Origin of the sequence: Streptomyces sp. NPDC017246 (assembly GCF_044331325.1) — a bacterium.
GTDB lineage: Bacteria > Actinomycetota > Actinomycetes > Streptomycetales > Streptomycetaceae > Streptomyces.
Genome location: NZ_JBIRMW010000001.1, coordinates 569,920 through 626,609, shown reverse-complemented (window position 1 = coordinate 626,609; position 56,690 = coordinate 569,920). Strand labels below are relative to the sequence as shown.

Genomic DNA, 56,690 nt, shown 5'->3' with positions numbered 1-56,690 from the left:
CGTCGTCCGGGCCGGCCGCTCCGAGCCCGTCGAGGCCGACGGCTGGATCTACCGCCAGGCGGGCGGCGCCGGACGCGCCCTGCAGTGCCTGCGGGTCCACGTGCCGTACGCCACCCGGGGCGACATCGTGCGCGTCCATCCCGGCGAGGAGTGGATCCACGTCCTGGAGGGCCGGGTGCGGCTCGCGCTGGGCGAGGCCGTCCACGTCCTCGATCCCGGGGACAGCGCGCACTTCGACTCGCTCACCCCGCACCGGATCGGGGCCGCGACCCCCGGCGGGGCCGAGCTGCTCTTCGTCCACACCCTGATGCAGAGTCCCGCGGCCGAGCTGTGCCTCGGCGACGGGACTCCGCACCGCCGCTGATCCCACGTCCTTCCTTCGGCAGAAAAGGATGAACATGTCCGAGAAGTCACGACCTGTCACCGGCGAAGAGCGAGGCGAGGGCAAGTTCCCCAAGGGTCTCGTCCTGCGCCTCTTCGCCTATCTGATCGCCGGGCACCTCTTCGCCGGCTTCCTCTACCTGCTCTTCATGCTCGGCGGGCAGAACCAGTAGATCCCGGTCACACCTCGGTGAGGAGCCGCTCCCGCAGGCGCGCGAGGGTCTCCGGGGCCAGCTTCAGGCCCTCGGCGAGGTAGGTGTCCACCGAGCCCCAGGTCGCCTCGATCGTCTCGAAGGCGCCCCGCAGGTACTCCACCCGCGCGTCGAACAGCGGGCTCAGCAGCTCCATCACCTCGGGCGACATCGCGTCCGGGGCGGTGGAGCTGCGGCGCACCTTGTAGCGGCGGTGCGGGTCGTTCGACTTCACGTAGTCGGCCTCGATCGCCTCCCGCTCGACGCCGAGGGCGAGCAGGGTGATCGCGATGGAGAGCCCGGCGCGGTCCTTGCCGGCCGCGCAGTGCATCAGGGCGGGGAGGCTGTCCTCCGCCAGGGAGTGCAGGACGCGGCTGTGCTCCGCGGTCCGCTCGACCACCATCTTTCGGTACGAGTCGGACATACGGGTGGCGGCCTTGCCGTCGCCCAGGATGTCCCGCAGCTGCTCGATGTCGCCGTCGCGGACCAGCTTCCAGAACTCCTTGCCGTCGGCGGGGTCGTTGAGCGGTATGTTCACGTTCCGCACGCCGGGGAGGTCCACGTCCGGACCCTCGATCTTGCGGTCGGCCAGGTTCCGGAAGTCGAAGACGGTGTGCAGGCCCAGCGAGTCGAGGAAGGCGACGTCCTCCTCGGTGGCGTGGGCGAGGTGGCCGCTGCGGAAGAGGCGGCCGGGGTGCACGGCACGCCCGTCCGTCGTCGGCAGGCCGCCCACGTCCCGGAAGTTGCGGACCTCGGCCAGCTCGGGCTCGTTCGTTTCGATGGGCGGGACCTGCGGCAGCTGCTGCGTCACGGATGCTCCTGATGGTCGACGTTCGGGTGCCCGACGCGAGATCGGTTCCAGGGGCAATCATCCAGGTGGCGGCCCTGCGGCGCACCCCCCTGGACGGGAATGGGTGATCTGTCCGAATTGAGGCGTTGTGCATAACGCGCCCTGTTTACAGGTGAGATGAGCCCGAGCGCGTGAGCAGCGTCATAGAAGTGACGGATCGTGGCCGGGGGCCCGGGGCAATTGCCGTACGGAAAAAGGAAATCGAAGGCCCGTCATCCACGGAGGGTGACCGGAATTCCGGGTGAAAGGCCGTACGGGGAAAGCCGGGAGAAATCATTGGCTTGTTCGCCCCGACCCGCTCGTCTAGCGTCACCGTCAATCCGGTCGGACCGCCGAATCCTGCCACCGTCCGGAATACCACTCATCCCATGCGTGGCAGGAGCGGGGGACCCAAGGAAGTACGCCGGTCCCGCGACGCAGGACGGCTTGGGGTGAAGCCGCGTGAGAACGCGGCCGGGCATCTCCAGTCCGAACCCGACAGCTCACCTCGCAGGCGCCGGAGAGGAATTCGCCATGCCCGCGACGGGTAAGCACCGCCGTCCCAAGATCAACCCCCTGACCCGCGGAATCGTCGCCGCCGGCACGGGAGGCGCCGTTGTCGCCCTCCCGTTCCTCGGCGCCACCGGCGCCTACGCCGCCGAGCAGGCCGCCCCGGCCGCCGCTCCCGGCCAGGCCGTCACCGCCGCCGCCCAGGTGAAGGCCCCCGCCACCGCCAAGGCGGCGCCCGCCACCGTGCGGGCCGCTCCGAAGACGTACTCCGTCGTGCGGGGCGACTACCTGTCGAAGATCGCCGCCGACCACCACCTCACGGGGGGCTGGCAGAAGCTGTACGCGGACAACCGCCAGGTCGTCGGCGAGAACCCCTCGCTCATCCTGCCCGGCATGAAGCTCACGCTCGGTGCCAAGAGCACCGCCGCCCCGAAGAGCGCCGCGCCCAAGGCCGCCGCCCCCAAGAGCGCCCCGAAGAGCTCCGCGAAGTCCTCGGCGAAGAACACCGACGAGGCCCCGCGCGCCTCCCGCGGCAGCGAGCGCGCGGCCGCCCCGGCCGCGAGCACGCAGTCCTCCGGCTCCTCCTCGGCCGGCGCGACCTCCTCCTCCGGCTGGTTCGCCCCCGTCAACGGCGGCATGTCCACCCCGTACCGCGCCGCGGGCTCGATGTGGTCCTCCGGCTACCACACCGGCGTGGACTTCATGGCCTCCACCGGCACCACGATCGTCGCGGTCGGCCCCGGCACCGTCTACTCCGCCGGCGACGGTGGCGCGTACGGCAACCAGGTCGTCATCCAGCACGCCGACGGCACCTTCTCGCAGTACGCCCACCTCTCCTCGATCGCCGTCTCCGCCGGCCAGACCGTAAGCGGCGGAGAGCGGATCGGCCTCTCCGGCGCGACCGGCAACGTCACCGGGCCGCACCTGCACTTCGAGATGCGCACCGGGCCGGAGTACGGCTCCGACATCGACCCGATCGCCACCCTGCGTCAGCACGGTGTGAACATCTGACGCCCCGTCGTCACTCGGAGGCCCGGCACACACGTGCCGGGCCTCCGGCGCGGTCCCGGTCTATTCCGGCTTGGCAAATTCTTTATCGGTGGCATATGTCACCCGGCGTCAACCCCTCCTTACGGTCGCGTAGGTCACATCCGAAAGGGAAGGATGTGCTCTCGTGGCAGACGATTCGAGATCAAGAGACAAGAACGCATTCGGGTCGTACGCGGCGATCGGTGACAGCTTCACCGAGGGCGTCGGGGACCCCGGCCCCGAGGGGACGTACGTCGGCTGGGCGGACCGCTTCGCGGTGCTGCTCGCCGACCAGCTGCCGGAGCACGACGCCTTCCGCTACGCCAATCTGGCCGTACGCGGGCGCCTCCTCGACCAGATCGTGGCGGAACAGGTCCCCCGGGCGAAGGAACTCGCCCCCGACCTGGTGACCTTCTGCGCCGGCGGAAACGACATCATCCGCCCCGGCACGGACCCCGACGACGTCGCCGAGCGCTTCGAGCGGGCCGTCGCCGACCTGACCTCCGCGGTCGGCACCGTCATGGTGACCACCGGCTTCGACACCCGCGACGTGCCCGTGCTCAAGCACCTGCGCGGCAAGATCGCCACCTACACCGCCCACGTCCGGGCCATCGCGGACCGCTACGACTGCCCGGTCCTCGACCTGTGGTCACTCCGGTCCGTGCAGGACCGGCGCGCCTGGGACGACGACCGGCTGCACCTCTCGGCCGAGGGGCACACCCGGGTGGCCCTGCGCGCCGCCCAGGTCCTCGGGCTGCCGGTGCCCGCCGACCCTGACCAGGCGTGGCCGCCCGTTCCCCCGCGCAACACGCTCGACGTGCGAAGGGACGACATCCACTGGGCGAAGGAGTACCTCGTGCCCTGGATCGGGCGCCGGCTGCGCGGCGAGAGCTCCGGCGACCACGTCGAGGCCAAGCGCCCCGACCTCATGCCCCTGTAGCTCCGGGGGAGGCCGGCGGGCGAAGGGCGGGAATCCGCTCAAGGACCCCGCCGGCGAACACGTCGTACAGCGGCAGCGTCTCCAGGTGGACGTAGCCGATGTGGCAGTCGCAGACGGCGAGGGGGCAGGCGCGGGGACGCAGGGCGGCGCGGTACGAGCCGTCGTACAGGTTCCCCAGCTCGGCCTTGACGAAGTGGCAGCGCCGCACCGTCCCCTCGCCGTCCACCGAGATCACCGACTCCCCGGTCCGGCACGGCAGCCCCGCGGAGCGGTGCGGATGCCGGCTGTAGGGGAAGAGCGGGTCGATCCGCGTCCACCCGGCCGCCTCGGCGTCGGTGTACGTGTGTCCCTCCGCCGCGTTCACCCAGAGGTAGACGTGCGACGGGAGGGCGGCCCGCAGCCGCCGGGCGTGCTCCGCGTGCTCGGGAAGCCCGACGACCCCGACGCTGAAGCGGATGCCCCGCTCCGCCAGCTCCCCGCACTTGGCGAGGAAGCGCTCGTACGGCGTCTGCCCCGGGTGGTACGTGCACCAGAGCGCCACGCCCTCCGGGTCCGCCTTCGCCAGCCAGTCGGTCCGGCAGCTCAGATTGGTCTGGATCGCCACCCGCTCCACGTGGGGGAGCCGAGACAGCTCGACCAGCGCCCGCCGGTACCAGGAGCGGACCAGGCCCTCGCCCCACGGGGTGAAGAGGATCCGCAGCCGGTCCCCGGTCTGCCCGGCGGCCCACCCGGTGAACCGTTCGAGCGCGGCCCGGTCGGCGCGCAGCCGCTCCCGGCTGTCCCGGCGCTTGGCGAAGGGGCAGTACGGGCAGTCGAAGTCGCAGGAGGCGAGCGGGCCCCGGTAGAGCAGCGTGAGGTCCATGCCCCGGTGCGTGCGCGAGGGCGGTGTCAGGTCCATGCGCGCCCGCTACTTCGGCTCGTACGCGGCCATCGCGGCCCGCACCGAGGGGGAGAAGAGCTCCGGGCCGAGGCCGTCCGAGTGGGCGAGGCCCTCCGGGGACAGCCGCAGGAGCCCGGCCGGCGCCTCTTCGTCCAGCCACCCGAGCACCTCGAACCGGCCCAGCTCCGCCGGGAAGTCCGCGAACGGCGAGGCGCCGAACCGCTCCTCGTACCCGGCGAGCGGCATGCCCTCCGCCTGGAGCAGCGACTGGAGCAGATGGCGGCGACGGGCCTCCCCGGCGTCCACCCACCGGCCGACCTCGGCACGCGAGAAGTCCTCCGTCCCCGTGTAGGCGTCGATGATCGTACGGATCTCCCGCATGTCGACCGCGTAGTCGAAGGAGTAGTGGAGGGCCGAGGTGTACGAGCGGGCCCCGCAGCCCAGGCCGATCATCCCGTCGGTCTGGCAGGCGTAGTCGTCGGGGCCGAGCGGTGCGGCGTCCGTCCGCCGGAACATCCGCATCGACACCTGCTCGTACCCGTGGGAGAGGAGATGGTCGCGGCCGTACCGGTACAGCCGCAGCCGCTGCTCGTCCCACTCCAGGTCGGCGGCGGGGGAGAGCCGGCGGCCGAGGCCCGTGAGCGGCCGGACGTACAGCGGGTAGAGGTACAGCTCCTCCGGGCGCCAGACGAGGGCGGCGTCGAGCGAGGACCGCCAGGTCCTCTCGGTCTGGCCGTCGATCCCGTAGATCAGGTCGATGTTGAGCACCGGGACGCCCGTGTCCCGGATCCGGCCGAGGGCCGACTCGACGTCGGCGCGGTGCTGCGGCCGGACGGCCGCCCGCGCCTCGGCCTCCACGAAACTCTGCACCCCGATGCTGAGCCGGGTCGCGCCCCGCTCGGCGAGCAGGGCCAGGCGGTCGGCGGTCGCGGTGGCGGGCGAGGTCTCCACGGACAGCGGCACCGCCCGCAGATCCACCCCCGTCCGCTTCTCGGCGATGTCGCAGAGCCGCTCCAGCTCGGCGGCAGTCAGGAAGGTGGGCGTGCCGCCGCCGAACGCGGCGGTCGCGAACCGCACCGGAGCCGTGTCCCCGAGGGCCTCGCGGACGGCCGTGGCCTGCCGGTCGAGGGCGTCCAGATAACGGGTGGTCAGCTCGTCTGGGGCGCCGATCCGGGTGAAGAGGTTGCAGAAGCCGCAGCGGACCTCGCAGAACGGTATGTGCGCGTAGAGGGAGAGCGCGTCCTTCGGCTCGTCCCGCCAGAGCGCGGCCAGGGAGGGCGCCGGGGCGGGGAGCGGCCGGTACGCCGTCTTGTGCGGGTAGGCGTAGACGTAGCTCCGGTACGGGCGGGGGGTGCCGTCGCTCATGCCACGGCCTCCCGCTCCGGGCCCGCGAGCACGAACTGCGCGTACGGGACGGTCCACACGACCTCGTGGCCCAGCCGGTGCCCGGTGTGGCCGTCCTCGCCGTACGCGGTGCCGTGGTCGGAGCAGACGATCGCGAAACAGGGGCGGCGGCTGCTCATCGCGGCGAAGAGCCGACCGATGTGACGGTCGACGTACTCGAGGGCGGCCGCGTGGGTGGCGCGGGAGTCGCCGGCCTCGCGGGTCGCGCCCGGCAGGTGGAACCAGTTGGGCTGGTGCAGAGCGGACACGTTGACGAAGAGGAAGAGCCGCCGCTCGCGGGGGAGACCGGCGACGACCTCCTCGGCGCGCGTGACCTGGGACTCGAAGGAGGTCGGGGAGGCGACACCGAACGAGGGATCCCAATGGCTCTCCTGGAACAGGCCCGGGAGCACGGTGCCGAGCGGCGGCTGCCTGTTGAAGAAGCCGACACCGCCGACGCAGACCGTCCGGTAGCCCTCGCCCGCGAGAGCGGACACGAAGTCCGGGGTGTCATGGACGTACGTGCCGCCGGCGGTCGTCTCGCTGCCCGCGAAACGCGCCGCGAAGAGGCGCGGGTGCGGGCCCGGGGCCGCCGGGGTCGGCAGGAAGCCGGCGAACATGGCCTGGTGGGAGGCGTACGTGAAGCTGCCGGGCGCGTGTCGCCGCTCCCAGCCGCCGTCGGGCAGGTGACGGGCGAGGTTCGGGAGGCGGCCCTCGGCCGCGAGCTCCGCCGCCACGTCGTACCGCAGGGTGTCGAGGGTCACCATGAGCAGATCGTGGCTGCCGACGATCGTGTTCATGTCGGGCTGATTCACGTGGTGCTCGTTCCTGTGGTGCGGGAGATGTCGGTGTGGCGGGGCGGGAACTGTGCGGCGACCTGCGCCGCGTAGGTGTCGAGGCCCTCGGCACCACTGCCGGGCAGGCCCGTGAGGCCGGGCAGCAGATCGCCGAAGGCGTTGACCTCGCCCACCGCGAAGCGACGCCAGCCCGTGGCGGGCAGCAGGTCGACGCCCACGCACCGGGTGCCCGGAAAGGCGGCGGCGGCCCGCTCGCACACATCGAGCGCGTCCGTCCACCGCCCGCCGGCCGCGCCGATCGCGGCCCGGGCCGCGTCCAGATCGCCCCGGGCGCCGCCCAGATGCAGATTGGTCATGGGGGAACGGCTGGTGCGCAGCACGGCGTGGGTGGCCCGCCCGTCGATCACCACCACCCGCAGATCGGCAGCCCGGCCGTCCTGGGCGGCCTTGGGCAGCCAGCGCTCGACGTGCAGGCCGTCGGGGGCGAGGGCGTCCACGATCGCGGCGACCTCGCGCTCGCTCGTGTAGCGCCGTACCCGCAGGGAGTTGAAGAGCCGTCCGTCGGGCCCGCGCTCCACCGACGTGGTGGCCTGGACCCGGCCCGTGCCGGTGCTCTCCAGAGCGAGCACCCCCGAGGCGGAGGAGCCGTGCGCGAGCTTCACGAAGACCCGGCGCAGCCCGGCCCGCGCGGTCAGCGACCTCAGGCCGTCCCAGCCGCGCACGGCGGGCGCGGCGGGACCGGAGGTCGGCGACTCGGGCACCGGCACCCCGGCCGCGCGCAGCACGCCGTGGCCGAGCCGCTTGTCGAACAGCACCGCCAGCTCGGCGGGGTCGTCGACGAGGACGGCGCCCGCCTCGGCGACGGATCGGGCGAGAGCCGTCACGGCGGCGGTGAACCGCTCGTACCAGAGGCCGGTGCCCTCGACACGGGTCGGATCGTCGAGCGCACGCAGCAGCCGGTCCGCCTCCGGGTCCTCACCGGGCGAGTCCAGGCGCACCGTCTCGCCCTCCGTGAACCGCGCCCGGCCGCGCAGCACCTCGGGCCAGGACACCGCCCGCGCCTCGGGCAGCCCGGCGGTCCGCAGCGCGTCCTGGAAGAACGCGACACGGCGGCCCGCCGGATCACCGACGACCACGAGGCGCGGGCCGGTGGTCATTCGGCGACCGCGACGTACCGGTAGACCTCGCCGTCGCCCTCGTCCTCCGGCTCCTGCGCGTCGCCGAGGCCGACGGCCACCCCGTGCGGGGCGAGCGCGGCGAGCACCCGCTCCCGCATGGCCTGCGACAGATAGTGGTGGGTGAGGTCGAGGTGGGTGAGATGAGTCAGCGGCTGCCCGTCGAGCAGGGCCGCCGCGCCCTCGTCCGTGAGCACGCCCATGGAGAGGTCGAGCCGCTCGATCCGGGCGACGACGGGGGCGCCCGCCACGGCCTCGGCGACGGCGTCCTGGATGACGCTGTTGCACAGGCCCAGACCGCGCAGCGCGGGGAACGCCGATCCGGAGAGCAGCGGCGCCAGGTCCTCGGCCGTGCTGTCACCGCCGTACTCGTCGGTGCCGAGCCAGAGCTCCAGCTTCTCCAGCGCGGGCAGGTCGCTGCCCGCGATCCCGCGCACCACCGCGGCGGGCAGGCCGCCCGTCTCCACGACCAGCGACTCGAGACCGGTGTGCCGGACCGGCGGGAAGGCCAGCCCCGTGCCGCCGCGCACCCCGAACTCCCGCAGGCCGGGATAGGCGGCGAGCAGCGGGGTCACATCGGACTGGACGATCCAGGAGATCTCGCAGTCCTCGCCGGTCATGTCGCCGAGGAAGACCGCCTCAAGGGCGGTGAGCCGGTTGTTGGCGCCCATGAGCGCCGTGACGATGCCGGCCGACGAGTTCTCGTACGCCTCGTCCCAGCCGCCGACGACCAGCGCGCGCACCCGCCCCGCGTCGACCGACTTCAGGAAGCGCTCGAACCGAGCCTCCCACTGCTCGTCGTCGCCGTCGCAGTACGTCGGTGAGGAGAGCCGCCAGGCGACGGCCGCCGCGTCGGGCAGCTCGACCCGGGTGTCCGCGTCCGGGAAGGGGAACACGGGCAGGCCGTGGAATTCCTTCAGGTAGTGGCCAACGGTCATGACTGCGCTCCCGGACGACGGACGGCGTGGATCGGCTGATGGCAAGAGTTCTACCAAGCGGCACCGACAACGCCCCGCGCCGGGTCGGTCCGTGACGGGTGGCGAGCGGGCGCCGACCGAGGGCGGACCGCGTGCGGACGGTGCCCGGACCGCGTGCCGACGGGCCGGGCGCCGGTGCGGGGGCCGATTGTCAGACCCGGCCTCTAGCGTCGTCGTCGTGATCGGCCGTACCGGGCCGAACGGGGAGGGGAGAGCCATGTACCGGCAGGGAGACGTGCTGATCGCGCCCGTCGACGAGACGGCCGTTCCGGAGCGGGCGAGGACGGCGGCGGGGGAGCCGAGGGACGCCCGGGGCCGCCTGGTCCTCGCCCTCGGCGAGGTCACCCGGCACGCCCACGCGATTCCCGGGCCCGGCCGACTCGTGCGGGAGCCGGGGCCCTTCGGCCCGTTCCTGCTCGAACTGCCCCAGGGCGGCCGGGTGGTCCACGAGGAGCACGCCCCGATCCCGCTGCCCAGGGGCTGGTACCGGGTGGTGCGCCAGCGGGAGTACGTGCCCGGGGCGTACCGGATCGTCGCGGACTGACCGAGAGACACCTGGGGGCTTCCACATGAACCACGCCGACATCAACCACACCACCGCACAGGACAAGTGGCGGTCCGTCGCCGCGGCCACCGGGCCCGCCGACCGGTCGGCCGCCGAGGCCGGACTCCGGCTCGCCTACCGCACGGCCGGTCTCGCCGAACCCGCGCGCGTCCTCTGGGCGGACTCGCCGCTCGCGGCCGTCACGCTCGTACGGGGCCTGGCGGACCAGGGCCGTTCGGTACGGGACGAGGTGCGCACCCGGCCGTGGGCCGAGGAGCGCCGCCGTCTCCACGACGCGCTCGGCCCGGCGGGCTGGGCGGCCCACTGGCAGGCGACGGGGGCCCACCTGTGGGACCTCACGCGCGACCTCGCCGACCGGATAAGGGCGGGAGTGGCGGAGGCAGCCGGGTCCGCGGCCTCGTCCGCCGGGACCGCCCCGCCCAGGGTGCCGGGCATGCCGGCCATGCCGGCCGAGTCCGGCGCTTCCGGGCGCGAGGCGACCGCCGTGCGGCTCGTGCTGCTCGACGCGGTGCTCGGCCAGCACGACGCCGCCTGGCTCGCCGCCTTCGACGGTCACGGCGAGCGGCTCGCCGGCCTCGTGGCCGTCGCCGAACACGCGGGCTGGTGGTGGCCGTACGAGAACGTCGCGGTGGTCTGCGAGCGGCCCGTCGAGCTCCACCGGGACGAGGCGGGGCGCCTCGACCGGGGCGACGGCCCGGCGCTCGCCTTCGCCGACGGCTTCGCCCTGCACGCCTGGCGGGGCATGCCGGTGCCCGCCGCGTTCCTCGCCGGGCTCGCCGGTCTCACCCCGGAGCGGATACGGAAGGAGGAGAACGCCGAACTGCGCCGCGTGATGCTGGAGTACTACGGCTACGACCGCTACCTCGCCGCCTCCGGAGCCCGGCACGAGCACCGCGACGAGACGGGCGTCCTCTGGCGGATCGAGCTGGCCGACGACGAGGACGTCGCGATGGTCGAGGTCGTCAACTCCACGCCCGAGCCCGACGGCAGCCACCGTACGTACTGGCTCCGGGTGCCGCCGAGGACCCGGACCGCGCGGGAGGGCGTCGCCTGGACCTTCGGGCTGCATCCCGACGCGTACGAACCCCTCGTCCAGACCTGAGCGGGTGCCCACGGGAGCGGGGGCACGGCGGGTGGTGACGGGCGACTGGTACGGAGAGGTGAAGGGAGCCGGCGGTCAGGAGTGGCGTACGGGTGGTGACCGCGCCGGGTGCTGGGATGTGCCCGCCGGAGCTCCGGCACCCATCCTCGAAGGGACCGCCTGTGACGACCCGCCGGCCCAGCGCCGCCCGTACCGCCCGTCTGCTCGCCGCCACCGCCGTCCTCGGCGGCCTTCTCGTCGGTACGGCGACTCCCGCCCTGGCCGCGGCGCCCGGGCGGACGGCCCTTCGCGCGGCCGCCCGGGCGGAGGCGCCCGCGACGGTCACCGTCTCCGGCCACGGCCGCGCGGCCGCCGCGCCCGATCTGGCGATCCTGTCCGTCGGCGTCGAGGCCGCCCGTAAGACCGCGAAGGAGGCGATGGCCGCGCAGAACACCGCGGCCGAGGCGCTCCTGGCGGTGCTCCACGAGCAGGGGATCGCCGAGCGGGACATCCGTACCGACAGCCTCTCGCTGTCCCCGGTCTACACACTGAACGCCGGAGGGGAGAACAAGGTGACCGGCTACCAGGCCGGGCAGTCCTTCTCCGTCAAGGTCCGGGAGATCGACAGGGCGGGGCGGGTCATCGGCGCCGTCAACGACGCCACGGGTGACGCGGGCCGGATCAACGGCGTCGTCTTCGACGTCGCCGACCCGTCGGCGCTGCGGGTGAAGGCCCGCGAGGTCGCCTACCGGGACGCGTACGACAAGGCGGCGCAGCACGCGCGGCTCAGCGGCCATGTGCTCGGCCGGCTGGTCTCGCTCAGCGAGGGCGAGTCCGTGCGCCCCGGACCGGGCGCGGCCGCCGGTATCTCCGCCGACGAGCCGAGCGTCCCGCTGGCCCCGGGCGAGATCGAGGAGCAGGTCACGGTCTCGGCGGTCTTCGAGCTGGTCTAGAGGGCGTCCGGACGGTCGGGCCCGTCCGTCTCCGCCTCGGCCCACGTCCGTGCCCGGGCCTCCGTCTCCCGGTGGGAGGCGGGTTCCGCGCCGTCAGCCGGTTCCCCGGCCTCGTCCTCGCCCGGCAGGTTCAGCTCCCGGACGAGGGCGGCGTCCGCCCAGCGCAGCATCGCGGTGCGGGAGAGGGAGCCGGCGTAGGCCGTCGTCTGGACCGCGAGGCCGTCGAGGAAGGCGGTGAGCCGCCAGGCCGCCGCGGCCGGGTCCGCGCAGCGGAACTCGCCCGCCTCGGTCCCCTCCGCGATCACCCGGGTCAGCGCCGCCTTCCACTCCCGGTCGAGGGAGGCGGCGACCCGGCGCAGTTCGGGGTCGCGCAGGGAGGCCGCCCAGCCCTCGATCCACAGCCGCCAGCCCTTGGCCTGCCCGGTCGGCGCGTACCAGCGGACCGCGGCCCGCAGGCGTCGTACGGCGCTGGAGCGGCGGCCCAGGAGCCGTCGCAGATGGGCGAGGTCGGCCTCGGCGGCGTGCGCGAAGGCCGCGGCGACCAGCTGTTCCTTGGACGAGAAGTGGTAGAGCACCAGGGCGTTGCTCACGCCGAGCGCCGAGGCGACATCGGCGATCCGGACGGCCGCGACCCCACGTGCCTCGATCTGTTCGACGGCGGCCCGGAGCAGTTCCTCCCGCCGCTCGGCCACGTTCAACCGCACTCTCGCCACAGCAGGCAGCCTACACAGCCACATGACGCGGGCATGATCGTAAATGGCTGCGGTGTGTGGCCGGCTCAGTACCAGCCGTAGCGTTCGGCGATCCGCGGAAGCCGCTCCTCCACCAGCGCGTGCGCCGCGGCGCGCGGGCTCGTGCCGTCCGCCGCCGCCCGGTCGAGCATCCCCCCGACGAGCGTGCGCATCGCCCCGCGTACCCGGTCGAAGGCCTGGTCGGCATCGGCCTCGATGTCACCGAAGAGGGTCCACCACCACCAGGCGTTGGTGCACGAGTTCACGACCACGTCCGGCAGCACCGTCACCCCGCGCGCGCGGAGCGCCTCCTCGGCCTCCGGGAGGACCGGCATGTTCGCCGCCTCGGCGATCCAGCGGGCCGTGATCCGGCCCTGGTTCCCGGCGTCGACGGCGTACGAGACGGCCGCCGGCACCAGCACCTCGGCCCCGGCCGCGAGCCAGGCGTCCCCGGGCTCCTCCCGGTCGCCGGCGCGCAGCGCGGCGCGGTCGACGGCGCCGTGGGCGTCGCGGGCCGCGAGCAGTGCCTCGACGTCGAGGCCGTCGGGGTTCACGATCGTGCCTTGGACGTCGGCGACGGCCACCACGCTCAGTCCCGCGCGTGCCAGGAACCGGGCGGTCGCGCCGCCCATCGTGCCGAGTCCCTGGACCGACACGCGGGTCCCGGCGTACGCCCGGCCGGCCCGGTCGAGGGCGACGAGCACGGACTCGGCGACCCCGAGACCGCCGACCAGCGCGTCGAGGCCGATGCCGTCGACCTTGATCGCGAAGGCGTCGGCGAGCCGCTTCCGGGCCGCCGCCTCGTCCTCCAGGAGCGGGTACACGGCCTGCACGGACGAGACGAGGCCCGCCTCGGCCACGGCGCGGTCCACCAGGTCCTGGGTGAGCCCCAGGTCCTCCCCGGTGGTCCAGAACCGCTCGACGTACGGCCGCATCGCGCGCAGATAGCGCACGAGGACGCCGTACGCCTCGGGGGAGCGGGGGTCGCAGTCGATGCCGCCCTTGGCGCCGCCCAGCGGGACGTAACGGCCCCTCGGGTCGTAGTGCAGCGCCTCCTTCATGGTCATGCCGCGGGCGAGCCCGGCGACCTCCTCCGCCGTGCACCCCTCGCGCATCCGCAGGCCGCCGCTGGCCACGCCGCGCACCAGGCGGTCGACCACCAGATGGCCCCGGCGGCCGGTCACGTGGTCGGTCCAGCCGACGGAAAGCAGGGGGGCGGAACTCATCGGGCATCTCCTCGCGAGGGACGGGTCGGCCGGGCAGTTGTACTGAACGGCGGTTCAGTATGGCTGACCGCCCCGACCGTTCTCGGCGCGGGCCGCCCATAATGGAACGACCCCCAGAGATCAGGAGGTCCTGTGACCGGTACCGGCTCCGACCGTTCGCCACGGGCCCGGCTGCGCGCACTGCGCCCCGAGTCCTTCGGCGCGGATCCCACGGGCGAGCGCCTCGCCCGCATCCACCGCTCGCCGAATTTCGCGGACGGGATCTTCCAGAACCCCGAGCAGGCCCGACGCGGCCCCTCCGGATCGAGCGTCGAGTTCGCCAAGATCTACTTCGACAAGGAAGCACGCTCGCGCCGCGCCCCCACCGGCACGATCCCCGTGCACCCGACGACCGTCGCCGACCTGGCCAGGCCCCCGGCCACCGGGCTGCGGCTGACCTGGATGGGCCATTCCGGCGTCCTCGCGGAGATCGACGGCCACCGGGTGCTCTTCGACCCGGTCTGGGGCGACCGCTGCTCGCCGTTCCCCTTCGCCGGACCCAAGCGGCTCCACCCGGTGCCCGCACCGCTCGCCGCGCTCGGCCCGGTCGACGTCGTCGTGATCTCCCACGACCACTACGACCACCTCGACCTGCCGACGATCAAGGCGCTCGCGGGCACCGACACCGTCTTCGCGGTGCCGCTCGGGGTCGGCGCGCACCTGGAGCGCTGGGGGGTGCCCGCCTCCCGCCTGCGCGAGCTGGACTGGAACGAGTCCACCGAGATCGGCGAACTGCGGCTCACGGCCACCCCGGCCCGCCACTTCTGCGGCCGCGGACTGCGCAACCGGCAGATGACGCTCTGGGCCTCCTGGGTGGTGGCGGGTCCCGCCCACCGGATCTTCCACAGCGGGGACACCGGCTACTTCTCCGGCTTCAAGGAGATCGGCGAGGCCCACGGCCCCTTCGACGCCACCATGATCCAGATCGGTGCCTACTCGGAGTTCTGGACCGACATCCACATGACCCCCGCAGAGGGCATGCGGGCCCACCTGGACCTCCAGGGCGGCGCTCCCGCCGGAGTGATGCTGCCGATCCACTGGGGCACCTTCAACCTCGCCCCGCACCCGTGGGCCGAGCCGGGGGAGGGCACCGTCGAGGCGGCCGCCGGAGCCGCCCAGCGGATCGCCCTGCCGATCCCCGGCGAGCCCTTCGAGCCGGGCGCCGAGCGGCTGCCCGAGAGCCCCTGGTGGCGCCCGGTCGCCCGGGTCCCCGCCGGCGGCTGGGGCGGCACGGGTCTCACCGACGGTCACCAGCCGCTCACCGCCGGGTCCCCGGCGGCTGCGGACGCGAACGGGGAAGCGGGCTCCGGGAGGGCCTCCGGCGAACCCGGCACGGATGCCGGCCGGGGTGCCCCGGAGGCGGCACGGACCCCCTGAGGGCGCGAGCGGACCGGACGGTCCGCACCCCCGCCGGGGCATTCCGGTGGGGAGGGATTTCCGCAGAGGGCGGAGGCGTGAGAACGCCTCCGCCCTCTTCCGTTCCCCCTCCCGGCGACTCTTCCGCGCCATGGCATCGGATTTCGGCCGAAGCTTCTCGGCCTGTCGGGTGAGAGGTGATACCAGAGCGGGCCGGTCTACGGGTAAGTTTGCCAACTGCGCACCGCACATGAACGGTTGACGACTACAGTGTGTGGTTGGTGATCATCGATAGGCTCATCGCACGCACGTCGCACACCCCCTGAACCACCCCCTTAGTCCACCCCCTTGCAGTCCCCCCCCGTAGTCCACCCCCGAGTACGCCGATTCCTGGGCACGTACGTACCAAGGACACTCATGTCTCAACTTCGCGCACCCGCCTCGCGGTCCGATCGACGCGAGGGCGGGCGGCACGGCCGGTCCGGCGCCCGCTCCGCCCCCGGCGCCGGCGGCAACCCCCCCTCGCAGCCCCCCGCGCCGCACACGACGGAAGCCCGCATACGCCCCCAACTCCTGCGCACCTCCGTGCTTCCCGCCGTCGCGGTGGCACTGGGCGGGGCCGCGGCCGTGCTCTTCACCATCCGCTCCACCGGCGCCACCCCCGGCCCCGGCCTCTGGGCCGCGCTCACCGGGGCCGCCGCCCTCACCGTCGCCTCCGTGACGGCGGCCGCGCTCGGCGCGGACCGGGCCGCCAAGGCGGTCCTCGACCGCTGCGACTCCCTGCGCCGCTCCAGCGTCCGCAGCCAGGGCGAACTGCAGACGATCATCGAACAGTTGCGCAAGGGAGAGGGAATCCCTCCCCGTCCCGCACTGCCGACCGGCATCACGTCGGGCGACGAATTCGACCTGCTCTCGCACGAGCTGACGCGCTCTCACGAGGCCGCCGTCGCGGCCGTCGTGCAGGCGTCCCGGCTCTCCAGCAGCGTCGGCAACGAACAGAAGGTCGAGGTCTTCGTCAACCTCGCCCGGCGCCTGCAGTCCCTGGTCCACCGCGAGATCCAGCTCCTCGACGAACTGGAGAACGAGGTCGAGGACCCGGAGCTGCTCAAGGGCCTCTTCCACGTCGACCACCTGGCCACCCGCATCCGCCGCCACGCCGAGAACCTCGCCGTGCTCGGCGGCGCGATCTCCCGCCGCCAGTGGTCGAACCCGGTCACCATGACCGAGGTGCTGCGCTCCTCCATCGCCGAGGTCGAGCAGTACCCGCGGGTGAAGCTCGTACCCCCGATCGACGGTACGCTCCGGGGCCATGCCGTGGCCGACGTCATCCACCTCCTCGCCGAACTCGTCGAGAACGCGACGTTGTTCTCCGCGCCGCACACCACGGTGCTGCTCCGCGCGCAGTACGTCACGGCCGGTCTCGCGATCGAGGTCGAGGACCGCGGTCTCGGCATGCCCGTCACCGAGCAGAACAAGATGAACGCACTGCTCGCCGACCCCGACCAGGTCAACGTCGCGCATCTGCTGCAGGACGGCCGCATCGGACTCTTCGTCGTCTCGGCGCTCGCCCGCCGGCACGGCATCGCCGTACGCCTCCAGTCCAACATCTACGGTGGCGTCCAGGCCGTCCTCGTGCTCCCGCAGGGCCTCCTCGGCGCCGACCCCGAGGGACTGGCCCAGCACGAGCGCCAGGCCGCCGCGACCGCGGGCTCCGCCGCGGTCCCGCCGAACCAGGTGCAGATGCAGCCCCAGGCGACGCCACATCCCCAGTCGCCCGTGCAGTCGCCCTCGCAGCCCGCCCCCGCGGTCGCCACCCCCCTGGCCGCCCCGGCGCAGGCCCCCATGACGGCTCCGACGACGGCCCCGGCCCACCACCAGGCGCCCGCGCCCGTGGCCATGGGCACGACGGCCGCCACCGGACCCGTACCGCAGTCCCCGTACTCCCCGGAGCGGACCGCCGTCCGTCACGAGGAGCCCCCCGTCCACGACCCGCTCACGTACCCCCGTACGAGCGAGCGGTCCCACGGGTACGCGGACTCCGGTCGCACCCCCGCGATACCGGCGCAGTCGGCCGGCGGAGAACACCAGGGACCCCCGACCGTCCTCCTGACGCCACTCCCCCCGGCGCCCGCGGACAACGGCCGGCCCGTGCTCCCCAAGCGGCGCGCCCAGGAGCACATCGTCCCGCAGCTGCGCGACGAGCCCGTGGCCCGCAAGCCCGAGGAGCACGCCCTGCACGACCCCGGCTTGATGGCCGCGTTCCAGCGCGGCATCGGTCTCGCCGAATCCCAGCCCGCCCCCCATGAATCGCTGCGTCCAGGCGACGCGCACAAGGAGTAGACACCATGGCGAGCAATGTGCCGACCGGCCATTCCTCGGACCTCGACTGGCTGCTGAGCGGACTGGTCCAGCGGGTCCCCTACACCCGCAACGCGGTTCTGCTCTCCTCCGACGGCCTCGTGAAGTCCGTCCACGGCCTCGACCCCGACGCCGCCGACCACATGGCCGCCCTCGCCTCCGGGCTGTACTCGCTCGGGCGCAGCGCGGGCGCCCGGTTCGGCGACGGCGGAGAGGTGCGTCAGGTGGTCGTGGAGCTCGACTCCACCCTGCTGTTCGTGTCCACCGCGGGCTCCGGCACCTGCCTGGCGGTCCTCGCCGGGCGCGAGGCGGACGCCGCGGTCCTCGGGTACGAGATGGCGATGCTCGTCAAGAGTGTCCGTCCGTACCTGGTCACCCCCGCCCGGCAGACGGCCGGCGTGGTGGGTGGCATCGGGCAGTGAACATGACGACCCCTCAGGAAGGGCCCTGGCTCGACGACGCGGCCGGCCGGCTGATCCGCCCGTACACCGTCAGCGGCGGCCGGACCAAGCCCACCACCGCCCTGGACCTGCTGTCCATGGTGATGGCGACCGGATCGTCCCTCCAGGCCCATATGGGCCCCGAGCACAGCCTGGCCCTCGGGCTGTGCGACGGGCCCACCTCGGTGGCCGAGATCGCGGCGCACTTACGGCTCCCGGCCGTGGTCACCAAGGTCCTGCTCTCCGACCTCGTGGACTGCGGGGCGCTCACCGCCCGCGCTCCCCGGTTCCACGCCAACCCAACCGACCGTTCCTTGCTGGAGGCAGTGCTCGATGGCCTACGACAACGCCTCTGAGCGCCACGACAGTCTCGCGACCGACCCGTTCCCCACCGCGCTCAAGATCCTGGTGGCGGGCGGCTTCGGCGTGGGCAAGACGACCCTCGTGGGCGCGGTCAGCGAGATCGAACCGCTGAGCACCGAGGAGCTGCTGACCTCGGTCAGCGCGGCCACCGACAGCCTGGAGGGCGTGGAGTCCAAGACCACGACCACCGTCGCCATGGACTTCGGCCGCATCACGCTCGACGACCGCCATGTGCTCTATCTCTTCGGCACCCCCGGCCAGGAACGCTTCTGGTTCATGTGGGACGAACTCTCCGAGGGTGCGCTCGGGGCGGTCGTCCTCGCCGACACCCGCAGGCTCCAGGAATGCTTCTCCGCCGTGGACTTCTTCGAGCGGCGGGGCATCCAGTTCGTCGTGGCGGTCAACGAGTTCGACGGCTCCTTCCGCTACGAACCGGACGAGGTGAGGTCCGCGCTCGACCTCAAGCCGGATGTGCCGGTCGTCCTCTGCGACGCCCGGATCTCCAGCTCCGGAATCCGCACCCTGCTGACCCTCGTCCAGCATCTGCTCACCACCATCCCGGCCACCGTGCCGAGCTACGGAGCCACGCCATGACGTACGACCCCACCGGCCACCTCCTGCTGACCCCCATCGACAAGGACGCGCCCGCCCGTGTGCAGCGGCTGCACGAACTCGGTCTCGGGGAGCGTCCGGAGCCGGCGTTCGACGAGTTCGCCCACCGCCTCGCGGAGGTGACCGGAGCCCCGTTCTCGATGGTCAACTTCATCGACGAGAACCGGCAGTTCTTCGCGGGGCTGCACACCCCCGAGGGCACCCACTCGGGCAGCGACCTGGGTGCGGCCGCCGCGGGCGCCGGCGGTGTCGGCCGCTTCATGGCCCGCGACCACGGCTACTGCCCGCACGTGGTCGTGCGGCGCAAGGCCCTTGTCCTGGAGGACGTCTGCGACTACCCGCGCTTCGCCGGGAACCCGGTCGTGGACGAGATCGGCATCCGCTCCTACATGGGCGCGCCGCTGATAGACCGCACGGGGGTCGCGCTCGGCACCATCTGCGTGGTCGACACCGACGTCCGCCCGTGGGGGCGCGCCGGTCTCGAGACGATCAAGGTGATGGCGGCCGAGCTGATGGAGCAGATCAACCGTCGCGAGGACGGCAGGTTCTGACCCTCGCCGCACCCGTCGCACGCGCCGTGCGACATGGCGGGAGCCCCGGTACGGCCGTCGCCGTACCGGGGCTCCCGGCAGTTCTGGGGCTTTCGGTGCTTCGGGGTCACCGGTGTTCCGGGGTCACCGGTGTTCCGGGCCGGGTTCGTCAGGCGTGGACCGGCTCCGGCTCCGGTGTGCGGACCAGCTCGGACAGCCGCTCCGACCAACTGCCCTTGTCCTGGCCGAGAGCGACCTCGGCAAGGCGCAGCAGCTGGATGTCGGAGGTGCCGGCCGGCGCGAAGATGTGGTGTGCGTCGCGGAGGTACCGCTCGATGGACCGGTCCGTGAAGAGGCCGGCGGCGGCGTGGATCTCCATGGCGTTACGACCGGAGTCGATCGCCGACTCGACGTTGACGAGCTTGGCGTTCATCAGCTCGGTGTCGCAGGAGAGCCCCTGGTCGAGCAGATGCACGGCGTGGTACGCGGCCAGCCGGGCGGTCATCAGCCGGGACTGCATCTGCCCCAGCTTCAGCTTCACCGTGGGGAGGTCGTGGAGCGGCTTGCCGTAGCGGATGCGCTCGGAGGCGAACCGGGTGGTCTCCTCCAGGATCGCCTGGTGGATGCCGAGGGAGACGGCGGTGAGGTTGGCCCGGCCGTAGAGCACGCTGGAGGAGTAGGCGACGGAGAGACCGTCGCCCTCGTCGCCGAGCCGGTTGGATGCGGGCACCCGGCAGTTCTCGAAGATCAGCTCGCCGAAGCTGAAGCCGTGGAGGCCCATGGCCGGCTGCTGCGGACCGGTCCTGAACCCGGGGCGATGGGATTCGACCAGGAAGGCGGTGAGACCCTTCGAACCGGGACCGGTCCTGACCACCACGCCGTGCAGGTCACCGACGTGACTGTTGCCGACGTAGACCTTGCTGCCGTTGAGGATGTAGTCGTCGCCGTCGCGCACCGCGCTGGCGCTCATGCCGAGGACGTGCCCACCCGACTCGGGCTCGGTGACCGCGATGGTCGGCAGGCACTCACCGGCGGCGATCCTGGGAAGCCAGGTCTTCCGCTGCTCGTCGCTGCCGAAGTGGACGATCTTGGCGGTGCCCAGCTGTGAGGCCTGGACCATGGCACCCATGGCGCCGCTGACCCGGGACAGCTCCTCGATGATGATGGTCTTGGCCAGGTGGCCTGCGCCCATTCCGCCGTATTCCTGGGCGATGGTCGCGCCCAGCCAGCCCTGCTCGGCGATCAGCCGGGACAGCTCGTGGTGAACTGTGCGTGACGCCTCCATCTCGGCTATCCGTGGCCGAACCTCACGCTCTGCGAAGTCGCGCACCGTCTCCCTGAGCTGATGATGCAGTCGACTGCTGAAGTAGCCGTCCATCCGGAGTACCTCTCCTGCGAAACGCCTGATCGGTTGTCCGGTCAGGTGGTGCATCGGCAGTGGCCCCGTCCCGGACAGGCCGACCACTTCATGGTGTTGATCTTTCTGGGACGGATCAATATCGCCACGATTTTTGTCCGAAACCCGAGCGGTTGACGATGAAACCGGACTGTGTTTCGCGTGGTCTTGGCCTGCTCGGCCCGATCCGGGTGGCATTCCGCTTAGGCATCTTTCTGCCACAGGCCCACCACAAGGAAGCAGCCATCCCACAGTCATGAGAGCACTCCCCTCACCACATGAGCACTTCTCCTCCTGTGGTTTCGGGATTCCGGATGCCCTCTCGAACCACGTCCTTCCCGGACGGCAGACCCCTCCGACCGTCTGGTCCAGCCCTCAGAGGTGACAGACGGTCGCACCCCTCGGTGCACAGAAGTGCTACGGAGAGTCACCGGCTCACTCCTCGTATACGCCCCCGCTCCGGACGCCGGGAAAGGGTTCGTGACCACCACGGAAAGTGCGGTATTGTTCTCATGCGCGTCCAGCCAGGGGAAACCCCAGGTCAGACGGGCACCGGGACGTGGCGCAGCTTGGTAGCGCACTTGACTGGGGGTCAAGGGGTCGCAGGTTCAAATCCTGTCGTCCCGACTTTTCGAAGTCGTAGATCGAGGGGCCGTTTCAGAGCAATCTGAAACGGCCCCTCGATCGTTTCGGGGGACGGGCCGGGGAGCGGCCGGGGGCCAACTCGCCTTGGTCGCGGCAATGGGCTACCACGGCCGCGACTGGCGCTGCGACCACGGTCGGCAGGGCATGCGACGCCCGGAGCGTGGCGAGGTGTGTCGATCAAGAACCGCGTCTCACCTGGTGCCGCCCAGGCCGCTCCTCCCGCCCGAGGTGTCGCCACGGCCGCCGTGGCCCGGACGGTTGCCGTGGTCGGTCTCGGCCTGAAGGGCGGCGCGGGTCAGTGGGCCGTATGCGCCTCGCTCCTCCGGGATGTCATGGACCTCCGGAAACGACTGAGTGCCGCCTCCAGGAAGGGGCCGCACACGCTGTTCGCCCCTCCGACGGCGGCAGTTGTCCTAGAAGGGGCCGACCCCAGGTGCGGGTCGGCCCCTTCTCGGTGCCGGAGGAGCGGGGGAGGGCTAGAAGCCCTTCACCACCCAGTCCTGGACGTCGGAGGTGGGGCTGCCCTGGGTCCACAGGGTCAGCCAGACGCCGTTGCCCAGGGAGTTGCCCTTGGGCGTGATGGCCTTGCCGTAGGCGTTGACGGCGCTGCCGTCGGCCGACGGGGCGAACCGCTGGACGTCACTGGAGGGATTGCACGTCCACAGGGTCAGCAGCGCGCCGTTGGTGTTCGCGCCGTTGGCCTCGGGGGTGATGCACTTGCCGCTCGCCTTGTGGACGATCAGGCCGTTCTCGTACTTCCACCGCTGGGTGTCCGATCCCGTGCAGCTCCACACCGTGATCGGGGTGCCGTTGGCGGTGCCGTTGCCCTGGGGTGTCGCACAGGCGGAGCCCGCCACGTGGAAGTTGGTGAGCCAGCTCCAGCCGTCGACGGGCTTGCCGGCGTCGGGCTCGACGTTGAACACGACCCTGCGCGGTCCGCTGGAGTCCACCAGTGCCTCGTTGGCGCCCCAGAGCCGCTTGGCGTGGGGGTCCCAGGACAGGCCCTGGGTCAGCTGCGGGGCCTGGGTCAGGACGTGCGGCGCCTCGCCGGGCTTGGCCACGTGGATGCAGGAGTAGAGCTCGGTGCCGCCCGGCCAGTACGTCGGGCAGGTACCGCTCATGTAGTAGTTGGTGCCGTCCGTGGCCGTGCCCTGGATGCCCCACACGGGAGAGCTGTAGCCCGTGGTCTCCGAGGCGACCGTGGTGGGAAGGCCGGTGCCGAGGGCCGACAGCGGCCAGCGGACGATGCGGGCGCCCGCGCCGTTCCGGTTCTCCACCGAGACCAGGGCCGGCGTCGCGCCCGAGCGGTCGACGCTCAGGCTGCTGAGGCACAGCTCTTCCTTGACGGCCGGGCCGCAGGCACGGGGGCTGTTGTTGACCCAGGCCGTGGAGGGGCTGTCGACCGCGGCGGTGCTGATGGTGCTGTAGCGGGCGACGAGCGGCATCGCCCAGAGGTGGAAGCGGGCGGAGGTCTTGCCCGCGTCCAGGCGGGTGAGGGCGCTCGTGGTGTCGTTCATGCGCCACATGCGCGTCAGGTCGAAGACCTGGAGTTCGGCGCCGTTGGCGACGAACAGCCGGTTGCCGTACCAGGCGACGCCGTCCGAGTGCGAGGTGTACTCGAGCGGCTTGAAGTTGCCGGCGACCGGCTCCACGAGCGCGATGTGCCCGTACTTGACCTGACCGCCGGTCGACTCCGCGATCGTGACCCGCGCGTAGTCCTCGACCGTCTTCGGCGTACGCGTCTCGACGTAGGTGCCGTGGTACCAGGCGGTGGCGGTGAGGGAGCGGCCCGCATACAACCCGTCGGCGGTGGCGGCATGCGAACCCGCGAAGCCCTGCGGCATCCAGCCACCGCCGCCGTCCGCGTAGTTGGAGCGGTCGTCCTCGTCGTCCCAGCAGAACCCGTCGGGCTTGAGAGCGCCGTTCAGCCCGGTGGCGTGACACAGCCCCGGACGCCCCGTACGGGTACCCAGGACGTCGGTGACGGACGCCTTGGCGACTCCGGCGGCCTCGGCGGAGTCGATGAGACCGGTCTTGTCCCCGTCCACGCGCGTGAGCTTGAAGGTCGAGGTGAACGGATCCAGGCCGGAGGCGGCCTGGGCGGGCTGGGCGGGAAGGAGGACGGAGGCGGTCACGGCCGCACCGAGCGCGAGCTGGGCGAGGCGTCTACTTCGTCCGAACATGAGTTTCATTTGGGCAGGCTAACCGCCGCCGACTTCTCATGATCATCTTCTTCACCAGGTCTTCACGCAGGTCACAGGGTTGACCCAGATGCCGTCCGCCGTTGCGCCCGACCGGTTCCGGCGTGTGGTGTCTTCGTCGGCGGCCGCCGACGGTTCGCACTCCAGGGGGGTCGAGTGGCCGTTTCGGAGCGATCCGGAACGGCCACTCGGCTCTCTTCGGGGAGATCACGGTCGGCGCGCCCGGGGCGGCACGCCGAGGCTCTCTACTCTCCGGCGAGGGTGATCGCCCCTACGGGGCAGGCACGGGCCGCCTCACGTACCAGAGGGCCGCCCGGCTCGTCCGCGTGTCCCGGGACGACGGTGCCGAAGCCGTCGTCGTCCTGCGTGAACACCTCCGGGGAGAGCAGCGCGCACTGCCCGGCTCCGATACAGACGTCCGTGTCGAGGGAGATGTGCACCGGCGTGGTTCCTTTCGTCGACTGAGCCCACGTCCTTGTCGGTCCGGCAGGCCCCTCACCATGTGACGGGCAGCTCCAGCAGGCCCTGGATGGTGTCGCCCGGCTTGAAGGGGATCTTCTCCGCGGGCACCGCGAGGCGCAGCCCCGGAAGTCGGCGCAGCAGCGTTCCGAGGGCGATCTCCAGTTCCGCACGGGCCAGGTTCTGCCCGAGGCACTGGTGGATGCCGAAGCCGAAGCCCACGTGGTGGCGGGCCGGGCGGGCCCAGTCGAGGGTGTCCGGATCGGCGTACGCGGCACCGTCGCGATTGATCAGCGAGGTCGAGAACACGACCCCGTCACCCGCCCGGATCACCTCGTCGCCCACCTCGATGTCCTCGCGCGCGACCCGCAGCATCCCGTCCGCGATCGACAGGAACCGCAGCAACTCCTCCACCGCCGCGGGGAGCAACTCCGGGGCGGCCCTGAGCTCCGCGAGCCGCTCCGGGTGGCTCAGCAGCGCGTACGTACCCAGCGAGATCATGTTCGCCGTCGTCTCGTGCCCGGCGACGAGCAGGATCGTCGCCAGCTCCACCAGTTCCTTCCGGTCGGGCCGCCCCTCCAGCTTCTGACGGGCGACCAGGTCGTCGAGGACGCCCTCGCCCGTCTTGGCGTGCTTGCCGTCGAGCAGGTCGCCGAGGTACCCCTCCAGCCGGGCCAGGGCCTCCTCCGTGTCGGCGGCCGTCGGGCCGCGCAACAGCCGGCGGGACTGTTCCTCGAAGAACTCGTGGTCCTCGTACGGCACGCCCAGGAGGTCGCAGATGACGATCGACGGCACCGGCAGCGCGAACGCGCTCACGAGTTCCGCCGACGGCCCGGCCTCCTCCATGGCGTCGATCAGCCGGTCCACCGTCGCCTGGATGCGGGGTCGCATGGCGTCCGTGCGCTTCAGCGAGAAGCTCGGGATCAGCATCCGGCGCTGGGTGTTGTGCTCGGGATCGTCCCAGCCGAGCAGTGCGGCCCGTCGACGGCGGCGTACGCCCGCGACGCGCTCGGTCGGCAGCGGGAAGTCGTCCCGGGTGGAGTCGGTGGACAGCCGCTGGTCCGCGAGGAGGGACCGGGCGGCTCGGTGGCCGGTGACGAACCACACCTCTCGCCCGTCCCACAGGGTGACCCGTGACAGCGGGCGTTCGTCACGGAGGGAGTCGTAGGCGGTCGGCGGGTGGTAGGGGCAGGTGCGGTTCTGGGGGAAGGCCACGGCTTCGGTGGTCATGAGGACCTCTCGGGCTGCGGTTCGTCGGCTGCGGTTCTTCGGCTCTGACGGCCGTACAGGTGTCGGCTCGGGTGTCCGAACGGGTGTCGGATCCGATGTCGGTTCGGGTGTCGGTTCCGGTTGTGGGTCGCCTCTTACTACATGCCTCAGGCATCTATTACGTCTACACGTAGTTCGGCCAAACCGCCGGAACGGGGGACGGCCGACGGCCCTTCCGCCGGGCGGCGTTGTCAGTGGCGGGCGATAGCTTCGGGAGTGTTCGAGAGAGTGTGCGAGAGGGGTGGACGCGTGGGTGTCGAGCGTGCGTTGAAGGTCGTTCTGGTCGATGTCAACGACGAGGTGGTCAAGGCCTGGCGTTCCGCGTTCGCGGACACGCCCGAGGTCGAGATCCGGCAGGGTTCCCTTCTCGACGTGGACGTCGACGCGTGGGTCTCCCCGACCAACGCGCGGGGCCGGATGGACGGCGGGGTCGACGCCGTCGTCAAGCGGCACCTCGGCGCCGGGGTCCAGGTCCGTGTGCAGCGGGAGATCCGCGCCCGGTTCGGCGGAAGTCTGCCGGTGGGCAGCGCGGTGTGCGTCCCGTCGGGGGCGGCCGTACCGCGCTACCTGATCTCGACGCCGACCATGCGGCAGTCCTCGCAGAACGTCAGCGAGACCATGAACGTGGCGCTGGCGTGCGCGGCGGCGTTCCAGGCGGTGCATCTGCGGAACCGGGAGAAGCCCGGCAGCATCCGGTCGGTGGCGCTCGTGGGGATGGGTGCGCAGACGGGTCGGGTGCCGGCGGGGGTGTGCGCCAATCTGATGTGGACGGGCTACACCCTGTTCCACGATCACGGGTTCGCGGACTACGACCAGTTGCGGGCCGCGGTGCTGGGGCAGCTCCACGACATCGAGGGCGCGGGGACCGCGAAGCGGGTACGGATCACCGTGCCGGGGGTGCCTTCCACCGCTGCTCAGGCGAAAGAGGCAGCGGTCGAGGCCGGGGCGGGGGTCGAGAACGGGGCTGAGACCGGGGCCGACGCCGGGGTCGAGGCCGGGGTTCCGGCCGCGGTGGAGGCCGGGGCCGGGGCCGGTCCGTCGGGGGCGGATCCGCTGGGTCTGGCCGAGCTGTTCGGCGGTGGCGGTGAGCCGTGGCTCCCGCTGCTGGGTCCGGTGATCGAGGCGCAGCCGTCCGCCGGCGACTTCATCGGCCCGAAGCGCAGCCCGGAGGTCGTTCCGGTGCGGGAGCTGACGTTCCAGGCGCTGAAGCCCCATCCGCCGAAGAAGTGGAAGGTGGTCGCCTTTGGGCAGAACCCGTATCCGCGGGCGGAGAGCGCGACCGGCATCGCCATGTTCGACAACACCTTCAACGACTGGAAGGACAGCCAGTTCGGCCGGGTGGTCAGCATGCGCTGCATCATCAAGGCGGCCGCGATGTGGAAGTACGGCATCGTCAAGAAGACGCCGATCGCCGACGTCCGCGCTCTGTTGAAGAAGGAGGACACGGTTCAGCCGCCGGAGTGGTTCCAGGCGATGCTCACCCAGGGTGTGCTGCTGCTGAACGCGTCCCTCACGGCGAGTGCCGACGGAGCGCTGCCGACCGACCGGCACACGTCGTTCTGGCGGCCCGTGGCCGAGCAGATCGTCGAGGAGATCCTCCGGGCGAAGCAGGACGCCGACGAGGAGGACCGAGGGGTGGTGTTCGCCTGGTGGGGCGCGCACGCCCGCAGTCTCAAGAGGGTCGTCCAGCGGCTGGAGAAGAAGTACCCGGGGGTCGAGGTGCGCCACCTTGACCACGTGAACCCGGCGGCGCAGGGTGATGTCTTCTGCGAGGGTGAGCACTTCGCCCAGGTGAACGACGCCCTGGCGGCGGTGGGGGCCGAGCCGGTCGACTGGCTGCCGCGGAAGGGCTGGGACCAGGGGGCGGCGGGTGCCGGCGGGGCGGGCGGCGGTGGGGTCGCCGAGCGGATGGGCGCGTTCATCGCTTCGACGATGGAGCTGCACCAGCTGTACCTGGAGCGGCTCACGAGCGTCAAGGACGAGGGACTCGTCCTGCCGCCCATCACCGGTGTGTTCGACACACCGTTGATGGATTTCCGAAAGGCCGTCGAGCCGGTGTCGCAGGTGCTCGCCCGGCTGGACCGGCACATCGAGCGGTCGAGTCGGTTCGGGGAGGCGAAGGTCGCGGAGGCGGAGGCCGCGGGCGCGCTGTCCGGGAAGGGGCTGTGCGGGGACGGACTGTCCGCGGACGCGATCTCGGCACTGTACCTGTACACGTGCGAGTCGGCTTTCTACCGCGAGATCAACGCCGTACTGCGTTCGCCGGACCGGGAGCGGCTCGTGCCGTACCTGCCGTACCTGCGGCTGCTGTTCTCGGCGGTGGAGACGCTGCCGGCGCAGACACGTCCGTTGTGGCGCGGTGTGGCCCTGGACCTGCGGTCCCAGTACCCGGTGGGGCGGACGGTCGCCTGGTGGGGCGTGTCGTCGTGCACGTCGGAGCTGGGCGTGGCCCGGGCGTTCCTCGGAAGCCGGGGCAAGCGGACGCTGTTCGAAGTGACACCGGCGAGGGCGGTGGGGATCCGGCGGTTCTCCGCGTTCACCGGAGAGGAGGAGTACATCCTCACGCCGGGCACACAGCTGCGGGTGACAGAGGTGAAGGCCGAGCGCGGTGGGCTGTGCACCGTACGGCTGACGGAGCTGGAGGGGCAGGGGCTGGTGTCCTAGTCGGCATCTCGCCGCACCGGGACTCGTCCCGGTGCGGCGCTCGGCTCCGCTCGCGGCCGACGGCGGACGTGCCGTGAGCGGCGTTCGTGTCCGTCGTGGGGCGGGCCGGTCGGCCGGTGGGTTCGCTGTCGGCCGGAGCTGCCCCGCTGGTCGGATCCGTCGCGTTCCCCTCGCCGCCCGAACTGCCGTGCTGGCGAACGGAGTAGTGCGCGGACCGGACGAGACGGAGGCCGTTTCCACGGCCCGGGGCGGCGGGATCGATGTTCACTCACGTCCCTCCGGCTCGATGCTTCCGTTACGAGGACGACGCCGCCGAGCGTCGGCGGCCGGCCGGGCCTGCCCTGCCGGTCCTGTCACGGCCGACGCCCGTTGCGAGCCCCCGCCGCTACCCGACCGGCGGCACCGGCGGGCCTGACGGGGTGACATTGACGCGGGTCGACGGGGCCTCGGCCCGTCGTGCGCGTGCCCCGGCCAATACTCCGGCCATGAGACCTGCTCGTTCCCTCTCCCGGTCGCGCCTCGCCGCGGTCACCGTACTCAGCGCGCTCCTCGCGCTCGGCGCCCCGGTCACGGCCGCCGGAGGATCCGCCGACGGCTCCGGTCACCGTCGGCACTGCGAAACCTCCCGGCTGCCCGACCGCGGCCCGGCACGCGACATCCTCCGCATCGCGGAGCGGGCCAAGGCGGACATGGGCCTCAAGTCCGTCATCCTGCGGGTGACCGTCGACGGCCGTGAGATCGTCACCACCGCGCTCGGCGAGTCGATGACGGGGGTACCGGCGACGCCCGCCATGCACTTCCGGAACGGCAACATCGCGATCAGCTACCTGGGCACCGCGCTCCTGCGCCTGGTCGACCAGGGCAAGGTCGACCTCGACGAGCCCGTGGCGCGCTGGCTGCCCGACCTCCCGCAGGGCGAACAGATCACCCTGCGCATGCTGGCCGCCTCCACCACCGGTCTCGTCGACTACGTCCCCACCCCCGGCTTCGGCCAGGCCGTCACAGCGAACCCCTTCCGCCAGTGGACGGCGAAGGAACTGGTGGCCATCTCGACCGGCATGGAGCGGTGGTACGAGCCGGGCACCAACTGGAGCTACTCGCACGCCAACTTCGTCCTCCTCGGCGAGGCCCTGGAGAAGATCACCGGAACCCGGCTGGACGTCCTGCTCCAGCGGCTGGTCCTGGGTCCGCTCGGACTGCGCGAGACCCGTAACAGCTTCACCCCCGAGATCCCCGAGCCCGCCCTGCACGCCTTCACCGCCGACCGCGGGACGTACGAGGAGTCCACCTTCTGGAACCCCTCGTGGACCACCGCCCCCGGTGCCGTGCAGACCACCGACATCTGTGACCTGGCCGGCTCGGCGGGCGGCATCGGCTCGGGCCGGCTGCTCTCCCGCGCCTCCCACCGGGAGCTGCTGAACCCGGGCACGGTGGGTCTCGGCCGCCCCACCGGGAAGTGCCCCGCGACGGTCTGCATCGCGAACACCGAGGCCACGCACTACGGCATGGGCCTGCTCGTCCTGGGCGACTGGGTCGCGCAGCACCCGTTGTTCTTCGGCTACTCCGCCTCCCAGGCGTACCTTCCGTCCGAGCGGCTGGCAATCGCCGTCTCGACGACGAACGGCCCGTCCGCCGGGGACGGCCACTTCGCCCACCTGATCGCCCAGCGCATCGCCGCCACCCTCGCGCCGAGCCACCCCATCCCCGACTTCGGCTGATCCGGCCCCGCCCCCCCGGACCGTCGGCCCCGAACCCGGCCCCCGGCAGCCGGCGACGGCAGCTCACCCCTCCCCGGATCCCCCGGCAACCGCGAGCCGTGGGGGAGGAGCCATCGCCCAGCGGATCCCTCCGGTCGCGAGCCGCCCGCCCATCCGGGCGGCCGCCCTCGCCGGCCCGGGGAACGCGGGAAGCCCCAGCTGCCCGCGCGCCCACGGCGGCAGCAGCTCCACCGCGCCTGCCGCGAGCAGCGCGTACGGCGCCCGGGCCTGCCAGGGGATCGGCGGGCTCCACAGCAGGAACCGGGCGGTCTCGCGGGCCTCGCGGGTCCCTTCGAGCTCGCCGCGGTACGTCTCCATCCGCCGCGCCAGCTCGGCCAGGTTCCGGGGCGGGCGCTCCACGCCCAGCTCCTCCGCGATCCGGGCGGTGTCCGCCACGTAGCCGTCGTATCCCTCGGGGCCGAGCGGGGACGCACCGTAGTGCCGGTGCGCCCGCAGGAAGCTGTCGACCTCGGCCACGTGCACCCAGCCCAGCAGATGCGCGTCGGACGCGTGGTAGCTCCGCCCGTCCTCCGTCGTGCCCCGCACCCGCTCGTGGACCGCGCGGACCCGCCGCACCGCGCGCCGCGCGTCGTCGGCCGTCCCGAAGGTGGTGACCGCGAGGAACGTGCTGGTCCGCTGGAGCCTGCCCCACGGGTCCCCGCGGAACCCCGAATGGGCGGCCACCGCCGCCATGGCCAGCGGGTGCAGCGACTGCAGCAGCAGCGCCGTCAGACCCCCGGCGAACATCGAGGCGTCGCCGTGGACCGCACGGATCGGCCGGTCGGGGCCGAACCAGCGAGGTCCGGGCGTCTCGTGGATACGGGCGCGCGTCCGCTCGCCCGAAGGGCCGGCGACGCGGCGGAAGAGTTCACCACCGAGCCGTTCCCTCAGGTCGACCAGGGTGGGAGGCGGCCATCCCATGCGGTCAGTATGCGCCCGCGACAGGGGGAACGATGTCCGCCGTGTCCTTCCCCGGGGCTGCCTGAAACCTGCACAACGTGCGCGTGTTGAGGGCGGCCCCCTTCACCATTCCTCGACCGGGACGGTACGGAACGTGTCCGGATGGCCCCTTTATCTCCCTTAGATTCCCCTCGCGTCCCGGGCAACCGGAATCTGTTACTCGTTTCTGGGGAGAAGGTGTCGGCATTCCGTGAAATTGAGGTCACGTACGTCGCCCGAGGTGTACGACCATCCACTTCGAATCGTCAACAGAATTGGTCCGGTAACCCGTTCGCGTGCTTTGATCGGCCCCGCTGCGGCCGCAGAAACGGATTCCCCCCCATTGAATGAAGGGTGCGCATCATGCGTCACGACCTTGAGACCGTTGAGATCTCCGACGCCGACCTGGACGCCGTGTCCGGCGGTCTCGTCACCGTTTCCGGTGGCCTCGTCGGCGCCGTGACCAGCGACGTCACGGGCCTGCTCGGCACCGTCGGCTCCCTCCAGACGGTCCAGGGTGTCGAGGGCATCGCCACCGGCGTCCCCGGCCTGGCCCAGGGCATCACCGGCGTCTCCGTGAACACCGCGGGCATCACCGGTCTCGCCGGTCTCTGAGCCGAATATCGCCCATGAACCCCGGGACCTCCCCCGTTCCGGGGTTCGTGGGCACCCCCTATCCGCATCATTCCGAATGCAGCCGAGGGAATAGTCAGTGCAGTTCCGCCAGAAGGCGCTTTCCAAGCTGCAATCACCCGAAGAACTCGATGTGCCGGTACGTTTCGCGCGCCCGCAGGGCCGTCTCGTGCTGGCCGTCACGGTCGTCGTCATCGCCGTCGCGGGCTACTGGGCCCTCACCGGCACGGTGGCGTCCACACTGAGCGCGCCCGGCGTCCTCACCCACGCCGAGGGCAGCTATCTGCTGCAGAGCCCGGTCGCCGGACAGGTCACCGAGGTCCTCGTCGAGGAAGGCCGGTCCGTGGCGCCCGGCACACCAGTGCTGACCGTCCGTACGGACCGGGGCGACCGGCCCGTGCGCGCGGTGGCCGGCGGGCGGGTCACCACACTCCTCGCCAGGACGGGCTCGGTCCTCCCGACCGGAGGGGACGTGGCGACGGTCGAGCGGGTGACCGACGCGAAGGACCCGCTGGTGGCCATGCTGTACCTCCCGGGCGACGACGCCTCGGCGATCCAGGTGGGCACCCGGGTCGACCTCGGCGTCCAGTCCGTTCCCCGTGACCGATTCGGCGTGCTGCGCGGCCGGGTCGAAGCCGTGGGCCGGGCGCCGCAGACCCAGGCGAGGATCGGCGCCTTCCTCGGCGACAGCGGGCTCGCCGCCCGGTTCACCCGGCAGGGCGACCCCGTCGCGGTGGTCGTACGCCTCGACCGCTCCGCCGCCACCGCCTCCGGCTACGCCTGGTCCTCCACGGACGGACCCCCGCACCCGGTCGACTCCGGTACGCCGGTCACGGCCGCCGTGCACCTCTCCGCGCAGCGCCCCGTCGACTGGCTGCTGCCGTGACGGCCCCGCCGGAGACCACCGGGACCCGGAGCCGTTCCCGGTCGAGGGCCTCGGCGCGCCGGCTCCCGCCCGCCCGCCGTCGTCGCGCCCCCGCGCCCACGGGCCGACGCCCCAGGACCGTGCGTACTCCCACGGTGCTCCAGATGGAGGCCGTCGAGTGCGGCGCCGCCGCTCTGGCGATGGTGCTCGCCCACTACGGCCGCTTCGTCGCGCTGGAAGAGCTGCGCATCGCCTGCGGCGTCTCGCGCGACGGGTCCCGGGCGAGCAACCTGCTGAAGGCCGCGCGGAGTTACGGCCTCCAGGCCAAGGGCATGCAGATGGACCTGGCGGCCCTCGCCGACGTGGCCGCCCCGGCCGTGCTGTTCTGGGAGTTCAACCACTACGTCGTCTACGACGGCATGGGACGCCGCTTCGGACGCAGGGGCGTGTACGTCAACGACCCCGGCAAGGGGCGCCGGTTCGTCCCCATGGACGAGTTCGACACGAGCTTCACCGGTATCGTCCTCACCTTCGAGCCCGGCCCCGGCTTCCGCCGTGCCGGCCGTCGGCCGGGCGTCATGCGGGCGCTGCCCGCCCGGCTGCGGGGTACGTCCGGCACCATGGCCGCCGCCGTGGTCTCCAGCCTCCTGCTGGTCGTCGTCGGGGCGTGGGTGCCCGCGCTGAGCCGTACGTACATCGACATGTTCCTCATCGGGAACCGGACGTCGCTGCTCGGCGTGCTCTTCGCGGCGATGGCGACCACCCTCGTCCTCACCGCGACACTGACCGCGCTGCAACAGGCCAACCTGCTGCGCGGCCGGATCATCTCCTCCACGCTGGGCAGCGCCCGCTTCCTGCGCCATCTGCTCCGGCTTCCCCTCACCTTCTACGCCCAGCGGAACCCCGCCGATCTGGTCCAGCGCCTGCAGTCCAACGACGCGGTCGCCGAGACCCTCGCCCGCGACCTGGCCGCGGCGGGCGTGGACGCCGTCGTGGTGCTGCTCTACGCGGTGCTCCTCTGGACGTACGACCCCCAGCTCACGGTGGTCGGCGTGCTGATCGCCCTGCTGAACGTGGTGGCCATGCGGATCGTGATCCAGCTGCGGGCCACCGACACACAGAAGCTGCGCGCCGAGAGCGCCCGGCTCACCAACACCTCGTACAGCGGCCTTCAGCTCATCGAGACGATGAAGGCCACCGGCGGCGAGAACGGCTTCTTCCGCCGCTGGGCCGGGCAGCACGCGACCACCCTCGACGTCCAGCAGCGGCTGGGTGTGCCCAGCGCCTGGCTGGCGGTCGTCGCACCCACCCTGGCCGCGCTCAACAGCGCCCTGATCCTGATGATCGGCGGTCTGCGGGCGGTGGAGGGGCATCTCTCCGTCGGTCTGCTCGTCGCCTTCCAGGCCCTGGTGACCGGCTTCACCGCCCCGATCACCCGCCTCAACGGCGTGGCCGGAAGGATCCAGGACTTCGCCGCCGACGTCGCCCGCCTCAAGGACGTCGAGAACTTCCCCGTCGACCCGGTCTACACGCGCCGCGAGCCGCCGGCCAGGACCCGCCGGCTCAAGGGCCAGGTGGAGCTGGCCGCCGTCACCTTCGGCTACAGCCCCCTGGACGCCCCGCTCCTGAAGGACTTCTCGCTCTCGGTCGGCCCCGGGCAGCAGGTCGCGCTGGTCGGCGGCTCCGGCAGCGGCAAGTCGACCGTCTCCCGGTTGATCTCCGGCCTCTACGCCCCCTGGGAGGGGGCCGTCCGGATCGACGGGATGCGTCTGGAGGACATCCCGCGCAGCGCCCTGGCCGCGTCCGTCTCCTTCGTCGACCAGGACGTCTTCCTCTTCGAGGGCACGGTCCGCGACAACATCGCGCTGTGGGACCCCTCCGTCCCGGACGAGGACGTCGTCGCCGCGCTGGAGGACGCGGCCGTGTACGACGTGATCGCCCGGCGCCCCGGCGGTATCCACAGCCGTGTCGAGCAGGACGGCCGCAACTTCTCGGGTGGCCAGCGCCAGCGTCTGGAGATCGCCAGGGCGCTGGTGCGGCGTCCCAGCGTCATGGTCCTCGACGAGGTGACCAGCGCCCTGGACGCGGCGACCGAACAGGTCATCATCGACAATCTGCGGCGCCGTGGCTGCGCCTGCGTGGTCATCGCCCATCGGCTGAGCACCGTGCGCGACAGCGACGAGATCCTCGTGCTCGACCGGGGCACGGTGGTGGAGCGCGGCCGTCACGCGTACCTGCTCGCCGCGGGTGGCGCGTACGCCCGACTGGTCAAGGAGCACTGAGGTGACGTTCCCTCACCAGCCGGCGCACCCGCCCACGGTCGTCGCTGACCCCGTCGTCGCGGCCCTGGGCGGTCTCGGCACGGCGGTCGACCGCACCGGCCTGGGCAGCGTCCCGCTCGAAGGCCCGCATGTGCTGTGGCTCGTCGTCGACGGCGCCATGGACCTGTTCGCGCTCGACGCCGCACAGCTCGGCCCCTGGCACTTCCTGGGGCGTCTCGGGGCGGGCACGCTGCTGCTCGGACCGGTGGAAGGGCCCGAACACACCCTGATCGGCCGCCCTCTGGAGGGCTGCCTGCTGCGTCGCGTGGACCTCCGCGAGCTGTCGTTCACCGGCGGTCAGTGGTACGGCGGTCAGTGGTACGCCGACCAGGACCCGTACACAGCGGTGGCCGAGCCGCGGCTGAGCCCCCTCGAACACGCCTTCGCGCTCGGCATCGGACGCGGTCTGCGCGTGCTGTACCAGGCGCCGCTGGACGGCCCCGCCGCCCACGACACCGGCGGAGGGGACGACGACATCCTCTGGATGCAGCTCGCCCCCGGGAGCGTGCGGTACGGAGCCGCGTACGAGGGATACGGCGACGACACCGCCGGCACCCTCCTCGTCGACCCGGTGATGTGGCAGAGCATGGTCGACCAGCAGTTCCGGCTGCTGTACGCCCTGGACAGCTGGATCGAGCAGCTGGAGCGCGCCCACGAGGACCGTACGGCGGCCGGGATCGAGGCGGGCCGCACCGCCCGCACCCAGGCGGACCAGGCGCTCCTCGCCTCCATCGGCCGCGCCGGCCGCCCGCGGGCGCCGGGCCGGAGCGCGCGGGGACGCGCGAGCGACGACGCCGCGTACGCCGTCTGCCGGCTGGTCGCCGCCGACGCCCGGATCACGCTGGCCGGGCAGGCCGAGGCGATCGGTCTGCCCGGACGCCTCGACCCCGTCGAACGCGTGGCGCTCGCCTCCCGGATCCGTACCCGCGGCGTCCGCCTCGGAGGACGCTGGTGGCGGGAGTACAGCGGACCCCTGGTGGGGCGGCGCGAGGAGGACGGGAGCCCGGTCGCGCTGCTGTGGCGGCGCGGCCGGTACGAGGCGGTCGACCCCGCGACCGGCGAGCGCGAGCGCGTCGGCGCGGCCGAGGCGGACCGCTTCGAACCCCGCGCGGTCATGTTCTACCGCCCGCTGCCCGACCGGCCGTCCGGTCTCCTGTCCCTGCTGCGCTTCAGCCTGCGCGGCACCCGCGCCGAGCTGCGGACACTGCTGCTCGCCGGGCTCGTCGCGGTGGGCCTGGGCGCCCTGGTGCCCATCGCGACCGGCAAGGTGCTGGGCCAGTACGTGCCGCGGGCCGAGAACGGTCTCATCGTGCAGACCGCACTGGCGATCATCGCGGCCGGCGTCGTCTCGGCCGCCTTCGGACTGCTGCAGAACACCTCCATCCTGCGCATGGAGGGCCGGATCGAGGCCACCCTGCAGCCCGCCGTGTGGGACCGGCTGCTGCGGCTGCCGACGAGCTTCTTCGCGGGCCGCTCCACCGGCGAACTGGCCAGTGCGGCCATGGGCATCAGCGCGATCCGCAGGGTGCTGTCCGGCATCGGACCGGTCGTCGTCCAGGCCGGCATCGTCGGCACGATGAACCTGGTCCTGCTGCTCGTCTACAGCGTGCCGCTCGCCCTGGCCGCCGTCGCCATGCTCCTGGTCGTCGCGGCGGTGTTCCTGGGCCTCGGGCTGTGGCAGCTGCGGTACCAGCGGCAGCTGATCCGGATCGGCAACAAGCTCAACAACCAGGCGTTCCAGACCCTGCGCGGTCTCTCCAAGCTGCGCGTGGCGGCGGCGGAGAGCTTCGCGTACGCCGCCTGGGCGGGCGAGTTCGCCCGGACCCGTGAGCTGCAACAGCGCGTCGGGCGGATCAAGAACGTCCTGACGGTGCTCGGCGCGGTCTGTCTGCCGCTCTGCACCCTGGTGATGTTCATGCTGCTCGCCGGACCGGCCCGCGGGTCGATGTCCGCCAGCGAGTTCCTCACCTTCAGCACCGCCGTGACGATGCTGCTCTCCTCGGTCACCCAGCTCACCGGCGCCCTCCTGTCGGCCGCCGCCGTGCAGCCGATGTTCGAGCAGGTCAAGCCGGTGCTCCGGGAGACCCCCGAGGTCCGTGGCTCCAGCGCCCAGCCGGGCGAGCTGAGCGGGGCGATCGAGGCGGAGAACCTTTCCTTCCGCTACTCCGACGACGGCCCGCTCGTCCTCGACGGGGTCGATTTCCGGGTGCGGCCCGGTGAGTTCGTGGCGATCGTCGGCGCCAGCGGCTGCGGCAAGTCGACGCTGTTGCGGCTCCTCATCGGCTTCGACCGGCCCACGGCCGGCGGCGTCCGCTACGACGGTCAGGACCTGGCGGCGCTCGATCAGGCGGCCGTGCGCCGGCAGTGCGGTGTCGTGCTGCAGAACGCCCAGCCGTTCTCCGGCTCGATCCTCGACTGCGTCTGCGGTGCCGAGACGTTCCCCCTGGAGGAGGTGTGGGCCGCCGTCGCGATGGCGGGCCTCGCCGGGGACGTCAAGGCCATGCCGATGGGCCTGCACACGATGCTGTCCGACGGCGGAGGCACGATCTCGGGCGGGCAGCGCCAGCGGCTGATGATCGCCCAGGCACTCATCCGCAGACCGCGGATCCTCTTCTTCGACGAGGCCACGAGCGCGCTCGACAACGAGGCGCAGCGGGTGGTCATCGAATCGACCCGTGCGCTGAGCGCGACCCGTGTCGTGATCGCCCACCGGCTGTCCACGATCATGGACGCCGACCGGGTGATCGCCATGGCGGACGGACGGATCGTCCAGCAGGGGACACCGGCCGAGCTGCTCGCCGACACCACGGGCCTCTTCCACGAACTGGTCCGCCGCCAGCTGCGCTGATCCGCCGCGGTCGCGCGGATCCGCGGGCCCGTCACCCCGGTCCGCTGCCGTCGCGCCGATCCGACGTCGACCGTCCCGGTCCCGCCGTCACCCGGGCCGTACCGGCTCGCGCAGACCGCGTGCCAGGTAGAGGCCGGTGGCCGTGGCGAGCACCGTGACACAGGCGGTGAAGATCAGCCCGGCGGAGTCGAGCCCCACCCACATCGTCAGCGCGCCGACGCCCACGACGGGCAGGGAGATGCCCGTGTAGGCGACGACGAAGAACGAGGAGACCGTCGCCGCCCGGTGCGCGGGCGGGGCCGCCTCGCCGACGGCGATCAGTCCGGCGCGGAAGGCGAGACCCTGGCCGATGCCTCCGCAGACCGCCCCGGCCACCAGGAGCGGCAGGGTCTCCACCCACAGGGACGCGCCGACGAGGAGCAGACCGACCACCAGGATCAGACAGCCGAGGGGCAGGGCCACGCGTACGGCCAGCCGGGACGTCCACGACTGCCCCACGGTCGAGGAGAGGAACACCGAGAAGACGACGATTCCCGTGACGGCGAGGTTGGAGATGCCGAGGGTCTGGGAGACGAAGCTCGGCGCCACCGCGGTGAACAGGCCGAGCAGCGAGAAGCCGGCGAAGGCGGCCAGCGCCGAGGGGGCGAAGATGCCCCGGACCTGGGACGGGACGTACAGGCCCGGCGGCCTCGGCCGGGTCAGGAGTCGCGGTTCCCGCACCGTCTCCGGCAGGAACAGCACGATGAGGCAGCCGACGCAGACCAGTGCGAGGTGCGCCAGGAACGGCAGCGACAGCGGCTTCGGGGCGTACTCCGCCAGCAGGCCGGAGAGCAGGGGGCCGCAGCCGAGACCGCCCATGTTCGCCGCGGTGGCGGCGAACCCCGCGCGGGACTTCCGTTCCGGCCGCGCCAGCTCCAGCACGGTGACCGTCCCCGCCCCGCTCAGCAGCCCGGCCGAGAAGCCCGACAGCAGCCGGCCGGCGAACAGGAACGGCAGTCCGTCCTCGAAGAGGAAGAACAGCGCGCTCGCCGCCGCCAGGCCCAGCGCCGTCCACAGGACGGGGCGGCGCCCCACCGCGTCCGAGTGGTTGCCCACGAGCAGGAGCGTGGCGACGACCCCGACGGCGTAGCTGGCGAAGATCACCGTCACCATCAGCTCGGAGAATCCCAGCTCCTCGCGGTACAGCCCGTAGAGCGGCGTGGGAAGCGTCGTGCCCGCCATGCCGATGGCGAAGACCACGGCCGCCGCCACGTAGCCGAGGTGCCGGTCGTCGCGGGCCGTGCCACGGGACGGAGCGGATGCCCGGCTCATCCGGACACCCCGGCACGCGCGAGGGCGAACACCCCGAGGACGATCAGGCAGACGCCCAGCAGTTCCGGCACCAGCCACCACCCCATGCGTACGTCCTCCTCGTAGATCAGGATGCCCAGCATCAGGCTGACGGTGGCGTCGCCGAGTGTCAGCGCGGGCTGGGAGGCGACCAGCGGCCCGCCCTGCATGGCGTGTTCGAGCAGGAGGAGCGCCGCGATCCCGGCCACGCAGAAGGCGTACGTCTGCCAGGCCGTCAGGAACGCGGTCGGCCCTCCCTCGTCCAGGATGTGCATGGACGTCTTCATCAGGCCCGCGGTGAGCGCGTAACAGATCGCCGTGGCGGCGCCGAGGCAGCCGGCGCGGGCGCGGCCCGGGGGTCTCCGCAGCCCGACCGCCGTGAGGGCGACCACCGCGGCGGCGCACACCACGAGGGCCGGAATCCAGCGGTCCAGGGCCACGTGCGTACGGTTCCCGTCGGGCGAGGCCGCCATGAGGGCCACTCCGAGGCCCGCCACCACCGCGGCGACGGCCAGCCACTGTGCGGACGGCAGCCGTTCCCGTGACATCAGCGAGGCGATCAGCAGCGCGAGCGGCAGCTCCAGCACGAACAGGGGCTGTACGAGCGCCAGCGGGCCGGTCGCGAGGGCCGCCGCCTGCCCGACCCCGGCGACGATCACCGCGAGGATGCCGGCGAGCCACAGCGGGCGCTTCAGCAGATCGAGGATCAGGCCGGGCCGGAACGTGTCGGTCCGGCGGACGGTGAGTGCGGCACGGCGCTGCAGCACCGTGGCGAGCGCGTTGCTGAACGCGGCGCAGAACGCGAAGAGGACCGGCAGGACGACGCCCATCCTCCGATACTCACCGGCATCGGTGGACGGCCCGGCGCCGACACCGGCCGTCGCGCCGGGTTCACCCCGCACGCGCCCCCCGTGAGCCCGGTCGGCCGATCGCCGGGCCCCGGGCGCGGCCCGCGCGGCACCGGGGGTGCCCTCTCTAGTCAAATTTGATTAGAGTGGGGGGCATGGCCGAGAAGACGATTCCGATCCTGCCGTGCCCGACCCTCCAGCCGGTGCTCGACTTCTACACCGCCCTCGGATTCGAGGTGACCTTCCAGCAGAAGAGCCCCAACCCGTACGCCGTCGTGGAGCGCGGCGGCATCGAGCTCCAGTTCTTCGGACTGAAGCAGTACGACCCCGCCTCCTCGGTGAGTACCTGCTACGTCGTCACGGACGACGTGGACGGGCTGCACGAGGCCTTCCGCACCGGGCTCAAGGCGGCGTACGGGCGGATACCGACCCGGGGGCTGCCGCGCATCGGGGCGCTCAAGGACATGTCGTACGGCGTGCGGCAGTTCCTGATGACCGATCCCGGCGGCAACTGCGTCCGCGTGGGTCAGCCCACGAGCGAGGACCCGCACCACCGGCCCGCGCCGGAGGAGACCTTCGCCCGGGCGCTGCACCACGCCGCCCTCTTCGCGGACTCGAAGGACGACCCGGCCGCCGCGGCGAGGATCGTCGACCGGGTCCTGGCCCTCGCCGACGAGCGGCCCACCCCCGCACAGCTCCTCCGCCTCCTCGTCCTGCGCGCCGACGTCGCCGGGCGCCTCGGCGACCAACGGACGGAGGCGACGGCTCTCGCCGACGCCGATGCCGCCGCCGCCCGCCTCACCCCGGAGGAGCGGGAGTCCGTCGGCGACGACCTCGACCGTCTGGAGGAACTACGGGGCTGAGATTCCGGTCGGTACGCCGAGGACCGCGCGGGCCCGTGCGCGCTGGGCGTCGTCCGAATGGACGACCTGGCCCTCCGGGACCCGGCGGACCGCCTGCGGGTTGCTCGCCCGCTGCCCCCGGTCAGCCCCCGAAGGGGGTTCCGGGCATGCCCTGCCCCGCGCCCCGCAGTACCAGCAGGGAGCCGGAGAGCGGGTGCGGGTCGGTCAGGCCGGTGCGGGCCGTGGTGATGTACAGATCGCGGAGGCCGGAGCCGCCGAAGGCGCAGGCCGTGGGCCGCCGTACGGGGAGGGTGACGACCCGGTCCAGCTCGCCGCGGGGGGTGTAGCGGCGGAGCCGCGCGCCGTCCCAGAGGGCGACCCACACACAGCCGTCCGCGTCGACCGTGAGTCCGTCGGGAAAGCCCGCACCGGGTTCGACGGTCGCCAGGGGGCGGCGGTGCGTGGCGACGTCGGCGTCGGCCGGACAGACGTCGACACGGCGGGTGGGGCTGTCGATGAAGTACATGAGCGAGCCGTCCGGGCTCCAGCCGATGCCGTTGGCGACCGTCACCGGGGAAAGGGCCTCCCGCGCGGTCCCGTCGGGCGCGAGGCGGACCAGGTTCCCGCCGCCGGGTGCCTCGTCGTAGCGCATGGTGCCCGCCCACAGCGCCCCGTCGGGGGCGACGGCGGCGTCGTTCCCCCGTCGTCCGGGCACGGGATCACGCAGGAGCCAGCCGAAGTCCCCGTCCCGCCCGTACCGTCCGATGCCGTCCCGGAGGTTGACCACGAGGCCGCCGTCCGCGCACGGCTTCGCCGCGCCGACGTGCTGCTCCGTGGCCATGACGGTGCGGCGGCCGGTCGCCGGGGTGTAGGTGTGGACGCGGGAGCCGAGGATGTCGACCCAGATCAGCCGCTCGGTGACCGGGTCCCAGGTCGGGCCCTCGCCCAGTGCGGCCTCCGCGCGGACCGCCACGTCGAGGTCTTCGCTCATCGGGCGCTCCGGTGGCCCAGTCGTACGGAGAGCTCGGCGGCGCCCCTGACCGCCAGCTCGCCGAGCTCCCGCTCCCGGTCCTCGCTCCAGCGGATCACCGGGACGGAGACGGAGAGCGCCGCGACGACCCGTCCGCCGCTGTCGTGGACGGGTGCGGCGACGCAGCTCACGTCCGGGTTGGACTCCCGGTGCTCGACGGCGACACCCCGTTCGCGGATCTCGGCGAGTGCCGCGCGCAGCGCGTCGTGACCCGTGATGCTGTGCGGTGTCAGGGCGACCAGTTCCCGCCCGTCGATACGGCTCCGGAGTTCGGCCGGCGACAGCGAGGCGAGCAGCATCTTTCCGACGGCGGTGCAGTGCGCGGGGAGCCGGTGGCCCGCCGCGGAGACCATGCGGACCGCGTGGGTGGAGTCGACCTTGGCGACGTAGATGACGTCGGTGTCCTCCAGGAGTGCGACATGGACGGTCTCGTCGCAGACCGAGGCGACCTCGCGGGCCACCCGCCGGCCCTCGGCGGCGAGGTCGAGCTGCTCCGCGTACCGGCTGCCGAGCTGGTGGGTGCGGACGCCGAGCCGGTAGCGGCCGGGCTGTTCCGGCGCCGCTATGAGGTAGGTGCGGGCGGCGAGGGTGGTGAGCAGCTCGTGCACGGTGGTGCGCGGCAGCCGGAGCCGGTGGACGACGTCCCGGGCGGAGAGCGTCTCGTCGCCCGTCAGGAACAGCTCCAGTATGTCCAGCGCTCTGGTCACCGCGGGCACCTGTCGCCCCATCGCCACTCACCCACCCCTCCTGCCCGATGCTGTTCGGTATTCCGGTCAACAGCCGATATCCCGAACACAGGCTAACCACCAGACACTTCACCGGGCAACGGTCGCGCGATCCGTTGACATGCCCCGGACCAGCCCCTACGGTCACGCCTACATTTCGAACGTGTGACGAAATTTCGAACGAGATCGAGGGGTAGTTGCCTTGCGGATCACGGGAATCACCACTCATGTCGTCGGTACGCCCTGGCGCAGTCTCACCTATGTGCTCGTCCATACCGACGAGGGTCTGACCGGTGTGGGCGAGACGAGGATGCTCGGGCACACCGACGCGCTCGTCGGGTATCTCCGCGAGGCGGAGGCCAACCACATCGCCCGCGAACTCTTCGAAAGCCAGGCCGTCGACATCATCCAGCCCGACATCGGCCACCTCGGCGGCATCTGGGAGACCCGCAAACTCGCCGCGACCGCCGAAACCCACTGCACGATGATCGCCCCACACAACGTCGGCGGCTCGGTACTCACCGCCGCATCCCTCCAACTCGCCTCCTGCACACCCAACTTCAAGATCCTGGAACACTTCAACGACTTCGCCGACGCCGAGATCAAGAAGGTCGTGAAGGGCGCCCCCGAGGTCGACCCGGAGACCGGCTGCTTCACCGTCTCCCACGCGCCAGGCCTCGGCGTCGAGCTCGACGTGGACGCGGCGGCCGAATTCCCCCAGCAGCGCGCCCGGTTCGACCTGTGGGCCGAGGGCTGGGAGCGGCGCGCGCCCGCGACGCGGGGCCGCGGGGAGTGAGCCGTGCGCCGGCCGGGCCCGGACCTCTGTCCGTCGACCCGTGCCCAACACTCCGAACCATGTCCGACATACCGAACACGGAGAACCGCTCGTGACCGAAGCCTCACCCTCCCCTCCCCGCCGCCCCGGAGAACACGCGCTCGCCGTCCTCGGCCTCGGCGCCCCCGCCCTCTCGCCCGCCGACACGTCCCCGCACACCTTCCCGGACGGCGGCAGCTGGCGCACCGAGGTGCCCTCCGTCGAAGGGCCCGAGGTGCTGGATGCGGTCCTGGAGGAGTCCGCGCGGCTCGACGTGCCCGTCCACCGGGTCAGTCAGGGCAGCGGCGTCTGGATGCTCACCGACGGCGAGATCACCGAGATGGTGCGGGCCACGGCCGAACGCTCCGTCGAACTCTGCCTCTTCACCGGCCCCCGCGGCACCTGGGACATCGGCGGCTCGGTCCGCACCGACTCGCGGGGCGGCGGACTGCGCGCCCGCGGTCACGACGCGGTCGCCGGCTGTGTGGAGGACGCCGTCCGCGCCACCGAACTGGGCGTCCGCTGCCTGCTGGTGGCGGACGAGGGCGTGCTGTGGACGCTGCACCGGGCCCGCCGCCACGGCGTGATCCCCGCCGACACCACACTGAAGGTCTCGGCGCTGATCGGCCCCGTGAACCCCGCCGCGTACGCCGTCCACGAACGACTGGGCGCCGACTCGGTGAACGTACCGAGCGATCTGCCGCTCGCCCATCTCACCGAGATCCGGCGGGTCAGCGCCGCTCCCATGGACATGTACATCGAGGCACCCGACGACCTCGGCGGCTATGTCCGGATGTACGAGGTCGCCGAGCTGATCCGCCGCGGCGCCCCGCTCTACCTCAAGTTCGGTCTCTCCAAGGCGCCCTCGCTCTACCCCTCCGGTCTGCACCTGCGCGAGACCGTCCTCGCCACCGCCCGCGAACGGGTGCGCCGCGGCCGGCTCGCCCTCGACCTGCTGGCCCGGCACGGCGCGGACGGCGGGATGTCACCGCTCGGCTCGCGGCTGCCCGGCCCCCTCAACCGCTTCCCGGACCCGATCCACCACACCGACAAGGACTGATGACATGCGTATGCGCAGTGCCGCCACCGCCACCGTCCTCACGACCGCCCTCGCCCTCACCCTCTCCGCCTGCGGCCAGAGCGGCGCCGGCGGGGCCAAGGAGGGGAAGGGCGCGGAGAAGCCGACGGTGGGCATCGCCATGCCCACGAAGTCCTCCGAACGCTGGATCGCCGACGGCAGGAACATGGTCGGCAGCCTGGAGAAGTACGGCTACGAGACGACGCTCCAGTACGGCGAGGACGACCCCGACCAGCAGGTCTCGCAGATCGAGAACATGATCACCCAGGGCGTCGACGCCCTGGTCGTCGCCGCCATCGACGGCCGCGCGCTCGCCAACGTCCTCCAGCAGGCGGCGGAGGCCAAGATCCCGGTGATCTCCTACGACCGGCTCATCCTCGGCTCCCCGAACGTCGACTACTACGCCTCCTTCGACAACGAGAAGGTCGGCGAGCTCCAGGGCGGCTACCTCGTCGAGAAGCTGGGCCTGAAGGACGGTGCCAGGAAGGGGCCGTTCAACCTCGAACTGTTCGCCGGCTCGAACGACGACAACAACACCCGCTACTTCTTCCAGGGCGCCATGAACGTCCTCCAGCCCTACATCGACAAGAAGCAGCTCGTCGTACGGTCCGGCCAGACCAGGCTCAACCAGGTGACGACACTGCGCTGGGACGGCGGCCAGGCCCAGAAGCGCATGGACGACCTGCTCACCTCCTCGTACGCGAAGGAGCGGGTCGACGCCGTCCTCTCCCCGTACGACGGCATCTCCATCGGCATCCTGTCCGCGCTGAAGTCCGACGACTACGGCAGCGCGAGCAAGCCGCTGCCCCTCGTCACGGGGCAGGACGCCGAGGTCGCCTCGGTGAAGTCGATCATCGCGGGCGAGCAGACCCAGACCGTCTACAAGGACACGCGCGAACTGGCCAAGGTCGCTGCGCAGATGGTCAACGCGCTCCTCGACGGCAAGAAGCCCGAGGTCAACGACACCAAGACGTACGACAACGAGAAGAAGATCGTCCCGGCCTTCCTGCTCGACCCGGTGAGCGTCGACAAGGGCAACTACCAGGGCGTGCTGGTCGATTCCGGCTACATCAAGGCGAGCGACCTCAACTAGACCCCGACCGGACCCCAACGAGAGAGGGGTGGGTGCGCCATGGCGGGACCCGTCCTGGACATGCGCTCGATCATCAAGACCTTTCCCGGCGTGACGGCGCTGTCGGACGTCTCCCTGACCGTCCGCGCGGGCGAGGTCCACGCCATCTGCGGGGAGAACGGCGCCGGCAAGTCGACGCTGATGAAGATCCTCAGTGGCGTCCATCCGCACGGCAGTTACGAGGGGGAGATCCTCTTCCAGGGGGAGCCCTGCCGGTTCAGGGACATCGGGGCGAGCGAGAAGCGCGGCATCGTGATCATCCACCAGGAGCTCGCCCTGGTGCCGTACCTCTCCCTCGCGGAGAACATCTTCCTCGGCAACGAGCACGCCACCCGGGGAGTGATCAGCTGGGACCGGACCCTGCGGCACGCGGCGGAGCTGCTGCGCCGGGTGGGCCTGGACGAGCATCCGCAGACCCGGGTCGCGGACATCGGTGTCGGCAAGCAGCAGCTGGTGGAGATCGCGAAGGCGCTCGCCAAGGAGGTGAAGCTGCTGATCCTCGACGAGCCGACGGCCGCGCTCAACGACGAGGACAGTGGCAAACTCCTGCGCCTCATAGAGGAGTTGAAGGGGCAGGGCATCACCTCGATCATCATCTCGCACAAGCTCAACGAGATCGCCCGGGTGGCGGACTCGGTGACGATCCTGCGCGACGGCCGGTCGATCGAGACCCTCGACGTGAAGGCGCCGGAGACCACCGAGGAGCGGATCATCCGGGGCATGGTGGGCCGGGATCTGGACCACCGCTTCCCCGCACGCACCCCGCACGAGCCGGAACGGGGTGCGGCACCGGCCCTGGAGATCCGGGACTGGACCGTGCACCACCCGATCGACCAGCACCGCAAGGTCGTCGACGGTGTCTCGCTGACCGTCCGGCGCGGGGAGATCGTGGGCATCGCGGGCCTGATGGGCGCGGGCCGCACCGAGCTGGCGATGAGCGTCTTCGGGCGCAGCTACGGACGGTACGGCGGCGGGACCGTCCTCAAGGACGGTGTGGAGATCCGTACGCGCACGGTCCCCGAGGCGGTCGGGCACGGCATCGCGTACGTCACCGAGGACCGCAAGCACTACGGCCTCAACCTGATCGACACGATCAACCGCAACATCTCGCTCAGCGCGCTGCCGAAGGTCGCCCGGCGCGGCATCGTCGACGAGCACGAGGAGACCAGGGTCTCCGAGGGCTTCCGGCGGTCGATGAACATCAAGGCGCCGACGGTCTTCGAACCGGTCGGCCGGCTCTCGGGCGGCAACCAGCAGAAGGTCGTGCTCAGCAAGTGGATCTTCGCCGGTCCGGACGTCCTGATCCTGGACGAGCCGACCCGCGGGATCGACGTGGGCGCCAAGTACGAGATCTACACGGTCGTCGACCGGCTGGCCGCCGAGGGCAAGGCGGTGCTCTTCATCTCCTCGGAACTGCCCGAGCTGCTCGGCATGTGCGACCGGGTCTACACCATGGCGGCGGGCCGGCTCACGGGTGAGGTGTCCCGCGCCGAGGCCACCCAGGAGCTGCTGATGCGGCACATGACCAAGGACAAGAAGGACCGGAACGGTGAGAAGGACATGAGGGAGCACGTATGAGCACCGATCTCACGGCCGGGACCCAGGCCGACGGCACGGGGAAGAGCCCGTCGGAGCGCCCCGCGGGGACCGGACCCGGCGTCGGCCGGCTGATCCTCGACGGGCTGCGCGGCAACATGCGGCAGTACGGCATGCTGATCGCGCTCGGGCTGATCGTGGCCCTGTTCGCGGTCTGGACGGGCGGCGACCTGCTGCTGCCGCGCAACGTCTCCAACCTCGTCCTCCAGAACAGCTACATCCTGATCCTGGCGATCGGCATGATGATCGTCATCATCTCGGGCCACATCGATCTGTCGGTGGGCTCGCTCACCGCCTTCGTCGGCGCGGTGGCCGCCGTGCTGATGGTCGAGCACCGGATGCCCTGGCCGCTGGCGGTGGTGCTCGTGCTGCTGCTCGGGGCGGCCGCGGGCGCGATGCAGGGCTTCTTCATCGCGTATCTCGGCATACCGTCGTTCATCGTCACCCTCGCCGGCATGCTCCTCTTCCGCGGCCTCACCGAGATCTTCCTCAAGGGACAGACGATCGGGCCCTTCCCTGACGGTCTGCAGACGGTCTCCAACGGCTTCCTGCCGGAGGTCGGGCCGAGCACCGACTACCACAATCTGACGCTGGTGCTCGGCCTGGCCCTCATGGTCTTCGTCGTGTGGCAGGAGGTGCGGGACCGCCGCCGCCAGCGGGAGTACGCCCTGGAGGTCGCGCCCGTCGGGCTCTTCGCCGTCAAGCTGGGCGCGCTGGTCGCCACGGTCCTGGTGTTCACCCTGCTGCTCGCCAGCTACAAGGGCGCCCCGGTCGTCCTCCTGATCCTGGCCGCGCTTCTGGTCGGCTTCGGCTACGTCATGCGGAACGCGATCGTCGGGCGCCATGTGTACGCGATCGGCGGCAACCTGCCGGCCGCCAAACTCTCCGGTGTGCGGGACCGGAAGGTCACCTTCCTGGTCTTCCTCAACATGGGGGTCCTCGCGGCGCTCGCCGGACTGGTCTTCGCCGCCCGGTTCAACGCCGCCTCGCCCAAGGCGGGCATCAACTTCGAACTGGAGGCGATCGCAGCCTCGTTCATCGGCGGGGCCTCGATGAGCGGCGGGGTCGGCACGGTCCTGGGCGCCATCATCGGCGGCCTCGTCCTGGGCGTGCTCAACAACGGTATGAACCTCGTCGGGATCGGCACGGACTGGCAGCAGGTGATCAAGGGCCTGGTGCTGCTCGCGGCGGTCGGCTTCGACGTGTGGAACAAGCGCAAGGCCGGCGCGTAGAGGGGGAGTCGTGGGGGGGGGGGGGGGGGGGGGGGGGGGGGGGGGCCGCGGGGGGGGGGGGGGGGGGGGGGGGGGGGGGGGGGGGGGGGGGGGGTGGGGCCCGGGGGGGGGGGGGGCCCGCGGGGCCCCCCCCCCCCCCCCCCCCCCACAGCTCCATCCGGACGTCCGGGTCGTCCAGGTCCCGCTCCAGCAGCCGGGCGCAGCGGGCGATCCGCTGCCGGACGGTGTTGCGGTGGATGTCCATCGCCGCCGCCGTCCGGTCCCAGCTGCCGTGCAGGGACAGCCAGGTGCGCAGGGTCTCCGGGAGGGGTTCCGCCAGGGGGGCGAGCAGTGCGCGGGCGTGGGCGGCGGCCTCGTCCGGGTCGACCAGCGCGGCGATCCCCGCCGGGCGGTGCCGGACCAGCGGCGTCCGGGTGGCCTCCGCCCGGCGCAGGGCCCGCGCCGCCTGAGCGTCGGCGGCGGCGAGTTCCTCCGCCTCGGCGGGCGCGCCGACCCCGAGGGTCCAGCCCGGCTGGGCGGTCACGGGGGTGGCGGCGGGCAGCAGCAGTCGCACGGACACGGGGGTGTCGTGGGACGGGCCGCTGCCCGCCTCCTCCGACGGGCCGGTGTCCAGTAGTGGTGTGCCGAGTGCCGCCGCCAGTGAGGCCGCCGCGAAGGGGGTGCCGTCGCCGCCCGAGGCGTGGACCACCGTCCACGGGCCGGGGCCCAGGGCGCCCGCGACGTCCGCAGGGGCCGCGCCGAGCAGCAGCCGGACCAGCGCCCCGTCCCGTACGGTCACGTCCGCGCCCCGGTGCGGCGCCGTCAGCAGGGACAGCAGGACGACCGCGACCCCCGCGATCGTGTGGTCCCCGGGGCCGCGCCGCTCCGTCGCCACCCCGAGCGTCAGCCCGTCCCCGCCGCCGAGCGCGTACGCGGCGAGCCGGAGCCCGCCGCCGTCCCCGCTCGCCGAGGCGGGGCCGCCCGGACGCGGGCCGAGGACTCCCGCGAGGTCGCGCAGGGCCCGTGCCGCCTCCGCCGGCACCTCCCGGCCGGCCGCCACCGACTCCGTGCCGTCGGCGCCGTAGAGCACCGCCCGCCCCGCCAGTCGCGAGGCGAGCGCGCCGAGCACCGCCGGGACCGGCGCGGGCCGGGCGGCGGCGGCCGCGAGGGACTGCTGCGCCTCCGTCACCCGGCGCAGCTCCCGCAGCCGCGCCTCCGCCATCAGCCGCCACAGGGCCCGCGCCACCGCCGTGAACGGGGTCTTCGGCGGCACCTCGACCAGCGGCAGACCGTGCCGGGCGCAGGCCGCGACGAGCTCCGCGGGGACCGTGTCGTAGACCGGTGTCACCCCGAAGGCGAGTGCCGCCGCCCCCGCCTCCACCACCCGTTCCACGTAGTGCGCCGGATCGGTGAGCAGCACGCCGGCCGTCATGAGCAGCTCACCGCCGAGGAGGTACGGATAGGGGTCGGCCATCTCCGAGGTGTGCACCCAGTGGACCGAGACGTCCTCGGGCCCGGCGAGCAGCCGCAGCCCGAGGTCGCGGCGGGCGAGCAGCGCGGTCAGCGAGACCGGTGGCGCGGGCGGAGTGGAGACGGGATCCGCGGAGCTCATGGTGATGGACCCTTCGTACATCCCCCGCCCGGACAGTGGAGGAAACGTACACTTCTTCGTCGCTTTCCGGCCACCTACTGTCATGGCATCCAGAGGCCGCGGGTACGGGCGGATGTCCCCGCGATCAGCACCTGGCCACTCCCCTGCACGACACGCCACCGAGGTGAACGAAGGAGGGCCCATGGCCGTCGACTACACAGTGATCGTCCTGTATCTGGCCGGCATGCTCGCGATGGGCTGGTGGGGCATGCGCCGCGCCAGGTCCAAGAGCGAGTTCCTGGTCGCCGGACGTCGCCTCGGGCCCTGGATGTACTCCGGGACGATGGCCGCCATCGTCCTCGGCGGCGCCTCCACCATCGGCGGTGTCGGCCTCGGCTACAAGTACGGCCTCTCCGGCGCCTGGATGGTCTTCGCCATCGGCCTGGGGCTGCTCGCGCTGAGCGTGTTCTTCTCCGCCCGGATCGCCCGGCTGAAGGTCTACACCGTCTCCGAGATGCTCGACCTGCGCTACGGCGGCAGGGCCGGTGTCATCTCGGGCGTCGTCATGTGGGCGTACACGCTGATGCTCGCGGTCACCTCGACCATCGCGTACGCCACGATCTTCGACGTCCTCTTCGATCTGCCCCGGACCGTCGCGATCGTCCTCGGCGGCACCATCGTCGTCGCCTACTCGACGCTCGGCGGCATGTGGTCCATCACCATCACCGACATGGTGCAGTTCGTGGTGAAGACCGTCGGTGTACTGCTCCTGCTGCTCCCGATCGCCGTCGTCAAGGCGGGCGGCTTCGCCGAGATGAAGGCCGCGCTGCCCACCTCGTACTTCGAGCCCCTCGGCATCGGCGGCGAGACGATCTTCACCTACGTGCTGATCTACACCTTCGGCATGCTCATCGGTCAGGACATCTGGCAGCGGGTCTTCACCGCCCGCACCGACAAGGTCGCGAAGTGGGGCGGCACCGTCGCCGGCACCTACTGTCTCGCGTACGCCCTCGCCGGCGCCGTCATCGGCACGGCGGCCAAGGTGCTCTACCCGAACCTGCCCAGCGCCGACGACGCCTTCGCCACCATCGTCAAGGACGAGCTGCCGATGGGCGTCCGGGGCCTGGTCCTCGCCGCCGCCCTCGCCGCCGTCATGTCCACCTCCTCGGGCGCGCTCATCGCCTGCGCCACCGTCGCCAACAACGACATCTGGTCGCGGCTGCGCGGAGCGGTCACGGCCGGGGAGGGCGAGGCGGACGACCACGACGAGGTGCGGGGCAACCGTCTCTTCATCCTGATCATGGGCATCGCCGTCGTCCTCATCGCCATCGCCCTCAACGACGTCGTCCAGGCCCTCACGGTCGCCTACAACCTGCTGGTCGGCGGGCTCCTCGTGCCCATCCTCGGCGGTCTGCTCTGGCGCCGCGGCACCGTCCAGGGAGCGCTCGCCGCGGTCACCGTCGGCAGCCTGGCCGTCATTGGCCTGATGTGGACTTACGGAATACTTGCAAATGAGCCTGTTTACTTGGGTTTGTTGGCCTCGCTCGCCGCATATGTGATCGTTTCCCTGGCGACCCGCCCGACGGACGCCGCCGTGCTCGCGCACTGGCGCGCCCGCCTCGCGGGCCGGGAGACACCCGAGACCGCCGCGACGCCGGAAACCGTGCCGGCCGCCGCGACCGGCTGACCGCACCGAGACACCCGGCCGGGGCCCCGAGACCCGAGGCCCCGACCGGACCCCCACCGATACACCCCAGGAGGACCCCGACCATGAGCAGCAGCGACCAGAACACCCCGCGCGGCCCCATCGACTCGTCCCGCGTCCCGCGGTACGCCGGTCCCGCGACGTTCGCCCGGCTGCCGCGACTGGACGAGGTCGGCACCGCCGACGTCGCCGTGGTCGGCATCCCCTTCGACAGCGGCGTCTCCTACCGCCCCGGCGCCCGCTTCGGCGGCAACGCCATCCGCGAGGCCTCCCGCCTGCTCCGCCCGTACAACCCGGCGCAGGACGCCTCCCCGTTCGCCCTCGCCCAGGTCGCCGACGCCGGTGACATCGCGGCCAACCCGTTCAACATCCACGAGGCCGTCGAGACCATCGAGGCCGCCGCCGACGACCTGCTCGCCACCGGCGCCCGCATGATGACCCTGGGCGGCGACCACACCGTGGCCCTGCCGCTGCTCCGCTCCGTCGCCAAGAAGCACGGGCCCGTCGCCCTGCTCCACTTCGACGCGCACCTCGACACCTGGGACACCTACTTCGGCGCCGAGTACACCCACGGCACCCCGTTCCGCCGGGCCGTCGAGGAAGGCATCCTCGACACCGAGGCGCTCTCCCACGTCGGCACCCGCGGCCCGCTGTACGGCAAGCAGGACCTCACCGACGACGAGAAGATGGGCTTCGGCATCGTCACCTCGGCGGACATCTACCGCCGCGGCGCCGACGAGGTCGCCGACCAGCTGCGCCAGCGCATCGGCGACCGCCCGCTGTACATCTCCATCGACATCGACTGCCTCGACCCGGCCCACGCGCCCGGCACCGGCACCCCCGAGGCGGGCGGCATGACCTCCCGCGAGCTCCTGGAGATCCTCCGCGGCCTCTCCTCCTGCAACCTGGTCTCGGCCGACGTCGTCGAGGTGGCCCCCGCCTACGACCACGCCGAGATCACCGCGGTCGCCGCCTCGCACACCGCGTACGAGCTGACGACGATCATGTCCCGCCAGATCGCCGCGAGCCGCGAAGCGAAGTAGGACCGGCCGGGGGTGTGGGCATACGTTCCGCAGGGCGGAACGGACGGGCACACCCCCCGGCCACGGGCCGCCCCCGACCGACCACGCCACGCCCCCGAGGGATCCCATGACCCACGACCACGACCTGGTACTCCGGCCCACCGCCGCACAGACCGAGGCCGCGCTCAACCCGCCCGCCGGGCGCAACGGCGGCGACCTCGTCGTCGAGACCCTCACCGGCCTCGGCGCCACCACCGTCTTCGGGCTCCCCGGCCAGCACGCCCTCGGCATGTTCGACGCGCTGCGCCGCTCCTCCCTCCGGTACGTCGGCCTCCGCGTCGAGAACAACGCGGGCTTCGCCGCCGACGCGTACGGCCGGATCACCGGCGAGGCCGCCCCGCTGCTGCTCTCCACCGGGCCCGGCGCGCTCATGTCGCTCGCCGCGCTCCAGGAGGCGGCCGCCGCCTCCGCCCCCGTCCTCGCGATCGGCAGCCAGATCCCGGTGGCCGGCCTCGGCGGCGGACGGCACGGCTATCTGCACGAGCTGCGCGACCAGCAGGCCTCGTTCCGGGACGTGGTCAAGTCCGTCCACACGGTCCGTACGCAGTCCCAGATCCCCTCCGCCATCGCGACGGCCTGGGAGTCGGCGCTCACCGCCCCGCACGGGCCGGTCTGGGTCGAGATCCCGCAGGACGTGCTCCTCGCGGAGACCAGCCTGCCCGTGGTCACGGCGATGGACGCGACGCCCGAGGAGATCGCCCCGCGCCCCGAGCTGACGGCGGTCGCCGCCCATCTCCTGGCGAACGCCGAGCGCCCCGCGATCATCGCGGGCGGCGGAGTCGTCCGCTCCGACGCCTCCGGGAAGCTCCTCGCGCTCGCGGAGCGTCTGGACATCCCCGTCGTCACCACCTTCGGCGGCAAGGGCGCCTTCCCCTGGGAGCACCCGCTGTCGCTCCAGTCCTGGCTGGAGGACCGGCACACCACCGACTTCCTGGAGGACGCCGACGTCCTCCTCGTCGTCGGCTCGGGCCTCGGCGAGCTGTCCTCGAACTACCACACCTTCGCCCCCCGCGGCCGGGTGATCCAGATCGAGGCCGACGCCGGGAAGCTGGAGTCCAACCACCCGGCGCTCGGTATCCACGCCGACGCCCGCCTCGCCCTCCAGGCGCTCCTGGAGACGGTCCCCGAGCGCCGGGACCCGACGGCCCCCGAGCGGGTCTCGGCCGTCCTGACCAGGGTGAGGGACCGTATCGCCGCCCAGGACCTGGGCCTGGAGCAGCGGATCGTCGCGGCCGTGCGGGAGGCCCTCCCGGACCGTTCCCCGAGCTTCTGGGACATGACGATCCTGGCGTACTGGGCGTGGTCGGCCTTCGACGCCCGCTTCCCGAACACCATGCACTCGGCCCAGGGCGCGGGCGGCCTCGGCTACGGCTTCCCGGCGGCGCTGGGCGCGGCGGCCGCCGACCCGGGCCACCCGGTCCTCGCGGTCTCCGGCGACGGCGGCGCGATGTACTCGATCGCGGAGCTGGCCACGGCGAAGCAGTACGGCCTCGACGTGACGTGGCTGATCGTGGACGACGGCGGCTACGGCATCCTGCGCGAGTACATGACGGGCGCGTTCGGCGAGGCCACGGCCACCGAGCTCACCCGCCCGGACTTCGTGGCCCTGTCGGAGTCCTTCGGCGTCCCGGCGGCCCTGACGACCCCGGAGTCCCTGACGGCGGACCTGGCGAAGGCCCTCGCCACCCCCGGCCCCTCGGTCGTCGTCCTGCCGGCCCTCCTGAGGATGTTCGAGCCGACGCACCTGTGACGGCCGCGGGGCCCGCCGCCGCGTCCACCCGGGCGGCGGGCCCGCCGCGTCACCCGACGAGCCCCTCCCACTCCTTCCGGTACACCGCGAGCCGCGCCTCGTACCCCTGCCGGAACTCCTGCGCCTCGTCCTTCTTCAGGCCCTCCCGGGAGACCCGCTGCGCGGGTATCAGCCCGACCGCGTCGGCCATGACCACCACGGCCGCGGCGGCGACGGTCCCGCCCCGCTCCCGCGCGAGGAACGCCTGGTGCCCGGCCTCGCCCAGGAGCTGCCAGCAGATGTTGCGGGGGTTCCCCGCGGTCCGCGCCAGCTGCTGGTCCGAGACCGGCTCGACCCGCCCGGCCGCCGCCAGCCCCCTGATCGTGAGCAGCGCCGCGTACAGCTGCCCCCAGGCGTACGGCCTGCCGTCCTCGACCCGCGCCACGTGCGACCTCTTTCCCCGCGACCCACGGGCCCGCCCGGCGACGGGCCCCCGGCATTCCTACCCGTCGGGCGGGCGCATCCGTCCCGGGACCACGGTCCCGTCCCCCTGGGACCTGTGTACGAACCCGCGCCCCGATTTGTTGCGGCGGGATGAAATCGCAGCCCAGCCGTGTTGGGCCTTCCGGTAGAGCAGGACGAACGGGAGGCCACTCGTGGCGGCGGTCGGGGAGAAACAACAGGGCTGGGCGCGCAGGCTGGCCGGATACGCGTGGCGCTACAGGACCAATACGGTGCTCGCGCTCGGGTCCTCGCTCGTCGGCATGGCCGTGCTCGCCCTCGTGCCGCTGATCACCAAGGTGATCATCGACGACGTCATCGGGACGAAGACCAGGGACCTCGGCGTCTGGACCGGCCTCCTCATCGCCGGCGCCGTCCTCGTCTACGCGCTCACCTATGTCCGCCGCTACTACGGCGGCCGCCTCGCCCTCGACGTCCAGCACGACCTGCGGACCGACATGTACGCCACCATCACCCGGCTCGACGGGCGGCGGCAGGACGAGCTGTCCACCGGGCAGGTCGTGGGGCGGGCCACCAGCGACCTCCAGCTGATCCAGGGTCTTCTCTTCATGCTCCCGATGACCGTCGGGAACGTGCTCCTCTTCCTCATCTCGCTGGGCGTCATGGCCTGGCTGTCCCTCCCGCTGACCCTCGTCGCCCTCGCCGTCGCCCCCGCCCTCTGGTTCATCGCCAAGCGCAGCCGCACCCGCCTCCACCCCGCCACCTGGCACGCGCAGCAGCAGGCCGCGGTCGTCGCCGGGGTCGTCGACGGGGCCGTGACCGGCGTCCGGGTCGTCAAGGGCTTCGGCCAGGAGGACCAGGAGACCGGGAAGATCCGGGAGGCCGGGCGGAAGCTGTTCGCCGGGCGGCTCCGGACGGTCCGGCTGAACTCGCGCTACACCCCGGCCCTCCAGGCGGTCCCCGCCCTCGGCCAGGTCGCGGTCCTCGCCCTCGGCGGCTGGCTCGCCTACCGGGGCCAGATCACCCTCGGCACCTTCGTCGCCTTCTCCTCCTACCTGGCCTCGCTCGTCGGCCCGGTCCGGATGCTCGCGATGGTCCTCACCGTCGGCCAGCAGGCCCGCGCCGGCGTGGAGCGGGTCCTCGACCTCGTCGACACCGAGCCGGTCATCCAGGACGGCACCAAGGAACTCCCGGCGGACGCGCCCGCGACGGTCGAGTTCGACGACGTGTCCTTCGCGTACGACGAGGGGCGGCCCGTCCTCGACGGCTTCTCGCTGGAGATCCGCCCCGGTGAGACCGTCGCCGTCGTCGGTTCCTCCGGCTCCGGGAAGTCCACCGTCTCGCTGCTCCTGCCCCGCTTCTACGACGTCACCCACGGCGCCGTCCTCGTCGGCGGCCACGACGTCCGCGAGCTCACCCTGGACTCGCTGCGCGCCGCCGTCGGGCTGGTCCCCGAGGACTCCTTCCTCTTCTCCGACACCGTCCGCGCCAACATCGCCTACGGTCTGCCGGACGCCACCCAGGAGCAGATCGAGACCGCCGCCCGCGCCGCCCAGGCCGACCGGTTCATCGCCGAGCTGCCCGAGGGCTACGACACCACGGTCGGCGAGCACGGGCTCACCCTCTCCGGCGGCCAGCGCCAGCGCGTCGCGCTGGCCCGGGCGATCCTCACCGACCCCCGGCTCCTCCTCCTCGACGACGCCACCTCCGCCGTCGACGCCAAGGTCGAGCACGAGATCCACGAGGCCCTGAAGTCGGTGATGGCGGGCCGTACGACCCTGCTCATCGCGCACCGCCGCTCCACCCTCGGCCTCGCCGACCGCATCGCCGTCCTGGACGACGGCCGGCTCGCCGACATCGGCACCCACGCCGAGCTGGAGGAGCGCTCCCCGCTCTTCCGGCGGCTGCTCACCGACCCCGACGAGCTCGGCGCCGTCTCGCCCGGCCACGTCACCCCGCCCGAGCCCCCCGAGGACCGCACGCTGCGGGCCGAGCTGGACGCCGAGTTCGACGCCGAGCGGGGCATCACGCCCACCCTGTGGGTACGGGACGGGAGCGCCGGCCGGGAGAGCGAGGTGCCCGGGGCCACCCCCGAGCTGCTCGCCGCCGTCGAGGCCCTGCCGCCCGCCGTCGACACCCCCGGGATCGACGAGGCCCGCGCCGTGTCGCCCGA

49 protein-coding genes, 1 tRNA gene and 1 riboswitch (2 of these 51 only partly in view) are annotated in these 56,690 nt (G+C 72.3%); of the genes, 31 read left to right on the top strand and 19 right to left on the bottom strand.

The annotated features are described in order from the left end of the window. A protein-coding gene (locus tag ACH4MY_RS02790) for a helix-turn-helix domain-containing protein (protein WP_397996526.1) crosses the window boundary here: on the top strand, positions 1–364 show its 3' portion. It extends 338 nt beyond the left edge of the window; 364 of the gene's 702 nt are visible here — the last part of the coding sequence; its start codon lies off the left edge, out of view; it ends in the stop codon at positions 362–364. Positions 365–398: 34 nt separating this feature from the next. Then, entirely contained in the window at positions 399–554 is a 156-nt protein-coding gene (locus tag ACH4MY_RS02785) for a DUF6126 family protein (protein WP_015037637.1), read from the top strand. 7 nt (positions 555–561) lie between these two features. Here the strand turns inward: ACH4MY_RS02785 and ACH4MY_RS02780 are convergent, their stop codons facing one another. Then, on the bottom strand, positions 562–1,383 hold the full coding sequence (locus tag ACH4MY_RS02780) for a tyrosine-protein phosphatase (protein ID WP_397996522.1): 822 nt from the start codon (positions 1,381–1,383) through the stop codon (positions 562–564). A 359-nt stretch (positions 1,384–1,742) separates the two neighbouring features. Continuing rightward, positions 1,743–1,931: riboswitch (cyclic di-AMP (ydaO/yuaA leader) on the top strand. A 4-nt stretch (positions 1,932–1,935) separates the two neighbouring features. Between ACH4MY_RS02780 and ACH4MY_RS02775 the strand changes: the two genes are divergently transcribed. Together ACH4MY_RS02775 and ACH4MY_RS02770 are read left to right on the top strand one after the other, a co-directional pair. Beyond that, positions 1,936–2,922: a peptidoglycan DD-metalloendopeptidase family protein gene (locus tag ACH4MY_RS02775; RefSeq protein WP_397996519.1), complete on the top strand. Its 987-nt coding sequence runs from the start codon at positions 1,936–1,938 to the stop codon at positions 2,920–2,922. A gap of 163 nt (positions 2,923–3,085) precedes the next feature. Beyond that, complete coding sequence (locus ACH4MY_RS02770) at positions 3,086–3,880, top strand: SGNH/GDSL hydrolase family protein (RefSeq protein ID WP_397996518.1); 795 nt, start codon at positions 3,086–3,088, stop codon at positions 3,878–3,880. On the opposite strand, the gene ACH4MY_RS02765 is transcribed toward ACH4MY_RS02770, so the two are convergent. The 5 genes from ACH4MY_RS02765 to ACH4MY_RS02745 are packed head-to-tail and all read right to left on the bottom strand — an operon-like array spanning position 3,867 to position 9,053. Continuing rightward, positions 3,867–4,742: an STM4011 family radical SAM protein gene (locus tag ACH4MY_RS02765; RefSeq protein ID WP_397997368.1), complete on the bottom strand. Its 876-nt coding sequence runs from the start codon at positions 4,740–4,742 to the stop codon at positions 3,867–3,869. The two genes, ACH4MY_RS02770 and ACH4MY_RS02765, sit on opposite strands and share 14 nt — an antisense overlap. A 45-nt stretch (positions 4,743–4,787) precedes the next feature. Beyond that, positions 4,788–6,125, bottom strand: coding sequence for an STM4012 family radical SAM protein (locus tag ACH4MY_RS02760; RefSeq protein WP_397996515.1), 1,338 nt, complete (start codon positions 6,123–6,125; stop codon positions 4,788–4,790). Then, positions 6,122–6,943, bottom strand: coding sequence for an STM4013/SEN3800 family hydrolase (locus tag ACH4MY_RS02755; protein WP_397997365.1), 822 nt, complete (start codon positions 6,941–6,943; stop codon positions 6,122–6,124). The genes ACH4MY_RS02760 and ACH4MY_RS02755 overlap by 4 nt, the downstream gene beginning before the upstream one ends. 11 nt (positions 6,944–6,954) lie before the next feature. Further along, positions 6,955–8,097 carry an STM4014 family protein gene (locus ACH4MY_RS02750; RefSeq protein ID WP_397996513.1) on the bottom strand — a complete coding sequence of 381 codons (1,143 nt, stop codon included), beginning with the start codon at positions 8,095–8,097 and terminating at the stop codon, positions 6,955–6,957. Next, the gene (locus ACH4MY_RS02745) at positions 8,094–9,053 is read right to left on the bottom strand and encodes an STM4015 family protein (RefSeq protein WP_397996510.1); all 960 of its coding nucleotides are present in this window, start codon (positions 9,051–9,053) and stop codon (positions 8,094–8,096) included. Before ACH4MY_RS02745 ends, ACH4MY_RS02750 begins: the two co-directional genes overlap by 4 nt. A gap of 256 nt (positions 9,054–9,309) precedes the next feature. Between ACH4MY_RS02745 and ACH4MY_RS02740 the strand changes: the two genes are divergently transcribed. From ACH4MY_RS02740 to ACH4MY_RS02730, 3 genes are all read left to right on the top strand, one after another. After that, a complete protein-coding gene (locus tag ACH4MY_RS02740; RefSeq protein WP_397996508.1) occupies positions 9,310–9,636 on the top strand; it encodes a hypothetical protein in 327 nt (108 codons plus the stop codon). Between the two features lie 25 nt (positions 9,637–9,661). Then, positions 9,662–10,759 carry a DUF6745 domain-containing protein gene (locus tag ACH4MY_RS02735; RefSeq protein ID WP_397996506.1) on the top strand — a complete coding sequence of 366 codons (1,098 nt, stop codon included), beginning with the start codon at positions 9,662–9,664 and terminating at the stop codon, positions 10,757–10,759. A 161-nt stretch (positions 10,760–10,920) separates the two neighbouring features. Then, a complete protein-coding gene (locus ACH4MY_RS02730; protein ID WP_397996503.1) occupies positions 10,921–11,691 on the top strand; it encodes an SIMPL domain-containing protein in 771 nt (256 codons plus the stop codon). Here the strand turns inward: ACH4MY_RS02730 and ACH4MY_RS02725 are convergent. Continuing rightward, positions 11,688–12,404 carry a TetR/AcrR family transcriptional regulator gene (locus ACH4MY_RS02725; protein ID WP_397996500.1) on the bottom strand — a complete coding sequence of 239 codons (717 nt, stop codon included), beginning with the start codon at positions 12,402–12,404 and terminating at the stop codon, positions 11,688–11,690. The two genes, ACH4MY_RS02730 and ACH4MY_RS02725, sit on opposite strands and share 4 nt — an antisense overlap. A gap of 65 nt (positions 12,405–12,469) precedes the next feature. Then, positions 12,470–13,648, bottom strand: coding sequence for a Glu/Leu/Phe/Val dehydrogenase dimerization domain-containing protein (locus ACH4MY_RS02720; protein ID WP_397996497.1), 1,179 nt, complete (start codon positions 13,646–13,648; stop codon positions 12,470–12,472). A 132-nt stretch (positions 13,649–13,780) separates the two neighbouring features. On the opposite strand from ACH4MY_RS02720, the gene ACH4MY_RS02715 reads away from it, so the two are divergent. From ACH4MY_RS02715 to ACH4MY_RS02690, 6 genes are all read left to right on the top strand, one after another. Further along, positions 13,781–15,064 (top strand): MBL fold metallo-hydrolase, encoded by a 1,284-nt coding sequence (locus ACH4MY_RS02715; protein WP_397996494.1) that lies wholly within the window; start codon positions 13,781–13,783, stop codon positions 15,062–15,064. Positions 15,065–15,460: 396 nt separating this feature from the next. Then, on the top strand, positions 15,461–17,383 hold the full coding sequence (locus ACH4MY_RS02710) for an ATP-binding protein (protein WP_397996491.1): 1,923 nt from the start codon (positions 15,461–15,463) through the stop codon (positions 17,381–17,383). Positions 17,384–17,388: 5 nt separating this feature from the next. Continuing rightward, positions 17,389–17,823 carry a roadblock/LC7 domain-containing protein gene (locus tag ACH4MY_RS02705; protein ID WP_189832660.1) on the top strand — a complete coding sequence of 145 codons (435 nt, stop codon included), beginning with the start codon at positions 17,389–17,391 and terminating at the stop codon, positions 17,821–17,823. A 2-nt stretch (positions 17,824–17,825) separates the two neighbouring features. Further along, positions 17,826–18,197, top strand: a complete 372-nt coding sequence (locus ACH4MY_RS02700; RefSeq protein WP_397996487.1) for a DUF742 domain-containing protein — start codon at positions 17,826–17,828, stop codon at positions 18,195–18,197. Beyond that, complete coding sequence (locus ACH4MY_RS02695) at positions 18,175–18,798, top strand: GTP-binding protein (RefSeq protein ID WP_397996484.1); 624 nt, start codon at positions 18,175–18,177, stop codon at positions 18,796–18,798. Before ACH4MY_RS02700 ends, ACH4MY_RS02695 begins: the two co-directional genes overlap by 23 nt. Then, positions 18,795–19,367 carry a GAF domain-containing protein gene (locus ACH4MY_RS02690; protein WP_397996481.1) on the top strand — a complete coding sequence of 191 codons (573 nt, stop codon included), beginning with the start codon at positions 18,795–18,797 and terminating at the stop codon, positions 19,365–19,367. The genes ACH4MY_RS02695 and ACH4MY_RS02690 overlap by 4 nt, the downstream gene beginning before the upstream one ends. Before the next feature lie 148 nt (positions 19,368–19,515). Here the strand turns inward: ACH4MY_RS02690 and ACH4MY_RS02685 are convergent, their stop codons facing one another. Next, entirely contained in the window at positions 19,516–20,724 is a 1,209-nt protein-coding gene (locus ACH4MY_RS02685; RefSeq protein WP_397996478.1) for an acyl-CoA dehydrogenase family protein, read from the bottom strand. Here ACH4MY_RS02685 and ACH4MY_RS02680 point away from each other — a divergent pair. Together ACH4MY_RS02680 and ACH4MY_RS02675 are read left to right on the top strand one after the other, a co-directional pair. Next, complete coding sequence (locus tag ACH4MY_RS02680) at positions 20,692–20,880, top strand: hypothetical protein (protein WP_397997441.1); 189 nt, start codon at positions 20,692–20,694, stop codon at positions 20,878–20,880. The genes ACH4MY_RS02685 and ACH4MY_RS02680 overlap by 33 nt on opposite strands. Before the next feature lie 415 nt (positions 20,881–21,295). Further along, positions 21,296–21,369, top strand: a tRNA-Pro gene (locus ACH4MY_RS02675). A 494-nt stretch (positions 21,370–21,863) separates the two neighbouring features. Here the strand turns inward: ACH4MY_RS02675 and ACH4MY_RS02670 are convergent. The 3 genes from ACH4MY_RS02670 to ACH4MY_RS02660 all read right to left on the bottom strand — a co-directional run bounded on the left by ACH4MY_RS02670 (position 21,864) and on the right by ACH4MY_RS02660 (position 25,277). Further along, positions 21,864–23,579 carry an RICIN domain-containing protein gene (locus ACH4MY_RS02670; protein ID WP_397996475.1) on the bottom strand — a complete coding sequence of 572 codons (1,716 nt, stop codon included), beginning with the start codon at positions 23,577–23,579 and terminating at the stop codon, positions 21,864–21,866. Positions 23,580–23,833: 254 nt separating this feature from the next. Beyond that, positions 23,834–24,028 carry a ferredoxin gene (locus ACH4MY_RS02665; RefSeq protein ID WP_397996472.1) on the bottom strand — a complete coding sequence of 65 codons (195 nt, stop codon included), beginning with the start codon at positions 24,026–24,028 and terminating at the stop codon, positions 23,834–23,836. A 55-nt stretch (positions 24,029–24,083) separates the two neighbouring features. Next, positions 24,084–25,277, bottom strand: a complete 1,194-nt coding sequence (locus ACH4MY_RS02660) for a cytochrome P450 (RefSeq protein ID WP_397996470.1) — start codon at positions 25,275–25,277, stop codon at positions 24,084–24,086. Positions 25,278–25,565: 288 nt separating this feature from the next. Between ACH4MY_RS02660 and ACH4MY_RS02655 the strand changes: the two genes are divergently transcribed. Together ACH4MY_RS02655 and ACH4MY_RS02650 are read left to right on the top strand one after the other, a co-directional pair. Then, entirely contained in the window at positions 25,566–27,980 is a 2,415-nt protein-coding gene (locus tag ACH4MY_RS02655; RefSeq protein WP_397996467.1) for an ADP-ribosyltransferase domain-containing protein, read from the top strand. Between the two features lie 485 nt (positions 27,981–28,465). Then, on the top strand, positions 28,466–29,698 hold the full coding sequence (locus ACH4MY_RS02650; RefSeq protein WP_397996465.1) for a serine hydrolase domain-containing protein: 1,233 nt from the start codon (positions 28,466–28,468) through the stop codon (positions 29,696–29,698). A gap of 63 nt (positions 29,699–29,761) precedes the next feature. Here ACH4MY_RS02650 and ACH4MY_RS02645 read toward each other — a convergent pair whose 3' ends face one another. Next, the gene (locus ACH4MY_RS02645; protein ID WP_397996463.1) at positions 29,762–30,658 is read right to left on the bottom strand and encodes an oxygenase MpaB family protein; all 897 of its coding nucleotides are present in this window, start codon (positions 30,656–30,658) and stop codon (positions 29,762–29,764) included. A 381-nt stretch (positions 30,659–31,039) separates the two neighbouring features. Here ACH4MY_RS02645 and ACH4MY_RS02640 point away from each other — a divergent pair, with 381 nt between their 5' ends. From ACH4MY_RS02640 to ACH4MY_RS02625, 4 genes are all read left to right on the top strand, one after another. Next, positions 31,040–31,291: a hypothetical protein gene (locus tag ACH4MY_RS02640; protein ID WP_397996460.1), complete on the top strand. Its 252-nt coding sequence runs from the start codon at positions 31,040–31,042 to the stop codon at positions 31,289–31,291. Positions 31,292–31,388: 97 nt separating this feature from the next. Beyond that, complete coding sequence (locus tag ACH4MY_RS02635) at positions 31,389–32,195, top strand: HlyD family efflux transporter periplasmic adaptor subunit (protein ID WP_397996457.1); 807 nt, start codon at positions 31,389–31,391, stop codon at positions 32,193–32,195. Next, a complete protein-coding gene (locus ACH4MY_RS02630) occupies positions 32,192–34,456 on the top strand; it encodes an NHLP family bacteriocin export ABC transporter peptidase/permease/ATPase subunit (protein WP_397996454.1) in 2,265 nt (754 codons plus the stop codon). The genes ACH4MY_RS02635 and ACH4MY_RS02630 overlap by 4 nt, the downstream gene beginning before the upstream one ends. A 1-nt stretch (position 34,457) precedes the next feature. Continuing rightward, a complete protein-coding gene (locus ACH4MY_RS02625) occupies positions 34,458–37,343 on the top strand; it encodes an NHLP bacteriocin export ABC transporter permease/ATPase subunit (RefSeq protein ID WP_397996451.1) in 2,886 nt (961 codons plus the stop codon). Positions 37,344–37,430: 87 nt separating this feature from the next. Here the strand turns inward: ACH4MY_RS02625 and ACH4MY_RS02620 are convergent, their stop codons facing one another. Together ACH4MY_RS02620 and ACH4MY_RS02615 are read right to left on the bottom strand one after the other, a co-directional pair. Then, positions 37,431–38,654 carry an MFS transporter gene (locus tag ACH4MY_RS02620; protein WP_397996448.1) on the bottom strand — a complete coding sequence of 408 codons (1,224 nt, stop codon included), beginning with the start codon at positions 38,652–38,654 and terminating at the stop codon, positions 37,431–37,433. After that, entirely contained in the window at positions 38,651–39,502 is an 852-nt protein-coding gene (locus ACH4MY_RS02615; protein WP_397996446.1) for a DMT family transporter, read from the bottom strand. Before ACH4MY_RS02615 ends, ACH4MY_RS02620 begins: the two co-directional genes overlap by 4 nt. Before the next feature lie 173 nt (positions 39,503–39,675). On the opposite strand from ACH4MY_RS02615, the gene ACH4MY_RS02610 reads away from it, so the two are divergent. Continuing rightward, positions 39,676–40,383, top strand: coding sequence for a bleomycin resistance protein (locus ACH4MY_RS02610; protein WP_397996444.1), 708 nt, complete (start codon positions 39,676–39,678; stop codon positions 40,381–40,383). Positions 40,384–40,504: 121 nt separating this feature from the next. Here ACH4MY_RS02610 and ACH4MY_RS02605 read toward each other — a convergent pair whose 3' ends face one another. Together ACH4MY_RS02605 and ACH4MY_RS02600 are read right to left on the bottom strand one after the other, a co-directional pair. Then, positions 40,505–41,353 carry an SMP-30/gluconolactonase/LRE family protein gene (locus tag ACH4MY_RS02605; protein ID WP_397996442.1) on the bottom strand — a complete coding sequence of 283 codons (849 nt, stop codon included), beginning with the start codon at positions 41,351–41,353 and terminating at the stop codon, positions 40,505–40,507. Further along, entirely contained in the window at positions 41,350–42,120 is a 771-nt protein-coding gene (locus tag ACH4MY_RS02600; RefSeq protein WP_397996440.1) for an IclR family transcriptional regulator, read from the bottom strand. The genes ACH4MY_RS02605 and ACH4MY_RS02600 overlap by 4 nt, the downstream gene beginning before the upstream one ends. 199 nt (positions 42,121–42,319) lie before the next feature. On the opposite strand from ACH4MY_RS02600, the gene ACH4MY_RS02595 reads away from it, so the two are divergent. The 5 genes from ACH4MY_RS02595 to mmsB all read left to right on the top strand — a co-directional run bounded on the left by ACH4MY_RS02595 (position 42,320) and on the right by mmsB (position 47,969). Further along, the gene (locus tag ACH4MY_RS02595) at positions 42,320–42,913 is read left to right on the top strand and encodes an enolase C-terminal domain-like protein (RefSeq protein WP_397996438.1); all 594 of its coding nucleotides are present in this window, start codon (positions 42,320–42,322) and stop codon (positions 42,911–42,913) included. Between the two features lie 91 nt (positions 42,914–43,004). Beyond that, positions 43,005–43,991 carry a hypothetical protein gene (locus ACH4MY_RS02590; RefSeq protein WP_397996436.1) on the top strand — a complete coding sequence of 329 codons (987 nt, stop codon included), beginning with the start codon at positions 43,005–43,007 and terminating at the stop codon, positions 43,989–43,991. Positions 43,992–43,995: 4 nt separating this feature from the next. Then, complete coding sequence (gene chvE / locus ACH4MY_RS02585) at positions 43,996–45,102, top strand: multiple monosaccharide ABC transporter substrate-binding protein (RefSeq protein ID WP_397996434.1); 1,107 nt, start codon at positions 43,996–43,998, stop codon at positions 45,100–45,102. Positions 45,103–45,141: 39 nt separating this feature from the next. Beyond that, positions 45,142–46,719, top strand: a complete 1,578-nt coding sequence (mmsA, locus tag ACH4MY_RS02580; protein ID WP_397996432.1) for a multiple monosaccharide ABC transporter ATP-binding protein — start codon at positions 45,142–45,144, stop codon at positions 46,717–46,719. Then, on the top strand, positions 46,716–47,969 hold the full coding sequence (gene mmsB / locus ACH4MY_RS02575) for a multiple monosaccharide ABC transporter permease (RefSeq protein ID WP_397996430.1): 1,254 nt from the start codon (positions 46,716–46,718) through the stop codon (positions 47,967–47,969). Before mmsA ends, mmsB begins: the two co-directional genes overlap by 4 nt. On the opposite strand, the gene ACH4MY_RS02570 is transcribed toward mmsB, so the two are convergent. Then, positions 47,902–49,560 (bottom strand): PucR family transcriptional regulator, encoded by a 1,659-nt coding sequence (locus ACH4MY_RS02570; protein ID WP_397996428.1) that lies wholly within the window; start codon positions 49,558–49,560, stop codon positions 47,902–47,904. The genes mmsB and ACH4MY_RS02570 overlap by 68 nt on opposite strands. Positions 49,561–49,741: 181 nt before the next feature. Between ACH4MY_RS02570 and ACH4MY_RS02565 the strand changes: the two genes are divergently transcribed. The 3 genes from ACH4MY_RS02565 to ACH4MY_RS02555 all read left to right on the top strand — a co-directional run bounded on the left by ACH4MY_RS02565 (position 49,742) and on the right by ACH4MY_RS02555 (position 54,076). Beyond that, the gene (locus ACH4MY_RS02565) at positions 49,742–51,226 is read left to right on the top strand and encodes a sodium:solute symporter (RefSeq protein ID WP_397996426.1); all 1,485 of its coding nucleotides are present in this window, start codon (positions 49,742–49,744) and stop codon (positions 51,224–51,226) included. Positions 51,227–51,309: 83 nt separating this feature from the next. Then, entirely contained in the window at positions 51,310–52,287 is a 978-nt protein-coding gene (gene speB / locus ACH4MY_RS02560; protein ID WP_397996424.1) for an agmatinase, read from the top strand. A gap of 106 nt (positions 52,288–52,393) precedes the next feature. Continuing rightward, a complete protein-coding gene (locus ACH4MY_RS02555) occupies positions 52,394–54,076 on the top strand; it encodes a thiamine pyrophosphate-binding protein (RefSeq protein WP_397996422.1) in 1,683 nt (560 codons plus the stop codon). Between the two features lie 49 nt (positions 54,077–54,125). Here the strand turns inward: ACH4MY_RS02555 and ACH4MY_RS02550 are convergent, their stop codons facing one another. Continuing rightward, on the bottom strand, positions 54,126–54,500 hold the full coding sequence (locus ACH4MY_RS02550; RefSeq protein ID WP_397996420.1) for a hypothetical protein: 375 nt from the start codon (positions 54,498–54,500) through the stop codon (positions 54,126–54,128). A gap of 211 nt (positions 54,501–54,711) precedes the next feature. Here ACH4MY_RS02550 and ACH4MY_RS02545 point away from each other — a divergent pair, with 211 nt between their 5' ends. After that, positions 54,712–56,690: the 5' portion of an ABC transporter ATP-binding protein gene (locus tag ACH4MY_RS02545; RefSeq protein ID WP_397996417.1), read on the top strand. 1,765 nt of this gene lie beyond the right edge of the window; the window shows 1,979 of its 3,744 coding nt (coding positions 1–1,979); its start codon is at positions 54,712–54,714; its stop codon lies beyond the right edge, outside the window.

Coding starts and splice junctions, on each gene's coding strand:
- ACH4MY_RS02785 (WP_015037637.1), top strand. CDS start 399: ATGTCCGAGAAGTCACGACCTGTCACCGGCGAAGAGCGAGGCGAGGGC.
- ACH4MY_RS02775 (WP_397996519.1), top strand. CDS start 1,936: ATGCCCGCGACGGGTAAGCACCGCCGTCCCAAGATCAACCCCCTGACC.
- ACH4MY_RS02765 (WP_397997368.1), bottom strand. CDS start 4,742: ATGGACCTCACGCTGCTCTACCGGGGCCCGCTCGCCTCCTGCGACTTC.
- ACH4MY_RS02760 (WP_397996515.1), bottom strand. CDS start 6,125: ATGAGCGACGGCACCCCCCGCCCGTACCGGAGCTACGTCTACGCCTAC.
- ACH4MY_RS02755 (WP_397997365.1), bottom strand. CDS start 6,943: ATGAACACGATCGTCGGCAGCCACGATCTGCTCATGGTGACCCTCGAC.
- ACH4MY_RS02750 (WP_397996513.1), bottom strand. CDS start 8,097: ATGACCACCGGCCCGCGCCTCGTGGTCGTCGGTGATCCGGCGGGCCGC.
- ACH4MY_RS02745 (WP_397996510.1), bottom strand. CDS start 9,053: ATGACCGTTGGCCACTACCTGAAGGAATTCCACGGCCTGCCCGTGTTC.
- ACH4MY_RS02740 (WP_397996508.1), top strand. CDS start 9,310: ATGTACCGGCAGGGAGACGTGCTGATCGCGCCCGTCGACGAGACGGCC.
- ACH4MY_RS02735 (WP_397996506.1), top strand. CDS start 9,662: ATGAACCACGCCGACATCAACCACACCACCGCACAGGACAAGTGGCGG.
- ACH4MY_RS02720 (WP_397996497.1), bottom strand. CDS start 13,648: ATGAGTTCCGCCCCCCTGCTTTCCGTCGGCTGGACCGACCACGTGACC.
- ACH4MY_RS02710 (WP_397996491.1), top strand. CDS start 15,461: ATGTCTCAACTTCGCGCACCCGCCTCGCGGTCCGATCGACGCGAGGGC.
- ACH4MY_RS02705 (WP_189832660.1), top strand. CDS start 17,389: ATGGCGAGCAATGTGCCGACCGGCCATTCCTCGGACCTCGACTGGCTG.
- ACH4MY_RS02700 (WP_397996487.1), top strand. CDS start 17,826: ATGACGACCCCTCAGGAAGGGCCCTGGCTCGACGACGCGGCCGGCCGG.
- ACH4MY_RS02695 (WP_397996484.1), top strand. CDS start 18,175: ATGGCCTACGACAACGCCTCTGAGCGCCACGACAGTCTCGCGACCGAC.
- ACH4MY_RS02690 (WP_397996481.1), top strand. CDS start 18,795: ATGACGTACGACCCCACCGGCCACCTCCTGCTGACCCCCATCGACAAG.
- ACH4MY_RS02680 (WP_397997441.1), top strand. CDS start 20,692: ATGATGCAGTCGACTGCTGAAGTAGCCGTCCATCCGGAGTACCTCTCC.
- ACH4MY_RS02685 (WP_397996478.1), bottom strand. CDS start 20,724: ATGGACGGCTACTTCAGCAGTCGACTGCATCATCAGCTCAGGGAGACG.
- ACH4MY_RS02670 (WP_397996475.1), bottom strand. CDS start 23,579: ATGAAACTCATGTTCGGACGAAGTAGACGCCTCGCCCAGCTCGCGCTC.
- ACH4MY_RS02660 (WP_397996470.1), bottom strand. CDS start 25,277: ATGACCACCGAAGCCGTGGCCTTCCCCCAGAACCGCACCTGCCCCTAC.
- ACH4MY_RS02650 (WP_397996465.1), top strand. CDS start 28,466: ATGAGACCTGCTCGTTCCCTCTCCCGGTCGCGCCTCGCCGCGGTCACC.
- ACH4MY_RS02645 (WP_397996463.1), bottom strand. CDS start 30,658: ATGGGATGGCCGCCTCCCACCCTGGTCGACCTGAGGGAACGGCTCGGT.
- ACH4MY_RS02640 (WP_397996460.1), top strand. CDS start 31,040: ATGCGTCACGACCTTGAGACCGTTGAGATCTCCGACGCCGACCTGGAC.
- ACH4MY_RS02620 (WP_397996448.1), bottom strand. CDS start 38,654: ATGAGCCGGGCATCCGCTCCGTCCCGTGGCACGGCCCGCGACGACCGG.
- ACH4MY_RS02615 (WP_397996446.1), bottom strand. CDS start 39,502: ATGGGCGTCGTCCTGCCGGTCCTCTTCGCGTTCTGCGCCGCGTTCAGC.
- ACH4MY_RS02610 (WP_397996444.1), top strand. CDS start 39,676: ATGGCCGAGAAGACGATTCCGATCCTGCCGTGCCCGACCCTCCAGCCG.
- ACH4MY_RS02605 (WP_397996442.1), bottom strand. CDS start 41,353: ATGAGCGAAGACCTCGACGTGGCGGTCCGCGCGGAGGCCGCACTGGGC.
- ACH4MY_RS02600 (WP_397996440.1), bottom strand. CDS start 42,120: ATGGGGCGACAGGTGCCCGCGGTGACCAGAGCGCTGGACATACTGGAG.
- chvE (WP_397996434.1), top strand. CDS start 43,996: ATGCGTATGCGCAGTGCCGCCACCGCCACCGTCCTCACGACCGCCCTC.
- mmsA (WP_397996432.1), top strand. CDS start 45,142: ATGGCGGGACCCGTCCTGGACATGCGCTCGATCATCAAGACCTTTCCC.
- mmsB (WP_397996430.1), top strand. CDS start 46,716: ATGAGCACCGATCTCACGGCCGGGACCCAGGCCGACGGCACGGGGAAG.
- ACH4MY_RS02570 (WP_397996428.1), bottom strand. CDS start 49,560: ATGAGCTCCGCGGATCCCGTCTCCACTCCGCCCGCGCCACCGGTCTCG.
- ACH4MY_RS02565 (WP_397996426.1), top strand. CDS start 49,742: ATGGCCGTCGACTACACAGTGATCGTCCTGTATCTGGCCGGCATGCTC.
- speB (WP_397996424.1), top strand. CDS start 51,310: ATGAGCAGCAGCGACCAGAACACCCCGCGCGGCCCCATCGACTCGTCC.
- ACH4MY_RS02555 (WP_397996422.1), top strand. CDS start 52,394: ATGACCCACGACCACGACCTGGTACTCCGGCCCACCGCCGCACAGACC.